This is a genomic window from Rhizobium sp. L43 (genome assembly GCF_002531725.1).
In the GTDB taxonomy this organism is placed as follows: Bacteria; Pseudomonadota; Alphaproteobacteria; order Rhizobiales; family Rhizobiaceae; genus Rhizobium.
The window spans coordinates 1-57671 of sequence record NZ_NWSQ01000030.1; the positions used below are offsets into that span (position 1 = coordinate 1).

Consider the following 57671-nt stretch of genomic DNA (forward strand, 5'->3'; position numbering starts at 1 on the left):
GTCTGACGCGCGATGGCATCGGCCAACCAACGGCCTGAAACGCATTAGATTCGAAAGCTTCACATACTCTGAGGCGCCCCGCAGGGGCCTCGAAGGACGAGGCGGGTGCGCCCCACGTCGATGAATGCAAGGAGCAGCGCTGGAGCGCGTCCTTCGAGGCTCCGGCCTTCGGCCTACACACCTCAGGATGAGGTGCGTTGGAGAATGCCGCCCTCAATAGGAAGCATTGGGGAAGACCGCCCCTTGATCGAAGGTCAGGAATCTGCGCCTCGAAGCGTAGCGCTGCAGATTATGGCTCGACCATAGAAGCCGGGACCAGCCTCCAAGAGAGCCTCATCCTGAGGTGCCCCGCAGGGGCCTCGAAGGACGAGGCGGGTGCGCCCACGCCGAATGAATGCAAGGAGCAGCGCTGGAGCGTGTCCTTCGAGGCTCCGGCCTTCGGCCTACACACCTCAGGATGAGGGGCGTTGGAGGATGCCGCCTTCAATAGGAAGCATTGGAGAAGACCGCCCTTTGATCGAAGGTCAGGAATCTGCGCCTCGAAGCGTAGCGCTGCAGATTATGGCTCGACCATAGAAGCCGGGACCACCGCCCAAGAGAGCCTCATCCTGAGGTGCCCCGCAGGGGCCTCGAAGGACGAGGCGGGTGCGCCCCAGGTCGATGAATGCAAGGAGCAGCGTTGGAGCGCGTCCTTCGAGGCTCCTGCCTTTCGGCCTACGCACCTCAGGATGAGGGACGTTGGAGAATGCCGCCTTCAATAAGGAATCACGGAGAAGGCCGTCCCTATAGGAGCGCCAGGAAGCTGCGCCTCGACGCGTAGCGCTGCAGATTATGGCTCGACCATGGAAGCCGGGACCACCGCCCAAGAGAGCCTCATCCCGAGGTGCCCCGCAGGGGCCTCGAAGGACGAGGCGGGCGCGCCGGCGTTTGATAAATGCAAGGAGCAGCGCTGGAACGCCTCCTTCGAGGCTCCGGCCTTCGGCCTACACACCTCAGGATGAGGAGCGCTGGCGGATGCCGCCCTCAACAAGGAGCACTGGAGAAAATCGCTCCTCGGTAGGAGCATCAGGAAGCTGCGCCTCGGCGCACAGCTGCAGATTATGGCACGACCACAGAAGCCTGGACCAGCGCCCAAGAGAGCCTCATCCTGAGGCGCCCCGCGAGGGGCCTCGAAGGACGAGGCGGGTGCGCGAGGTTGATCATCCGATTGTCCGCGGACAACCGACCGAAGCCCCCTCGCCCAACCTCCAAGAGGGTGAGTGCCCAGCAAGGCGCCCCCCGAGGACGCAGCGGGCGCATCGGCAATTGATGAAAGTAGGGCAGCGCTGAAGCATGCCCTCGAGGTTCCAGCCTTCGGCCTACACACCTCAGGATGAGGAGCCTTGGGAAACGCCGCCCCCCTCAATAGGGGTCAGTATTCTGCATCTCAATTCTGGGCGTCGGAGAATATCGCGCCGGCGCCCCAGAGAGCCTCATCCTGAAGCGCCCCGCAGGGGCCTCGAAGGACGAGGCGGGTGGAGGTCGACCGTAGCTAAGAGTGGCCTGCCTGTTTTGGGAATGAGCGACCGCCTGGCGCAGGTTGTCCGCGGACAACGCCTCGCCGAATCCGGCCATGCGCAATAGTCAGAGGCTGCGCCCAACTCGCCTTTCCTCCAGCGTCATCGCCATGCGGCCCGACCGCCAAGCTTGAATTTGCCGCAGTGCGGCACTACCTCATGGCGGTCCGAAGCGCTTAACCCCTCCGAGCCGCTTCGGGTCCGACGGACAGCCCTCCTCCTCCCAGGCTGTCGGTCACTCTCGAAGCCCGGCGCTCCCCTCCCGCGCCGGGCTTTCATTATTTTTGGCGATCCATCGTCATCGCGGAACAGGCGCCGCCCAGTTTCTCCATTCCTGTCGACCAGGCCATCACATCAAATGACCGGACAGCCGGCGGCCCAATAATTGCCCGCATCGCCGATCGGCGCCGTCGTCAGCCCATGGCGGGATGAATATTCAGGCATCGTCATAGCAGAGCGCCCATTGGTCGCCGATATACCAGTAGCGTCCGATCCGCGGCTCCGTCTTCCAGAGCAGGCTTTTGATGAACTCGATGCCGCCGCGTTTGAACGCGGCGGTCAGCTTCTTCCCCTCGTTCTCGTCGATCGTCAACCCACCATTGGCGCAGACGAAATAAGCATTGCCGATCCAGCGCGCCGCAAATCCGGTCGCGCCGCGCTCGATACGAAGTGCGGCGCCATGGGACGCATGACGACCGCCATTCGATGGTCGGCCCTGGCGCGGTACGCCGAGTGGCAAGACCAGGCGACCTCCGGGTCGCAGCCTTTCGATCCAGGGCGCCGCCGGACGCGCGACGGCGAAATTCACGTAGATCGCATCCACCTCCTGTTGCGGCCATTGATTGCCGTCGGCGGTGATGACGCTGACATTGGCCCGATCGGCAAGGGCTGCTTGCGCGTGGCCGGCCAGATCGGGATCCATCTCGACGGTATAGACATGACCTGTGGCGCCGACCAACTCCGCGAGAATGGCGCTATAATAACCGGTGCCGGCGCCGATATGAGCAATGCGACCACCGATCTGAACGTCCAGTTCCGCCAGAAGGCGAGCATGCAGCGACGGACTGCCATTGTTGACGCCCTTGTCGGGCTGCAGGGCGAACAGAGCATCCTGATAGGCCAGAACCAGATCGGAGGAGAACAGGGTGCGATAGCCGCCACCCAGATTGGCGATCTGCCATGGCGGCGGGCCGAGGAATTTTTCGCGAGGAACGACGGCAAAGGCAGCCTCGATCCGCGGGCTCGTCGTTGCCGCGGTTGCCACCACCTGATGGGCGTAAGCGCGGCGGATCAATGCAAGTTCCCCGGCGGTAAACATCGCAGTCGGCATGACGAACCTCCGGATATGGCTTTTGGCTTGATCTGTCCGTTTCTTGGCCTTTGCGTGCTGCAGATCGATCCATCGATACCTGATCACCATCGATCGCGTCGACAGCAGGCTCAAACAGCCGGGCATTCGTGACGGAAGTTAAACGCTATTTTGCTTCTCTTGCAGAAAACTACGTTGTTGCGTCATACGCTTACTCCGGGGCCACAAAGTTCGAACCCGTCACCTGATATCACTGACCTGCGAGCAGGCCGCACCGGCCTGCCGCGTCGACATCTTCCTATAATGTCGTTGGCGCCTCAGGCGTCGGGTGTCGTGTGATGCCGGGCGCCGACGCTGAAACGTTTCTTGATCCGGTCGACCGGCGTCCCATCCTCAAGTGGAACCTGGAGCAGCCTGTCATAGGTCTCGAAGCCCATCTTCGCGTAATAGCCAAGTCCGCTGACATTGTCGGCGCGGATGGTCGCATTGATGAATTCGAGGCCGAGCTCTTTTGCCGCCGCCCTTGTCGCGGGAAAAAGCGCGCTGCCGACGCCTGCGGTCTTCGGCTTCATACGGGCAAAGGTCGCAATGTCGGCGACGCCTTTTGGCGGATCGCCATATAGGCTCAGCGATTGAAAGCCGACCAGCGACTGGTCGTGCTCGGCAACATGGCAGACGAGCGGAAACTCGCCATCGATGAACCAATCGGCGAATTCGGCGGCCGAAAGCGGGGTCTCGAGAGCGGTCGATCCGCCGGCTCGGATGATCTCGTTCAGGAGAGCGCTCAATTCCTCGGCATCGGAGGAGACGGCTTTTCGAATATGCATGTCTTGGCTACCCCTTGGTCAACCAGCAACCTATCGGCGAGATTCGGAGAATACGAGTCGCCATCTCGCCGGCCAGGATGAGGCATCGCCGAACCGGCCGGACACCATCCATTCCGAATGGGCGGGTCCGACCTGGAGTGCCTTCAGGCGTTCAGACGCTGCTGCGTCTGCTGATCGAAAAAGTGGACCTTCGATGTTTCGAAAGACAGCTTCACCTGCTGGTCCGGAACCAGTTCGACACGCTCGCGCACGACCCAGGTCAGTTCCCGGCCCTCGAGTTCCACGGCGACATGGGTTTCCGATCCTGTGGGTTCGACCACCTTGACCACCGCATCGACGCCGTTCTCGCCGCCGAAGGCGATGTCTTCGGGACGGATGCCGAGCAGCAGCGGCCGGTTGGCGGAGTTAACAGGCGCCCGCGAAAGCTTGACGCGCGAACCGCCCGGCAGCGACAACGACGGATCGCCGGCATCCTGAATGGTCCCTTCGAGAAAATTCATCGCGGGCGAGCCGAGGAAACCGGCGACGAAGATATTGCGCGGCCTGTCGTAAAGCTCGAGCGGGCTGCCGATCTGCTCGACCCGGCCGCCATGCAGCACGACGATCTTGTCGGCCATGGTCATGGCTTCGATCTGGTCATGGGTGACATAGACGATGGTGGTCTTCAGCCGCTGGTGCAGAGCCTTGATCTCGGCGCGCATCTTCACCCGCAGTTTCGCATCCAGGTTGGAGAGCGGCTCGTCGAAGAGAAAGACCTTCGGATCGCGAACGATGGCGCGGCCCATGGCGACGCGCTGGCGCTGACCGCCGGAAAGCTGAGCCGGCTTGCGATCGAGCAGCGGCTGCAGGCCGAGAATGGCCGCGGCCTCGCCCACCTTCCTGTCGATCTCAGGCCGCTTGGCGCCGGCAAGCTCCAGCGCAAATCCCATATTCTGAGAAACGGTCATCTGCGGATACAGCGCGTAGTTCTGGAAGACCATCGCGATGTCGCGATCCTTCGGCTGCAGATTGTTCACCACCCGGCCGTCGATGCTGATCTGTCCGGCGGTGATATCTTCGAGCCCGGCGATCATCCGCAGCAAGGTCGACTTTCCGCAGCCGGAGGGGCCGACGAGAATGGTGAATTCGCCATCGGCGATCTCGACGTCGACGCCGTGGATGATATCGACGGGGCCGAAGGATTTCTTGACGTTTCTGATGCTCAAGCCGGACATGAATTTCTCCTTCAGCGTTTCCTGCGGACGCGCAGCGCCTGATGCGGCTTGCGCGGGATCTTGACGCCGAAGGCCGCGTCCGGCTTGCCGCCGCGCACCACCGAGCCATGACGGGTCGGATGCGGAATGGGCGCTTCCACCTTCTCGGCCGGCGTGATCGTCATCTCCCAGGTGTCGATGATATCGACATCGTAATCGTCGCCATCGACCGGCAGGCCGGTCGACCAGATCACCGGCTGATGTTCGCCGAAATAGATCAGGCGGAAATCGCCGTCGCCGTCACGCGCGCCGGAGACGCGCGACCACGGCCATTCGCCGATGATGCCAAGCGGTTCGAGGCCATGCTTGACGTCGGCCTCCAGCAGGTCGCGGAGGAAGCCGATGCGCTTCCAGGCCTCGCCGCGCAGCTCTCCGCCCTTGGCCCACCAGATCAGATCCTCGGGATGGGAATAGGTTTCCCCATGGCCGGCATAACCGCCGCGCGCCATGGTGATCCAGAAACGGTGCACCAGTTCGCGCGGATGGAGGTTGCCCCATGACTGCAGGATGTCGCCCTCATATTCCGGCTCGTCGTTGACGACGGGCTTGCCATAGGCATCGCGCCATTCCTGGGTCCGCTTGACGTCGGGGTTCTGGATGCAGGTGTGCGTCACCCACGGCTTGCGATGATCGAAATTCGCGGTCACATCGCCGTTGTGGATGGAGCGCAAATGCTGGTAGGGGTCGTTTTCCTCCAGGATGTGGAAATAGCGGTCCCACTGCTCCATCGGCTTGGTGTCGATGAGGAAATCATATTCATTGGCGAGCGACCACCAGACGTTCCGGTGGGCGGCAAGACGCGCAGCGAGATATTCGACATAGCGGAAATCCTGCGCGGCCGACATGTCGGCATAACCCCAGCGGTCATAGGGGTGGAAGATGATGATATCGGCTTCGATGCCGAGAGCGCAGAGTGCGGCCACCTGCTTTTCGAAGTGCTGGAAGGCGGCAGGGTTGGGCCGGTCGAAATCTTGCCTGCCGTCCGCCCCGCGTTCGAAGCAGGCGTGCAGCGGCTCGTTGACATTATAGGGATAGTCCTTCGGAAACACGCCCATGCGCATCTTGTTGAAGCGCGCCTTCTCCAGCGTCTCCAGCGTCTGCTTCTGCATCTCGAGCGGCTGATGCGTCCAGGCGTAGCAGGTCGTCCCGAAGGAAAGGAACGGCGTGCCGTCGGCATAGGCGAAGTGGAATTTGTTGCGCACCCGCACCGGGCCGTGATTGCCGGCCGAAGGTGCGGTTGCGGTCAAAACGCCCGTCCTGCCGTCGAGGGCCGCAGTCTTGGAGCGCGTCCGGAACGACCACTCGCCCTCGCTGTCGGGCATGAAACGGATGCGGTAGGTGCCGTTGCCGTCGTAGAAGCCCGGCACGCGGATTTCACGGCTCTTCTGGGTGAAGACGGCATCGAATGCCACGTCGAGATAGGGATTGCCGCCGGCAGGCCCTTCGAAGGCGGCCTCGAACACACCCCATTTTTCGACTGTTGCATCGGACATTCTGTCTCTCCTCGTAGAATGATTTCGCGATCAGCCCTTGACGGCGCCGGAGGTCAGGCCGGAGACGAAGTAGCGCTGGAACATGAGATAGACGATCGTCGCCGGCAGCACGGTCATGACGATCGCGGCGTTGAGCTGGCCGTAATTGCTGGAAAACTGTCCCTGGAACGACATCAGCCCGAGCGGCAGCGTCCACATGTGCTGGTCCTGCAGCAGCACCAGCGCCATGGCGAATTCGTTCCAGGTGGAGACGAAATCGAGGATGAGCAGCGCGGCGAGCACGGGCAGGCACACCGGCAGGAATATCCGCCGGAAGATGGTGAAGTGGGTGGCGCCGTCGATCAGCGCGGCTTCCGACAGTTCCTTCGGAATGCCCTTGAAGAAGCCGTGCAGGATGAAGACCTGATAGGGAACGCCGAAGGCGATATAGGGCAGGATAACGCCGGGATAGGTATCGATCAGGCCGAAGGAATTGACCAGCGTGAAGAGCGGCGCCAGCATCACCTGAAAGGGGATCATCGTGCCGAAGACGACGAGCAGCAGCAGCGCCTTGCTGATTCTCAGCTTGATCTTGGCAAGCGCATAGGCGGCCATGGCCGACAGGAACAGGCCGAGCGGCACCTTGATGACGGTGATGATGACGCTGTTCAAGAAGGAATTGGCGAAATTGCCGCGGCTCCAGGCAGCGCTGTAATTGTCATAGGCAAGCTCGGCCGGCGGCATGAAAGCGCCGGTGCTCGTCACCGCCGCCGGCGTCTTCAGCGAGGTGAAGACGATGAAGACGAAGGGCGCGACCCAGACGAGGGCGACGATGACAAGCGTGATCCAGAGGCCGATCAGGATGGGGTCGCGCTTCATCGACGACGGTTGAACCTCGAGATGCACGGCGGCGGTGTCGGTCGGCACTGCTGTCACGATTCGACCTCCTCGTGCTTCTGGGTCCATCGGAGATAGGGGATGACGACGGCCATGGTGATCAGCAGCAAGACGACCGAGATCGCCGCGCCCCGCCCGAAATCGAAGATCTGCATGGCCTGGGTGAAGGCCCAGAGCGCCAGCATCTGGGTGGACTGCGCCGGACCGCCGCCGGTCAGGCCATAGACGATGTCGAAAGCCTTCAGCGACGAGATGATGGACAGGACGAGAACGATGGTGATGGTCGGGCGCAAGGCCGGCAGCGTCACATGCTTGAACACCGCCCAGCGGCCGGCGCCATCGATGCGCGCGGCCTCGACCAACGTCTGGGAAACACTCTGCAGACCGGCCAGGAACAGGACCATCGAGAAGCCGACCGTCTGCCAGAGATAGGCGACGAAGACGGAATAAAGCGCGATATCCTTGTTGCCCAACCAGTCCTTGATCCAGCCCTGCATGCCCCAGGAGGTCAAGAGCTGGGCGAACAGGCCGAAGAAGGGATCGTACATCCACTTCCACATGGTGGCGACGGCGATCGGCGCGATGATGACGGGCAGATAGAAGATGGCCCGCAGACTATTGCGGCCGAAGATCTTCTGGTTGAGGCTGAGCGCCAGCAGCAGTCCGACCATCGGCGGGAAGATCAGGCTCATCAAGGTCCAGATCACCGTGTTGCGGAAAGCCACCCAGAAGACCGGATCTTTGGTGAAGATCGCCGAATAATTGGCAATCCCGACGAACTGCCGGTTGGCATCCAGCCCGTTCCACTTCTGGAAGCTCAGGATCAAGACATTGAGCATCGGGTAGAGCGCGAAGACCGCATAGATCGCCAGCGCCGGCACGAGCAGGATGAGCGCTTGCATACGCGGATCATGTGTCGATTGTCGAAGTGACATGCTTTCCTCCTGACGGCAAAACAGCCGCCAGCTCATGAAAGAATGTGCCAGCCGATCGATACCGGGATCGGTCGACTGGCGCTTGGGAGGAATCAGCTTCTGCCGGCGATGAAGCTCTGCAGCTGCTTGGCCGCCTCGGCCGGCTCGGTGTTGCCGGAGGCAACGTCGTTGATGACTCGGAAATATTCCGTCGTGACATCGAGCGGGAAGGCCTGGTCGCCGTTCATGTAGACCTTGCCGTATTTCTGGAAGATCCCCAGCCATTCGGCTTCGAGCGGCTTCTGGTTGGCATATTGCACGTTCTTGTTGACAGAGGTCGAGCTCAGCTGGCCGAGCAAATCCTGCTGCACCTTCGTCGACAGGAAATAGTCGAGAAATTTCGCGGCTATGTCAGGATTCTTGCTCTTGGTGCTGATGTAATTGTACTCGGCGAAGCCATAGAGACGCTCGGTATTGGTGGGGAAGGGGAAGATGCCGTAATCGTCGAGATTGGCGCCGGAGCCGTTGAGCTGGCTGACCAGCCAGTCGCCTTCGAGCATCATCGCCGCGCGGCCGGCGGTGAACAGGCTGTAGGACTGTTTGTTGTCGATGCCCATGAAGGGCTGCAGCGTGTAGTCCTTCGTCCACTTGGCAAATTCGGCGAAGGCGTCCGTCGCGCAGGGTTCCTTGGTCCAGTCGAGCGTCATCGCCTTCAATGCATCATGCTTTTCGGCGCCGCACTTGGTTTCGAGGATGACGTCCATCAGGCGCATGACGTGCCAGTTGACCGTGCCGCCGAAGGTGAAGGCGGGAATACCGGCGGCCTTCAGCTTGTCGGCCGCGGCAAGGAGTTCCTCGTAGGTCTTCGGCTCGTCCTTGATGCCGGCCTGCTCGAAAAGCTTCTTGTTGTAATAGACGGCCTCGCCCTTGAAGGTGAAGGGAACGCCATGCTTGCCGCCGGGATAGAGGTCGGCGAAAGCCGCAGCCGAGGGCAGCAATTCGTCGTTCCACTTATATTCGGTGTAATACTTGTCGAGCGGCAGCGACAGGCCGGCCTTCACATATTCGCCGCCGAGGCCGAGGCCCGCCCAGCTGAAATAAGTGTCAGGCCCCTTGTCGGAGCCGGCCGCGACGCGCAGCGCGGTCTTGTGCTCATCGACGGCACGCTGAACGATCTCGACATGGGTTCCGGGATTTGCCGCTTCGAAGTCTGTCGCCACCTTCTTCAGGGCCGTATTGGCGGCATTGTTGTCGAAGTTGAGGGTCCAGAGCGTGATGTCCTCGGCAAGAACCGGCGTCGCGGCGAAAGACGCCATGGCGATCGCAACGATGCTCGCTGTCTTCAATTTCGCGGAAAGGGTCAGCATTACCGTCCTCTTGTAAAGCCGGGCTCCTTCTCGCAGATAGTCATTCACATGTCAACTGGTATGATGAGCTAACCATCATGCTGGACGAATTTGGTAATTGCAGCGATGATGATAGCAGCCGATGCGGCGCCCGGATCGATGTGCCCGATCACCCGCTCTCCCAGCCGCGACGCCCGCCCCTTGGCGGCGACCATATCCCTGGTCGCTTCGCAGCCGTCGCGCGCTGCCCGCTGCGCCCTGTCGAAGCATTGGGGAAGGGCCATTCCCTCCGCCCAGGCATGGAGCGCCGCATCGGCTGCAGGACGCCAGGCGTCGACCATGGTCTTTTCGCCGGGCTCGGCCTTGCCGCGCTCCTGAATGCCCTGCGCCATCGCGGCGAAAGCGCGGACGAAGTCGTCTTCGCTGAGTTCGGGCCTGTCCTTGACGGCGGCTCCGGCGCGCATGAGGGCCGTGGCATAGAGCGGGCCGGAGGATGCGCCGACCGCATTGAGGAATGCTTTTGCCGCCGCATTGAAGGCGGCTGTCGGCGCGGCTTGCGCCGGGTCGAGCGCGGCGACCGCCTTTGCCGCCGCCTCACAGCCCGCATCCATGGCAAGGCCGTGATCGCCGTCGCCGATGGCGCCGTCGAGTTCGCAAAGATGGTCGCGCTGCACCGCGATATCCCCGGCGATCAGGGCAAACAGGCGCTGCAGATCTTCGGTCGTGATCACCATCGATCACCTCCTGAACATGGCGCAGTCGCAGGGATGGTCGATCAGCCGCTGCAGCTCGGCGTCGAGATGCATGAGCGTGACCGAGGCGCCCGCCATTTCGAGCGAGGTGCAGTAGTTGCCGACGAGCGAGGTATGGATGACGAGCCCGGCCTCGTCGAGCCGCGCCTTGACCCGCCGCATCATGATGTAGAGCTCCATCATCGGCGTCGAGCCAAGCGAGTTGACGAGCACGGCGACGCGATCGCCGCGGCCTGCCTTCATCTCCCGTAGAATCCTGTCCATCAGCTCGTCGGTCACCGCGTCGGCCGGCTTCAGCGGCTCGCTGGCCATGCCGGGCTCGCCATGAATGCCCATGCCGATCTCCATCTCGCCGTCGCCGATCAGGAAGTTCGGTTTCAGGGTCTGCGGCAGCGAACAGGGCGAGAGCGCGACACCCATCGTATAGGTTCGCGCATTGGCATGGCGAGCGGCGCGCTCGACCTCGTCGAAGGAGTAGTGAAGATCGCAGGCCGCACCGGCCGCCTTGAAGATGAAGACATTGCCCGCCACGCCGCGCCGCTTCTCCCTCTGGTCGGCCGGAGCGGACGCCACGTCGTCGGTGGTCAGCACGGTGCGCACCTCGATCTCGTCGAGCGCCAGCATTTCGGCCGCCATGTCGAAATTCATCACGTCGCCGGCGTAGTTTCCATACATGAACAGCACGCCGGCGCCGCCATCGACCGCCATCGCGCAGGCGATGATCGGATCGGGCGGCGGCGAGGCGAAGACATTGCCGATCGCGGCGGCATCGGCGAGCCCCTTGCCGACATAGCCGAGAAAGGTCGGCTCGTGGCCGGAGCCGCCGCCGATCACCAGCCCGACCTTACCCTTGCGCGGCCCGTTTCGGGCGATGATTGCGCGCGGCATATCGTCCACCGCATAGAGGTGCTCGGGATGCGCCGCGAGAATGCCCAGCAGCATCTCGTCAACGGCATCTGCACCTGCATTGATAAGCTTCTTCGTCTTCACGCCGATCCTCCCAGAACGAACTCCGACTGCATAGATGCGGCTGGCGTGTCGAAGGTCAATCCGGCAGCGGCAAGGCCGCGGTGGCGAATGGTGCGAGCAGCAATTCCTTCCCCGATGCGCGGTAATCGACGCTTCGTTCCCCGCTTGTCAGATTGACGATGTGGAGCTTGGCGCCTGCGGCATCCCGCGCAACGAAGGACAGAATCTCGGAAGGCGAGGAAGAGATGCATTCCTGCCAGGATGCGCCCGCCAGGGTGGACAAGATCCGCGCGGTGTTGAACAGCGGCCGCCGCCCGCCTTGCTCGGTCGGCTCGTCAGGGCCGGCGATCAGACCGAACGGACCTGTCAAAGCCGACAGCGTCAGGCATTCGAGCCCGGCATCCAGCACGCGGATGGCGTAGCCGAGCGCAAAGGCCCCGGCGAAGCGGCCATTGTGGCGCGGATCGCGATTGGCCATGGGAATGCGTGCACCCGAGGAATTGTCCATCGTGCGGCTGCCATAGGGGTTCTGCCGCATCGGGATCGTTGACGGGCCGATGCGGTAGGGCTTGTCGCCGTAAATGGCGCGAACGGAGCGGGTGATGAAGGGCAGCGCCTCCAATGTCTGCATGACGCTGAGATCGTCGGCCGCATGCACGATCGGATTGGTGCAATGGCTGACGAAGTCGATCTCGCCAGCCGGCACGCGCTTGCGGTTGAGCTCGGTGAAATAGCTGAGCATGCCGCCGCCGATGCGCATGCCGGGGAAGGCGGCGCGGGCTGCGGCATAGACTTCCTCGAGGGGAGGGCAGTCCGGCCATTGGCTGCCGGGCGGCGTCGATTGCCGGTCGACGGAAGGCGAAATCAGGATTGCATCCGGCTTGAATGCCGCAAGCTGCATCTGCCGGGCAATCTCGGCCGCCTCGCTTGCCGGCGACGACTTGCAGGCAAGCGCGATCTCCAGCGTCGAGCGGCCGCGATGGACGGCGGCGATTGCGGCAAAATTCTTCAGCGCTTCGGCATCGTGCCCGGCATCCGGATCGAAATGAAAGAGAAGTTCCCGAGGCGCGATCTCCGAGAGGACGGACTTTGCCGAGAGCGTCGCATCGGCCTCCTCGGGCGTCACGATCATGCCGATATCGGGCATGGTGCCGGTCCGCTCTCCAAGCTCGAGTTTTATCGCGCCGCCCGACGCCACAGGCGCCGAGCGCCGTGCGGAATGCCTGGTGTCTCTGATAACAAGCGACGTCTTTTGCCGGACAGGTTGGCTGGCAGAGATCCGGTAGGGCCAGGGAAGGGCGAGCGGCCTGACATAGGTCTTGTAGGAGGCATCAGACCAGTTCCTTTGATCTTCCATCTCAAAAGTGTCGCCCTCCATCCGGCATTCCGCCGTAACATCAGGCACGACCTCATGGGAAATGGCGCGCATATCCTTGAACGGCTGCCAGGGCTCGATGACATCGGGAAAGCGTGTCGCCACGATCCGGCCGTCGACATGTTCGACCGTTGCCGGTGAACCGGCGACGCCGACGATCGGATGCAGGATGCAGAAGCCGCAGCGATTGGTCTCGAAGCCGGTCACGGTGACGGCTTCGGCTTCGAAGTCGAGCCGGTCCTGAACTCCCTTGATGCGGACGTCGATGACGAGCTTGGTCTCGCCGGGTCCCGCACAACGCGCGAGGTAAGCGACGTCGAAACGGTCATCGCCCTGCTCGATCCTGAGATCCGCAATTTCAGGGCTGTAAGTGCCCCAGTCCCGATCGCGAACGAGGTAGGAAATCGCCCGCAGCACCTCGATGCCGTCGTAGTGGATGGAGCGGAGATTGCCGTCGGCGAGATCGGCGGTCAGCTTTCCGGCCGTCAGACGAACCGGCGGCCTTTCCTGGGCGCGGGTGCCGTAAAGCAGGAAGACATCGGCGGTCATCGCAGCATCGCTCCGACGTCGATCGTCTGTCCCCTGGCAGCACTGTCATAGGCGGCCTCGACCAGGGCGAAGGTCTTCAGATTGTCGGCCCCCGAGGTCGAATGTACAGCGCCGCGCTTGATTTGATCGACCCAATGCTGCTGGATCGCATAGACGCTCTCCTGGATGTTGTGCCAGGGCCGCGAGGCCCAGGACAGCAGGGTCGGAGAGACATCCATTGTGGTGGTGCCCTTGTCGTTGGCGATCTCAAGGCGGTAGCCCTGGGTCAGGCGGATCGTGCCCTCGGCGCCGTCGAGCTCGATCAGCGTCTCGGGGAACGGCTCTTTCGAGAGCTTGGTGGCGTAGCTGACGTCGACGACCGATGTGGCGCCGCTTTGATGATCGAGCAGGATGGTCGCGACATCCTCGCCCTTGATCTTGGGATTGACCCGCCTGATGCGGGCCGTGAGCGAGCCGACGTCGCCAAGGATGTAGCGGGCGACATCGAGCGTATGAATGCCGAGATCTTCGATGATGAAGCGTTCGCCCTCGGCGAGATAGGGCTGGCCGGAAAAGACGTCGTAGCCCGAGCGGAAGGAGAAGCGGCCCCAGAACGGCGTGCCTATCGCGCCGGCATCGAGCGCCTTGCGGACCGCCTGGATCGGCGTCTGCCAGCGAAAATTCTCGTGCACCATCAGGGCGACGCCCGCCTTGCGGCAGGCCTCGACCATCGCCTTTGCATCCGACAGCGTCTTGGCGAAGGGTTTCTGACAGATGGCCGGCACCCTGTTGCGGGCGGCCATTTCCACCAAGGCGCGGTGGCTCTGAACTGTGGTGGCGATATCGACGAAATCGAAGCCGCCATCGGCAAACATCGCCTCGGCATCGCTGTAGCGGCGCTCGATGCCGAACTGGTCGCCGACCACCTTCAGCCGCTCCGGATCGCGATCGCAGATCGCAACGATCCTTGCGCCGTCAACATCGTTCCAGGCGTGCATCTGGTTGATCGCAAAGAAGCCGCAGCCGATCAGGGCACCTTTCAATTCGGTCATGTCAACCTGCCTTTGCCATCTGCATGAGGGTCACGCGCTGCTGCAGGCGGCGTTGCGCCTGGTCGACGACCACGGCAATGATGATGACGAGGCCCTTGATGACCATCTGCCAGAAGGAGGAGACGCCCATCATGACAAGCCCGTCGGAGAGGATACCGATGACGAAGGCGCCGATGATCGTGCCGCCGATCGTGCCGCGGCCGCCCGACATCGAAGTACCGCCGAGTACGGCTGCGGCAATCGCATTCAGTTCGAAGCTTTCGCCGGTCGCCGGATGGGCGGCCATCAGTTCAGAGGAGATGACGACGCCGACGATCGCCGCGCAAAGTCCAGAGAACATGTAGACGAAGATCTTCACGACATCGACGCGGATGCCCGACATGCGCGCTGCCCGCTCATTGCCGCCGACGGCAAAGATATGCCGGCCGATCGGCGTCGAGCGGGCGACATAGGCGGCCGCGAGCGCCAGCACGATCAGGATCCAGATCGACACCGGCAGGCCAAGGATGCGTCCGGCGCCGAAGAAATCGAAGCCGGTCGTGGCATATTCCGGCCGGCCGACGAGGTTCGGAAAGGTCTGACCATCAGACGACAGCAAAGCCAGGCCGCGGGCGACATAGAGCGTGCCGAGCGTGGCGATGAAGGGCGCGACGTTGAGCTTGGTAATCAAGAGGCCGTTGATCAGGCCGATGATAAGGCCGATTGACAGCGTGATCAGCACGATCTCGAAGAGGTTGAAATAGATGGTATAGCCGATCGGCAGCTCGATGCCGTAAAGGATCAACCCGCCGGCGACCATGCCGCAGAGCCCGACGATCGAGCCGACCGAGAGGTCGATGCCGCCGGTGATGATGACGAAGGTCATGCCCATCGCCAGGAAAGCGTTCAGCGCCACATGCTTCGACATCAGGATCATGTTCGCCGTCGAGGTAAAATTCGGCGCGAAGATCGCAAAGAAGATGATGACGGCGAAAAGCGCGATGAAGGTCCTGAGCTTCATCAGCGTCAGAAGCACCGAGCCGTTGGCGCCTTTCGGCGCAAGAGTGGTAGATGTAGCCGCCATCATGACGCGAGTTTCCCTTGATGTCCGTGTCCCCTAGCCGAAGCCGCGATGATCGCTTCTTCCGTCGCCTCGTTCCGGTCGAAGACGGCGACGAGCTGGCCGTTGCTCAAGACCGCGATGCGATCGGAAAGCGCCATGACCTCCTCGAGGTCGGAGGTCGAAAATAATATTGCGAGCCCGTTTGCCGCCAATCGGCGCATGGTGCGGAAGACGTCGGCCTTGGCGCCGACATCGATGCCGCGGCTCGGTTCGTCCATCAGCAGCACTTTCGGATTGGTCATCAGCGCCTTACCGATAACCACTTTCTGCTGATTGCCGCCGGACATCGAGGTGACCTCGAAATCCGGATTCGCAGCCTTGATCGACAGATCGCGGATCGCCTCGCGAATGGCGTTTTTTTCGGCGCCGCTGTCGATATGGAAGAGCCGGGTGAAACGGGAAAGGCTTGCCAGCGTCAGGTTGGAGGCGATGGAAAGTGCCTGAACCAGGCCTTCCCGCTGCCGATCCTCCGGAATGAGGGCAAGGCCGCGGCGGATGCGCCGCGGGGTGTCTCGGGCGCGCACTTCCTTGCCGTCGATGAAGACCCTGCCGGTCGAGTGCGTATGGCGGCCGATCACGCATTCGAAGAATTCGCTGCGCCCGGCGCCCATGAGGCCGTAAATGCCGAGGATCTCGCCTGCCCTGACCGAGAGGGAGACATCGTTGACCGCAAGCCCGCCCGTTGGTCTCGGAAGGCTGATGTTTTCGGCGCGGAAGACCTCCTCGCCGATGGCATGGGTGACGGATTTGGCAAAATCCTTGGCGTCCGAACCGATCATCGAGCGCACGATCCAGCGCGTATCGATGTCGCGCACCATCGCCTGGCCTGTGACCTGGCCGTCGCGCAGCACGGTGATGGTGTCGCCGATCCGCATCAGCTCTTCCAGCCGGTGCGAGATATAGACAATCGCGACCCCCTGGGCTTTCAGCTCGCCGATCACCTTGAACAGGATGTCGACTTCGGCGGCCGAAAGCGCCGATGTCGGCTCGTCCATGATCAGGATGCGGGCATCGAGCGACATCGCCTTGGCGATTTCGACGAGCTGCTGCTGGCCGATCGGCAGATCCTCGACCATCGCGTCCGCTTCGATCCCGGCATCGAGCCGCCGCAGAAAATCATTGGCCTTCTCGACCTGCGCCTTGTGATCGATGCCGAGGATGCCGCGGGTTATCTCACGCCTGGCGAAGATATTCTCGGCGACCGACATGTTGGCGAAGAGATTGAGCTCCTGGAAGATCATGCCGATGCCGTGCGCCTGCGCATCGGCAGGGCTGTCGAAGGATACCGGCTTGCCATCGAGGATGATGCGGCCGAGCGTCGGACGCTCGACACCGGCGATGATCTTCATCAGCGTCGACTTGCCTGCACCGTTTTCGCCGACAAGGACGTTCACTGCACCGCGGCGAAGCTCGAGATTGGCGCGCTTGACGGCGACGATGCCAGAATAGACCTTCGACACGTCGTCGAGGCGCAGGATGATGTCGTCCTTCTGTGGCTCTCCTGTGGTCATGGGCCGACCTTCAGTTCCGAAGGCGTTATGAGCGGCAGCTCGCCGCTCTTCGGCAGCGGAAAGGCGCCGACTGCGGTCACCGGCTTGCCGGCGAGGCCCTCACGCGGGACGGCTGACAGAAAGGCCGTATTGGCCTTTTCGTTGAAGGCCTTGCCGAACTGTGCCCACTCGATCTGGTTCTTGAATTCGTTGAAATTGACGAACTCCAACGTGTCGCGCAGCGCCGTGCCGCGCAGCGCCGGCCCGATCTGCACCTTGGCGTCGGCCTTGCCGTCGCCATCGGCGTCGACATCGAGTGTTGCCGCGCGCGAGGCCGTATCGGCCGCGACAACCTTGCCGGTGATCTTCACCGCATAGGTCCATGGCGAGCTGCTCTGCTTGCGGGGATTGCCGTATTTCTCGCCTGCGGCGTCGGGGCTGGAGGTGGCCAGTTGCATGACGTCCTTGAGGTCGCCGGCGCGCTTTTCGAAATAGGGCACTGCCTCGGACTGCCAGATCGCCCCGACCTTTGCATTCGGATCGAAGGCAGTCTTGGCCGCTGCCGCCGCCTTTTCCTCAGCCGTCGGCGTCTTGATGATCTTGCAACCGGGCAAGGCGGCCGCCACGACGGCAGCGAGCAGGGCGCCCTTCATTCTCAACATGCTTTAAACCTCGACGTCTTGCAAAATGCATTGCGGAGGGCGCAGCGCTGCGCCCTCCGCAATTCGCGGGTGATCAGTTTGTCAGGGCGAAGGTTTCGAGCTTGCCGGCATTGTCGGCATTGATGAGAACGCAATCCATCAACTGCTTCTCTTCCTTTGGCGTCGTCTTGTTCTTGATGTAGGCGTCTGCCTGTTCCACCGCCAACTGAGCCTGCGCATAGGCGGGCTGCAGGACCGTTGCCTTGATGCCGCCCGACTTGATGGAGTCGCGCACGTCGTTGGAACCGTCGAAGCCGACGACGATCACGTCCTTGCGGCCGGCCGCCTGCAGCGCTGCGATGGCGCCCATGGCCATGGTGTCATTGCCTGAAATGACACCCTTGATGTCGGGATTTGCCTGGAGGATGGTTTCCATCTTCGAATAGGCTTCCGTCTGGCTCCAGTTGGCCGACTGCTTGGCGACCGACTTCAGCTCCGGATAGTCGTCGATGACATCATGATAGCCTTGCGAGCGGATGCCGGCATTGGTGTCGGACTCTTTGCCGACAAGCTCGACGTAATTGCCCTTCTCGCCCATCAGCTTGACGAATTCCTGCGCGCCGAGCTGAGCGCCCTGATAGTTGTTCGAGACGATCTGGGCGACGGCAACGCCGGTGGCGTTGATTTCGCGGTCGATCAGGAAGGAGGGAATGCCTGCATCCTTTGCCTTCTTGACGGCCGCGACGGAGGCGTCGGCTCCGGCATTGTCGAGTATGATCGCCTTGGCGCCGCGTCCGATTGCCGTATCGATCATTTCGGACTGCTTGTTGGCGTCGTCGTCATGCGTCATGAGCAGCGTTTCGTAGCCAAGCTCTTTCGCCTTGGCTTCGGCGCCGACGGCTTCGGCCTTGAAGAAGGGATTGTCATGCGCCGGTGTGATGATCGCGATGAGATCGGCCGAAAAGGCCGGAAGAGCCGTTCCGAGCGCCAGTGCGCCGGCAAAAGCTGCAAGTGTCAGTCTGCGCGTCAGTTTCATATTTTCCTCCCTGTTGTGAATGAAGCCCCGTCTCCCTGGGGCGGCTAGACCCCGTCTCCCCGGGGCAGTTGAGGGGGAGGGCTTGCCTCCCCAAGCCGGTTCAGGTGATGCGCCGGATGCTTTCGGCGATCTCCTGCGGTTCGAATACTTTTTTCCAGTCGTCGCGCATCAGCGCCGGGATGCCGAACTCGATCGCCTTGTTGCAGGCATCCGAGAACACGCCGTCGACTTCCTTGAAGATGACCGCGCCGAGCACGTTCATATGGCCGAGCAGGAAGTCGCGGGCGGCCTGTTCCGGCACGCCGCGAGCCACGCATTCGTCCATGGCCTGCCGCATGACGACGAGCAGCGATGCGCAGACGGTTTCCGACAAGCCCGGTTCGAGCATAGCGAGCTGGTCGACCGTGACCCGGTGCGAGCGCATGACCGGGGCCCAGATGATTTTGGCGATTTCCTCGCCGAGCGCGTAGCCGCTGTCAGGCCCCTGCATCAGTGCCGAGACGATATGCTGCTTGGCGAACAGGCCGCCGAAATGGTCCTTCTTGGCCTGCATATCCGTCTCATCGTTAAAGATCGGCGGGTGGCAGGGGTGGGTGACGAAATAGGTGAGGTCGTCACGCTTCGGTAGGTGGCCGGCAAAGGGTGCCGCGGCATCGAGCGCCACCACCATGGTGCCGGGTGCGAGCTTGTCGACGATACCGGCCGCGACCTTGCCGATCGCCGTATCCGGCACGGCGAGGATGACCACGTCGGCGCCGTCGAGGGCGGCATCGACCGGCGTGCAATCGAGGCCGAGATCGTTCTTCAGGCGCGCCTTGCCGGCGTCGCTCACCTCGACATGGCGCACTTGGAAGCGCGAGCCTTTGAGATTTTTGGCAAGCCGGTATCCCATTTTGCCGCCGGCGCCGAAGAGAGCAATCTTGGTCATGTTTTCCTCAACCTGTTCAGTTCTGGATAGGATCATATACTGGTATGATGAGTCAATCACCATATCATCACTTATTGGTTCAGTGCCCCTGTTTTTCCGCATCGAGCCGGTCGATCGCCTGCACGTTGCCGGCCGAGGGGCCGTCGGGATCGAATTCGGAGGCAAGCCAGGCGTCGACGATCGATTTCGCCAGTTCCGGGCCGATGACGCGCGCGCCCATCGTGATGATCTGGGCATTGTTCGATTTCGCCGCGCGTTCCGCCGAATAGGTGTCGTGGGTGAGGGCGGCGCGAATACCAGGCACCTTGTTTGCGGAAATGCACACACCGATGCCGGTGCCGCAAAATAGGATGCCGCGCTGATGTTCGCCGTCGACGATCGTCTGCGCCAGGCGCTGGGAGAGATCGGCGTAGAAGCCGGACTGGCTGAGATCGTGAACTTCGAGATCCGCCTTGCCGGCGAGATGGGCGGCAATGACATCGAGAAGCGGTTTGCCGGCGCTGTCGGCGCCAATTGCAATCTTCATAGCAGTTTCCTTTCATCGCCCGCAGGCATGGAAATCACCTTTCGATCGCCGCGCTGACGCGGCGAAGAATGTCGAGGTAACCGTCGACGCCCCAGGCGGAGCGGCCGATGAACAGGCCGTCGATATGCGCCTCGGTGATCAGTTCCTCGCAATTTTCCGGATTGACGCTGCCGCCGTAGAGAACCGGCACCGCACGACCAAGAATGGATTTCGCCACCTCGGCGATCTTGCCGTGCCGCTCCGACGCGTAGTCGGCGGTCGCCGGTATGCCCTTGGCGCCAATCGCCCAGACAGGCTCATAGGCAAGCAGGATCGGAGCCTTGTCGGCCTCGGTGTCGACGCCTCGCAAGGCGGCCTCGACCTGGCGCCGCAAAACAGCATCGGCCCGGCCATCCTGGCGCTCCTGCAAGGTCTCGCCGATGCAGATCAGCGGCGTCAAGCCATGGCGGATCGCGGCGGAAACCTTGAGGCCGACGGTCTCGTCGGTCTCGCCGAAATGCTCGCGGCGCTCGGAATGGCCGAGCTCGACGATGTCGAGCTGGCAGTCTTTCAGCATCAGAGGAGAAATCTCGCCGGTCCAGGCGCCGGCGTCCTCCCAGTGCATGTTCTGGGCGCCGACCTTCACCGAGGTCTCGGCCAGCAGACGCTTGACCTCGCGCACCGCGGTAAAGGCCGGAATGACGAAGCGCTGCACGCGGGTGTCGCGTTCCGCGTCCGTCGCTGCGAGGCGGTGCGCGAAAGCCAGCGCTTCCTCCACCGTCTTGTTCATCTTAAAGCTGGTGCCTACCCAGACGACCATCAGTTCTTCCTTCCGTCACGGATCTGCGCGAAATAGCCGTCCGTTCCGACCTGGCCGCCTTTCAGCGCGATCTGCAGGCCGTTGGTCGGCGGGTAATCGCCATGGGCGAGGCATAGCGGCGACCCCGGCGTCTGGGGCAGCGGCAGAAGCGTCGTCAGCGCGTCGATCTTCAATTGCCGGAGCGCATGGCTCGACGTGTCGCCGCCGGCCACAACGGCGCGCGACAGCCCTTCCGCTTCGATAAGACGGCGCAGGATCGTGCCGAGGCTACTGCCGAGCCGGTGACGGGCGCCCGGCAGCCGGTCGATATCGGCGCCACGGTCCGCGGATGGGCCGAGCGCCGTATAGAGGATGACGCTCCTGCCTTCTTTCAGCTTGCCGATACCCGCCTGCACGGCCGCCTCCACGGCGGCTTCCCCATTGGAAACCAGTTCGAGCGGATCGAGCGCAATGCTCTCGAAACCGTTCTCGGCAGCCGTGCGGATCTGCCGCTCGGTCGTCGGCGAGACGCTGCCGGAGACGACGGCGAGGCGATCGACCGGGCCGATATCGGGAAATTCGGCCCCGATCTCACCGATCAGGCCGGCCTGCCGCCAGGCGCTGAGCAGGGCATACTCGACACCTGAGGAGCCGGCGACGAAACCCCCCGAACGGCCGGTGACCCGCAGCAGCTGCCGGCCGGCCGCCGCCTGCGTTGCCTCGGAGTCGACATCGAGGAGCAATATCCCCTCGCTATTCGATGTCAGTTGGTCGATCCGTTGGTCGGCGTCCGACGCGGTGATTGCGACGAGATCGGCGAGCCGGACGGGAAGGGAGGTCTGCTTCGACAGGTGGAGCGCAAGATCCGCCTCGTCCATTGGCGTGACGGGATGGCGGCTCATGACGGGGTGGCGGTCGATTCGGAAGATGCGGCCCTGATAGGCGGCGAAGAGATTGCCGAAGGCCGTATAGCGCTTCAATTGCGGCGCGCCGACGATAACCGGCACGATGGATTGCCCGAAACGCCTGCGGCCGATTTCGATCGCCTTGCCGATATTGCCGATCCCCGGGCTGGAATCGAAGGTCGAGCAGACCTTGTAATGGCAGATCGAAGCACCGAGCGAACGCAGCCAGTCGAAGGCCGGCGCAAGGTGTTCCTCCATCCACGCCGGCGTTTCGCTGCGGCTCGTTCCCGCCAGGCCGATCGCGCGGCACTGTTTGAAGCGGGCGAAGAATTCCGGCGTGGGAAGGTCGAGGAAGAGCACGGTCTCGACACCGCTCGCGGCGAGCGCCTCCATGACGTCGGTCGAGCCGGTAAAATCATCGCCGTAATAGCTGACGAGACGTCCGTCCATATCGGTCACGCGCCCTTGCCGTCGCTGAATTTTACAATCGAGGCGGCCAATTCCGGGTGCTCCCTGGCGTAGACCTCAAGCGGAATGTCGGCGACCGCAGCCTGCCAGGCCTGCTGCACGGCCCGAACGCCGGCCGCCGGTCCGCCGGGATGGCTGACGATGCCGCCGCCGCAGAGATAGAGGAGATCGACGGTCTGGCCGGTGCGCCGATAGGTCTCCGGCGCCTGCCCGCCCCACTGGCCGGAGCCGGCGACCGGAAGCGGGCGATCGGCGGCGTCGAACAGCGGCGCGCTCACGGCCCTGAAGGACGAGACGAAGCTGTCGTCCGGCTCCCAATATTTCACCTTGATGCCGTTGATCTGGAACTGGTCGACGCCGAGCAGCCGCCAGAATTGCTGGTAGACCTTGAAGTCCATGCCGGCGCCCGGATCGCGCGTCAGCACGTCCCAGCCGTTGCGATGCGCGTGCAGCACCAGGCAGGAGCGCTTGCGCAGGAAGCTCATGCCGCCGAAGCCGATCGAGTTGATGTTGACGACGGCGCAGTTGCCGCCGGCCGCCGCGACGATGTCGTGGTTGCGCATCATCTCGTCCGGGTCGGCATGCGAGATGCCGAAGGCATACATCACCTTCTTGCCGGCCTTCTGCTCGTGATCGAGAATGCGCGGCATGATCGCTGCGACACGCTCCTTGAGCGGCGAATAGGGCGGGCTCATCAGCTTCTCGTCGTCCTTGATGAAGTCGACGCCCGATGCGATCAGCTCGCCGACGAGCTCGGCCGTCTCGTGCGGCCTCAGCCCAAGCGCCGGCTTGACGATCGTTCCGATGATCGGCCGGCCTTCGACGCCGGTCAGCCGCCGGCTTCCTGATATGCCGAACTGCGGCCCGGGATGGGCGCTCTTGAAGGCGTCGGGCAGCTTCATGTCGACGATGCGGATGCCGGTCATGCCCTTGATCGAATAGACGCCGCCGATCGCGATGGTCATCAAGGCCGAGAGGTCGGTGCCGATCGCCTCCAGCGGAAAGGCGATGTCGACATCGGCGCGGTGAAGCCGCGTGCCGGGAGCGGCCTCGGGCCAGGTCGGATGGCGTCCATCCTCGAGCCGGCGGATCGCCAGCACGCGGGCGGCGACGCGCGACTTCAGCTCTTCGGTTTCGCCGGGAACCGGCACGAAGGTTCCGGTCGACTGGTCGCTTGCGATCTTGTCCGCCATCGCCTCGACGCTGCCGGGCGTTTCGATGCGGTAGGTCAGGGTAATCATCATGAACGGACGGTTGCTCCTCTCGCCACGCAGATTGTCATGGCGTCAACTTGTGATCTGGTATAATGAGTATTCCAACTATTGAAAAGCGGAATCTTCGGGCGCGCAAATTTTCGGCCGCAAGCTTTGTCCTTGGTCCGGAAAACTGTTAGGAGGAGACATTTTGAGCCAGCGAGATGTTATGACCCAGCCCCTCGAACAAATCGTCCGCCGCAAACTATCCGACGAAGTGTTTGATCGACTTGAGCGAATGATCACCTCGGGCGAGCTTCAGCCCGGCGATGAAATGCCCTCCGAGCGGGTGCTGATGGAACGTTTCGGCGTCGGCCGGCCCGCGATCCGCGAGGCTATGCAGTCGCTTGCCAACAAGGGTCTCGTCAGCATTTCGCACGGCGAGCGGGCGAAGGTTTTGAGGCTGACGGCAAAGTCGATCTTCCGCCAGGTCGATCTCACCGCCAAGATCATGCTGTCGCAATCGGCGGATTCGCTGGAGCATCTGAAGAGCGCCCGCATCTTCTTCGAGCGCGGCATGGCCCGCGAGGCTGCGCAGCGCGCCTCGGCAAACGATATCGGCGACCTCAGGGATATCATCGAGCGCCAGCGCATGTCGCTCGGACGGGCCGAAGAGTTCATCGATGCGGATATGGAATTCCACACCCGCATCGCCCAGATCTCGGGCAATCCGATCTACGTCGCCGTCAGCGAGGCCATGCTTGCCTGGCTGAAGGAATATCATACCGAGATGCTGATCTGGACCGGCAAGGAAAAGTTCACGCTCGCCGAACACGACGAAATCGTCGATCGCCTCGAAGCCAACGACGTCGACGGCTCCGAGATGGCGCTCCTCAAGCATCTCGAGCGCTCGCGCGCGCTCTACGCGAAGTAAGCCGCACTTTCGAGCGCGAGAGCGCATTTGTCGGCGGCAGCGGAACAATGCTCTGCCGGCGAGGTTGTGGATGGGTCAAGCACGCAAAGATCCCCAAGGAGGACATCAGATGCGTATGAAACTCGTAGCAGCTTCGCTTTTTGCCCTCGGCATGGCCACCTCGGCTTTCGCCCAGTCCAACCCGGCGCCTGCCGGCGCCACGATCGACAAGAACCAGGCCGATCAGGGCGGTGGCGCGAGCGGCGACATGAAAGCCAAAAAGCCGATGGCGACGGATACCACCACGACAGGCTCCACCACCGGCGGCACGATGAAGATGGACAAGACCAAGTGCCCCAATCCGGTCAACAATTCCGCCAACCTCCAGACCCAGGGCGGCACCAGCAACGCCACGCCGATGGACGAGGCCTGTGCAGCCCATAACAACTGATCGGCCTCATCAGCAAAACCCCGCTTCGGCGGGGTTTTTGCGGACCGCATCCGGCAAAGCAGGCCAAAGATCGGCGAGGAGAAACCGAAGCCCTGACTATCTGCGTAATAGCGTGACAAGCGATATCGGCATCTCGACCGCGAAGAAATTCATTGCCGTACCGATAATGATCGCCCACACGGCTATGACGAAAATGAGCGCTGCGATCCTGATTTCTACTGGTCCCAGCAAATGCGCCCCCCGAGACAATATCTTCATTATCCCTCGCGCAAATTCGCTGCGCGCTAGGGATGTTGTGCGACTGGAGAGAGCGTGGGCGCGTGCAGCGCCGGGGTCTTGGCTCTCTCAAAACCGATGTCGCTTTGACCGATCAGCTCGCCTGACATAGCCCTGTTGCTGCGTTCGAGATAACGCCCATCGAGGAAGGAACGGTAGGCGTCTGCGATGCCCTCCTTCAGACCGACCTTCGGAGACCAGCCGAGAGCACGAAGTCTGTCGACGCTCAAGAGTTTCCGTGGCGTGCCATCCGGCTTGGTGAGGTCGTGCGTGATCTTGCCTTCGAAACCAACGACCCTGGAAACGAGGCATGCCAATTCGAGGATGGTCATGTCTTCGCCGGAACCGACGTTCACATGACTGTCGGCGGAATAGGTCTTCATGAGATGGACGCAGGCGTCAGCGCAATCGTCGACATGCAGGAATTCGCGCCGTGGCGTGCCGCTACCCCAGATGCATATCTCTTGCTGCCGGTTGATCTTGGCCTCATGCGCCTTGCGTATGAGCGCCGGCACGACATGGCTCGACCCGAGGTCAAAATTATCCTCCGGGCCATAAAGATTGGTCGGCATGACCGAGATGAAATCCCTGCCGTGTTGTTTGCGATAGGCCTGGCAGAGCTTCAATCCGCCAATTTTGGCGATCGCATACCATTCGTTCGTCGGCTCAAGCGATCCGGTCAGCAGGGCGTCCTCAACGATCGGCTGATCGGCGAATTTCGGATAGATGCAGGACGAGCCCAGAAACATCAGTTTTTCGACGTCAGCCCTATGGGCTGCATGGATGACGTTCGCTTGGAGAATCAAGTTGTCGTAAAGGAAGTCGGCCGGATAGGTATCGTTGGCGAGAATACCGCCGACCCTCGCAGCAGCCAGGAAGACGGCGTCGGGATGATTCCTGCTCATCCAGGCCTCCACCTGCTCCTGCCGTCTGAGATCGACCTCGGCGCGGGTGGCCGTCAAAATCTCGCAGCCCTCGGCAGCGAGACGCCGCACGATCGCAGAGCCCACCATGCCGCGGTGGCCCGCGACATAGACCCTTTTTCCGGCAAGGCTGTAGATCACCTCAGACATGGGCAAAACCTTTGGTGACACCTGCCGACGGAACATTTCGTGCCATGAGTTTCAGATCCTCGCGCACCATCTCGGCAACCAGCTGGTCAAGGCTGGTCTCATGTTTCCAGCCAAGCTTGGTGTGCGCCTTCGTCGGATCGCCGATCAGCAGATCGACTTCAGTCGGACGGAAATACGCTGGATCGATCTCCACCACACACCGACCGGATGCCTTGTCGTATCCCTTTTCCTCAACCCCGTTCCCACGCCAATCAATCGGCATGCCCACCTTGGCAAAGGCCTTATCGACAAAGGAACGAACCGAGTGCGTTTCGCCGGTCGCAAGGACATAGTCCTCCGGTTCGTCCTGTTGCAGCATCAGCCACATGCCGCGGACATATTCCCGTGCATGTCCCCAATCGCGCTTGGCATCCAGATTGCCGAGATAGAGCCTTTCCTGCAGTCCGAGATGGATCGCAGCCGCCGCCCGGGTGATTTTACGCGTCACGAATGTTTCGCCGCGGATCGGGCTTTCATGATTGAACAGAATGCCGTTCGAGGCGTGCATGCCATATGCCTCGCGATAATTGACCACGATCCAATAGGCGTAGAGCTTGGCTGCGGCGTAAGGGGACCGAGGGTAGAAAGGCGTCGTTTCGCTCTGCGGGACTTCCTGGACTTTGCCGTAGAGCTCCGAGGTGGACGCTTGATAGAAGCGGGTCTTCTTGGTCAGCCCGAGGAGGCGAATTGCTTCAAGCAGCCGCAACGTGCCGGTTCCATCGGCGTTTGCCGTATATTCCGGCGTCTCGAAGGAGACTTGAACGTGGCTCTGTGCAGCGAGATTATAGATCTCGTCCGGCTGCGTCTCCTGAACGACACGGATCAGATTGGTTGAATCCGTCATATCTCCGAAATGCAGGATAAAGCGAGGATTCTCGATATGTGGATCCTCGTAGAGATGCTCGATGCGGCTGGTGTTGAAGGAGGATGAGCGCCGCTTGAGGCCGTGAACGATGTAGCCCTTCTCCAAGAGCATTTCGGCCAGATACGCACCGTCCTGACCTGTTATACCCGTAATCAGCGCTACTTTTCGGTTCTCTCTCATTCTCATATCCATGATTGCCCTCCAACTCGAATACTAATGCAGAAGAAAGTAATGCTTCATGGTTCGGACAATTTTAAGAATTGAGCGATTACCATTATGTGTGATGTATTCAGGATTTGGATCGTAGTATTTCATCAGAGATTTCGAAAAAAGCTCTGAGTCGCTGAAGTTATACAACGCGTGATTTTTGGTATTTACATTGTTGATCGCCACAACTATTTCCGAATTTCGCGAGCCTTTCATTTGCTGCAGGCTGAACTCGAATGCGCGGCGGCTCGTTTTTCCCCATCTGACAACTGCAAGCGTTCTTTCCGCCAGGGCAGCCAGATGCACGGTGTCTGCCGAGACGAGCACCGGCGCGCTGTCGAAGATGACAATCCGGCCGGCCGCGCCCCCCAACTCGATGATTTCTGCCAGGCCGTTCGAACGGACGCGCCGCTGGAGACTGAATCTTCCAGATGGAATGAAATCGATACCGCTTGGATGGTGGTAGACGATGTCGCGGAGATCGGCCTGACCAATCAGGAATTCGTTCAGTCCGTGCATTAACCCCGACCTGAAAAACGAATCGAGTTTTCCCCGCCGAAGGTCGCCATCGACTAGCAGCACCGGAACTGCGGCGGCGGCAAGTTCGATAGCCAGCGATCTGGCGACAAGCGACTTGCCGTCCCCGCTGTGAGCCGAGGTAACGACGATACTGCTCGGCAACTTGCCGCCGTTGGACTGCTTGAGTGAAAGCACCACGGTACGGATTGCTTCGTCAAACATCGGGACCGGCATATGCTCGAACATCGTTTTTGAATTTTCCCGCCGCGCCAGACGCGGGATAAGGCCAGCCGGTATCGTGCGGGCTATTCCAGCTATCTGGTCGAAACTCCGAACCGTCCGATCCCACATTTCGATCACGAAAGCAGCCGTTACGGCTACCGAGATTGCAGCCAGGAGGGCGCCTACCAGATAGAAAAGCCGTCCACGTCCCTGTGGCGTGAGCGGCACTGAAGCCGGTGAGAAAACCTCCAGTTCCGCCCCCGGCAACCTGGCCTTGGCGGCAAGGTCACGGCGCTGGTCCTCAAGCTTGTCGAGTGCCGCTTGCTCCTTGTCGGCAATACGCTGCAGTCGCGTCAATTCCGTCTGCGCCAGGGCATCGCGCGTGCGCTTTTCCTGAGCATCAGCCAAGAGGGATTCCAGTGCGCTAGCTTCATGATCAAGCGCGGCGAGCTTGGCGCGCATCGTTTGCAGATATTGCTTGGTCGCAAGGTCGAGATCGGCACGGGATTGTTGGATCTTCCCACGTAAATCCACCACGGCCTCGGCATTGCCGTCATATGTCTGAAGAAGACGGGCGAGATCTTGCTCCTGCGCGTGAAGGTCGCGTTGCTTTGTGGCAATGTTGTCGGGAACGACGATATTCTGCACCGCGGCCGAAGCGTTATCCGCTGATTCCAGCGTGGATATCGTCGCCTTTACCTCGACCCGGCTTTCCTCGATTTTCCCTTCGCGGCCAGTGAGTTCCAGGAGTGATTTGATGCGTTCATCCTGAGCGTCCTCTTTTGAGACGATGTCCATCGATTCTTGATAGTTGCGGGCAGCGTCGCGAGCCATATTCGCGCGAGCCTGCTGTTCCGTGACGCGCTGCCGAAGCCATTCTTCCGCTGAAACCAGGCGGCCACTGACACTGCCCTTCCGCTCATCGAGGTAAATGCTGACGAGCCGGTTCGGAACCGCGGCTGCGAGTTCAGCATCATTCGCAGTGAAGCTGATCTGGATAACTTCACTCTTATCTTCGTGCCACACGCCGAGCGCCTGATAGTATTCCTGGATGGTGGCGTCGATGTTGTCTCCTGCCGGCAAGGTGGGTTTTTTCGTGTCGAACAGGCCGCGCAACGTCGCCCGGATCCTGTCAATGAATGATATCTTCCGCAGCGCTGGATTGAATTCCTGCCGCTCGTTAAGCCGCAGTTCGCGGACGACTCGCTCTGTGATGCCTCTGGATAGAAGCCGCTCGGTCTCCGATTTCACGTCAATGAGATCACTGCGGCTGGTATCGTCCACACCAAGTAATGTTGCGAGAGGCTGGCGGATAATCAATCGGGCCGATCCCTGATAGGCGGGCTTCAACCCAGAGATCATCATCGCCGCGGGCACCATAATCAGCACCGCTATCGTGATGATCACGATCATTCTTCGCCGGACGAGACCGACGGCGGCTCCCAGATCGAAGTGGTCCGCCTTGGTCTCAACCTGAAAGCGAGGATCATAGCGCATCGGCGAGATCGGAAGGTTGCGGTCCGGCGGAAGAGTGGAAATCGTCATCGTGCGCCAACCATTGCTTGAGGTTTCGCGGAAACGGTTTCGTAAAGTTTCTCGAGCGACCGCATATAGGCCCTCATGCTGAAGTGGTTGAGGTAATGCGTGCGCCCCTGGGCCGCGAGCCGGATGCAGCTTTCAGGATCGGACACCAGCTTCGCCAGGGCTGCAGCCAGGGCATTCGGGTCTCCGACGGGGACGAAGATCCCGGTTTCACCGTCGGTAATGACTTCGTCATGCGCCCCGACACGCGTGGTAACGACTGCGAGCCCGTGGGACAGCCCTTCGAGCACGGCCATGGCCAGACCTTCGGCGTGCGAGGGCAAGACCAGGATATCTGCGCGCGCGCACAGGGCCCGCGCCTCACCGGCGTCAAGCCAGCCGGGCATCTCTACCAGATCTGAAAGCGCCAAGGCGTCAGCCTGACGGCGATAATCCTCGACGGGTCCGTCGCCCGCCAGCACAGCCCGCCACTGGAGTTCTTTCATGACCGGATGGCTCAGCGCCAACAGAAGCTCCGTGACACCTTTGCGTTCGCTCAACCGGCCGAGGAATACGATCAAGGGTGTCTGGCCGACACGAATATTGTGCGCCCCGGGGTCGGGGACGCAATTATGGGCCACGACCGTGCGGCGCTCGTCAACGCCAAGAAGTGTCGTCAGCGTCAAGCGATCGCGCTCGCCCAGCGCCACAACGCAATCGGCGTTCTGAAACATCCGACGGATGAGCCGCTGTTGACGCGGCGAGCGTTGCGCAAAGTCGCCGGCGTAATCGTAGTCGTGCAGGTGCAACATGTGGCAGCATCCGAACAAGCGGGCGGCCTCCGTCAGGATCAGTTTTCGCGACGTGCTGCCGCGGCCGGCGATATGGATATGGTGAATGCGGGCTGGCGCAACGATCCGGTCCTTTGCCATCGTCAGGATGGCGCCGAGCAGGCGTGCGGGTGACGTCACCTTCGACCATCGAGCCCCTCTGGTATCGGTGACGAAATGCTTCGTGCCGGTCTCTTTCGCTGTCTCTGTGATATAGCCGACCAGCCTGCCAATGCCGCCGCCGTTCTCACAGCCGCCCGGAACATAGTGGCGGACGCTGGCCGCGCTCCGTGCTGCCATTCGATTTCTGTCCGTGAGGGCCTCCATCAGCATGATCCGACCACCTCCCGATAAACCGCCGCGGCCTGGGCGCCGACCCGTTCAGGCGAATTCGGTCCTTTGGCCCATTCGAGCGCGTTGTCACCGAAAATGCTTCTAAGCGCGCCGTTGTCTGCCAATGTCCTGATCGCTGCCGCGAGCTCTTTGGCATCTCCGGGAGGGACCACCAATCCCAACCCATTGGGCTGAACCGTGTCCCGCAACTCGCCGACATCGGTAACGATGACCGGTTTGCCAAAAGCTGCGGCAAGGTTGAGCACCCCGCTTTGAGATGCTTCCGTATAGGGAAGCACGACGATGTCGGTATCCAGGAAAAGCTGGGCGACCTCCTCATCCTCGATAAAGCGATTGCGAATATCGTAGCGGCCGGCATCCCCCATAAGCGGCTGGAATATCAGCGGATTGTCGCCACGGCCTGCGACCGTGATCTGCAGGTTGGGAAGCACGCCCTTGAGCATCGCCTCGGCCCGGACCAGATGTTCCAGGCCCTTATAGGCAAAAATCCGTCCGAAGAGCAGGACGCGTATCGTTCCATCCGCTTCGCGCGGCGCCATCTTCTGGCGCCGCGCGAGCTCCGCGTACCGAAGGATAGAGGGATGCGACAGGACATGGACACAATCCGGCGATTTCGAATATCGATCGAGGATCAGCCGCTTCAGTCCCTCGCCGTGGACGACAAGATGTCCGGATTGCTTCACCATCAATTCGGGGGCCCAGCCGGGCAGCGTACGCGTATCGGAATCGCCGGGATGGATTTGCACGTCATGAACGGTCGTCACAAGCGGGATCGGGCGCCAAAACGGCACGGCGAGGTTCAGCCAAAGTGTCGAGTTGCTGAGGAGATGAATGAGGTTCGGCTGCTCCTGCCGGATCAGACGCGTAAGCTGGTACAGAAACCAGGGATTGGAGAGAGAACGATGTCTCGGCCAGTCCAGAAGGTGCAGATCGACAGCCGGATCGATGGAGGAGGCGAGATGTGCGTAGCGCCGGCGCGGCACGGCAAGCACGACGTCCAGGTGTTGGGCAACGCCGCTGGCAAACGAGATGGTGTAGTCTTCCAGTTCGGAAACCAATAGCAGCGCCTTCATGTCGCTGCCTCCGACAAGCCGGCGTCCAGACCGAGCCGAGACAGGCCCCGCGCCGCGCGCAAACTATCGCGCGTCCGCCTGAGCAGGTTCGGTTCGCCGGCAAAGAAGAGGCCTTCGACGGCAAGCTTGCACCGGGTGCGTGCATCGGCTCCCTGCAGCTTTGCCGACGCGATGCGATAGGGATGGTGATCCGTCAGATGTAGTCTTGCCGGCAGCTCATGGGCTGAGAGAAACAGGTTCGTTGCTTCGACGGTACGCTGCCAATGCGTCATCCGCCTCCTCAGTGTGGCGGCATCTTCGGTCGAGCGATACCAGTTGTTATTGTGGATGCGGTAGAATCCAAGCGGATCCGGCATGGCAATGACGTCCCCCAGAAACGGATAGATCCCCACGAGCCAGGCATCGGCCGATATGCGGAATTGTTCGGGAATGCTGCCCGCAGTATTCCATGCGCTTCGTCGCACCGCGACGGCTGACGTCATCGGAAAAGGCCACCAACCAGCCGATCTGGTGAGGAGCGGCGGCAAAGCGCCCGAACACAGGGTCCGAGGGATCGGCTTGGAAGTCGGCGTGCCATCGACAAGCGTGGGCTGCAGTCGATGATAGACGAGCGATGCTTGAGGGTTTGCTCGGAACGCCGCAGCCGTCGCCGACAGCTTGCTCGGCGCCCACCAGTCATCGGCATCCAGAAAACAGAGGATCTCGCCCATGCTTGATCCGACAGCGGTATTGATCGCAGCGGCCTGTCCTGCGTTCTTCTGAAAGATCACCTTTACTCGGCTGCCATACGCTTCCAAAACGGACCGCGACTGGTCGGTAGAGCCGTCATCGACGACGATTATCTCGACATTGCCAGCATCTTGGCTCAACACGCTGTCTATCGCCCGCCCGACGAAGCGAGCGTAATTGTAATTATTGATGAGGACACTGAGGGCCGGGCGCTCCATGACGGGCGCTCAGGCGGGTTGCCGCGATGCACCGCCGTGCAGCAGCGCAAAGTTGCTTAAGAGTTTGACCTTGACGCAGCCATCGAGGGTGGAAGCCTCGGTGACGGGGCTATCCAAAATTCCCCGTCGGCCGAACAGCATCTCGTGCAGAGCCGATGAGATCGCCGCTGACAATGCCGCGACGAGTCGAGCGCCCGTCGTGTTGCATAGAGAACTAGGATCATGACGCAGAAACATGGCAATCCTAAACCTTCCAGGCTTCGACTGCAGAGAGAGCCTCTGTCAGAATTGTTGCCTCATTCCATTGGACCGCGGCTTACCCACCACGCTCCGCAAGACAGTCATCGCCACGGTAGCGGTGAACGGACACGTGCAACATCTGCTCTTAAGGGCAATCCCGCGGACATGGAGACCCGTCTTTTGGGTAATATCGGCAGAAAGCTTAAGCGCAACATCGTCTTTGGGTGTAGCGAAGGTGCAATAGGCGTAGTCCGCCCTTCACTAGGACAGATTGACTGCGGATGTGGCCCGATGATTGCTTGAGAGCAGCCTAGCCACGAAGGCCGGCAGCTTTTTTTATTGCCGCGATCAGCAGCCGCCTCTGTTCAAGTCAGTCGGGACGGAAAATGAAAGTAGATAGCCTCAGAACCGCCAGCGGACCAACCATCAGTTGGCGGGTCATCGAGTGCTGGGGCGCCGGCATATCCATTTTTTTTCAGGCAGGCGCCGTTCTGCCGCTTATCCTGGCAGATGCGGATGGAGCACTCAGCGATTCTGCCAGATCTATACTGCGTATTCCTTGCTTTCCTGTGTATGCATTTACAATCGTGATCCTTATACGCAATTTTCCGCAATTTCTAACGGCGCTTAGGCGAAATCTGATTGTTCCCTCGATCCTTTTCTTGCCGTTTTTGTCTACCCTATGGTCAATAGGACCTTCAACGAGCTTGAGGCGGGCAATCGGCCTTTTGTTTTGCGTGCTTCTTTCCTATGTCCTGGCGATACGTTTCACGCCAAGGCAGTTGCTGCTCCTGTTATTTGTGACCTTGGGAAGCTGTATCGTCCTCAGTGTGGCTATGTCAGTGGTGTCACCAAGCCTTGCCAATATGCCGGATGGTACTATGCGGGGCGTCTTCATTCATAAGAACGTCCTGGGCTGGTACTCGTCTCTGATGATCTTGGTGGCGTCGGCCGTGCTGATCGACGGGACGCTCGGCCTGCGGCGAACCGCGTTCACCTTGTTGGCCGCGGGCGTGATCTGCCTTGCAAGCTCCGGATCGATGACCGCGATCATTGCAACGTTAGTGGCCTATTGCCTGATCGGCTTTTATTCCCTCCTGCAAAGAAGCAGCAGCATCGGCCGCGTCGTCATCGTCCTATTTTTCGTTCAGCTGGCTGTCGGCATTCTGATTTCGCTTCACGAGTTCCTGGTTCCGGCCCTTGAAGCGCTCGGCAAGGACGCGACTTTGACGGGTCGGGTGCCATTGTGGGAGTTGGTTGATCGAGAAATATCCGATCGCTGGATGCTTGGTTATGGTTACCAGGTTTTTTGGACAGTCGAGAACCCCGTAGCGACGCACATCTGGTTAATGCTCGGATGGGCGGCGCCCCACGCACATAATGGATACCGCGATATCTTGTTGAGCTTTGGAATCATGGGGATGATTCCGTTTGTTCTGCTGCTTCTCCATGCAATCCGCCAGGGCGCGAGCCTTCAATGTCATGATCCGCAGTACGGGTGGCTCTGGCTCAATGTTTTTACGATCATGATTCTGGTGATGAATCTGACCGAGAGTATTTTTTTCGCTCAGAATGACGCCATCTTCATCCTCTTTACCGCAGCCATCATCATGTTTTCGCTGTACGCACCCGTGGTTTCGACCAGCCATTCGCCATCTTGGCAGGCGCCCTCGCGTGGCCTTGCGAGCGGGTTGCAGATATCATGAGGCGGCGTTTTGCACTGATCCTGAGCGTTTTGCCTGTCATGCTCTTTCCGCAGTCCGGCAATCCGGCTTCAGTCGGGACAGAGATAGATGCGCCCGAGCGCCTTCAGACGCTTGTCAGGGAGGCGACCTGCGCGGAAGCTTCCGCGACTTCGTCAGCCAAGTTGAATGGGACTTCTCTAAGCGGCGTATTGAGCGGCAGCACTGCGGCGGGGACGATATTTTACGTTTCTCCCGATGGCAAAGACAGCTGGAGTGGCCGCCTTCCCATCGCAGACCAGCAGGGGGGCGATGGCCCTTTCGCCAGCATTGAAAGAGCTCGTGATGCTGCCCGCGAGAAGGGCGGCACCAACACGATCGCGTTGGGTAAAGGCGATTACTACCTTACTCAGCCGATCGTCTTTGACGCCCGCGATGCGGGTTTGATCCTCACGGCAAGATGCAATGAAGCACCGATTTTGCATGGGGGCCCGCGCGTGCGCGACTGGGGACAGCAGGCCGATGGCCGCTGGACGGCGCCGCTGAAATTGCCACCGGATGAAGGGGTCGGTGACCTCTTCGTCAATGGGATACGCCAAACTCGAGCTCGATTCCCCAACGCTCCCGCTGATGGCGATCCACGCAAGGGCTGGTTGTTTGCCGCGAAGTGCGAGCCGGCCAGCGACATGCGGGAAGGAAACACGCGCTTTTGTTTCCATTCCGGCGACCTTCCGACAGTGGGGGATACAGGTGGACTGGTCGTGGACATCGTCGGAGGGTATCAACCCGGAAGCCAGTGGGGCAATGATACGCTCCCGGTTGTATCCCTCGATGCCGCCCACCGGACTGTCAACACGAAAGGCACCGGTTATTTCTTTACCGCAGAAGGCAGCCGCTACTTCCTGACCGGAGCCAAGGCCTTGCTCGATGCTCCGGGAGAGTGGTGGTATGACCTTGCCGCGGGCGAGCTTCATTACATCCCTGTCGATCAGTCGCTACCCGATTCCGTAGTCGTTGCCGGCATTCTGCCGACATTCTTCAAGTTGGATGGGGCCAATGGGATGGTCGTATCAGGGCTCGAGTTTAGAGATGGAGCTCCTGACGGCAGCGGCAAGTTCTATACGGAGACCAGAGGATTTGGCGCGATACGGATCGAACATGCCGATGGCGTCAAGATTGTCGGCAACATTATCGACAATGTCGGCGTCGGGGTCCATGTGACGGAAAGCAAGGATGCGTTGATTGCCGCCAATGTGATTGCTGATGTAGCCGGGAACGGGATTTACGTCGGCACAAATTATGGCACGTTCGGCAAGTCGGACGGCGCCAGGATCCTTTCGAACCATATCCATGACATCGGAAAGGTTTACATTGAAACCGCCGGAATATGGTTCCAGGCGGCTGACAATGTCAGGATCGCCGACAACCTGATCGAAAACACGGCGCAGTTCGGAATCGCCGGCGGTTCGCTGTGGGGTTCCAATGACGCCGTCTATAACGCTATTATCGAGCACAACGTGATCCATGACGCCAATCAGCAGACGGCAGATGGCGGCGCCATCAAGATGATGGGCGAGCAGGGCGACCCCCTGAACAGCACCATCCGCTCCAATCTCGTGACCGGGACCGGTCATCTGATGAACAGGGCCGATGGGACGTTCTGGCCTCCGGGATATGAGAATACCAGCGAATGGCCGTCTCCCATCAGTTGGGCCATCTATACGGACGGGAAGGCGAGCGGGCTGCGTATCGAGGGAAATACGCTCTCGGGCAACGTCACGGCGATCGGTATCAACGGCGGTTGGAGCAACCTGGTGGTGGGAAACGTCATCACAGACGGATCGGGCGCGTCTTTTCGCGTTGATGACAGTACCGGCCGGGGTTGGCGTCCGCCATGGGCCGGCCCTAATCGCATCGAGGGCAATACTGTGTCGATCGACAGGAGCAGTGGGCTTGCGGCGTACGTCTACGCTCCTGACCATGGGCCTGGATACGTACAGTTCGCGCATAACCGCTACATCGGCAATTTGAATGACAGGAGCTTCCGAATATCTCCGGAGATCATGCGTTCAGGAGAATTTGGCAGTCTGCTGGATCTTCAGAAGGCTGGGGCGGACACCGGAAGCGTAGTCGCGCCGGCCGACTAACAAAGGGGCGACGAGCGGTATCCGCAGGCATACGCCGATACAGAGTATCTGGATCAAATTCCCGACGGGGAAACCCGCTTGGCTGCCCCCTTCTCCGGCCGGGCAGATCTGACGGCTCGCCAACCGGGGCCGTCGTCTCGCCTGTCGGGTTCCCCATCTCTCTCGCGCGATAACGACTATCTTCCGCGGCTTTGCGAAGATGAAACCGCTCTTTCGCGGCGGTACTCATCAAAAAGAGCAACGGCGCAAGTAGTAGGGGTACATTACCTTACTTCTAATATTGTAACTTATCCCGGCGTAAGACGTAAACATGAAGTCTCTTCTACGTCCAATAGCTGGAGCAGCAAGTATGGAGGCAATCGGCCTGCCGGGATATTCTGATGACAGTTTCGGTCGCGAAAGCGCAGGTCATGAGAAAACAACCAGCAGGCAGCAGCCAAGCTTCAGTTCTTCATCCAAAGGGCGCCTTGGGATGGACGAATGTCCTTGGTGTGCGCGTTTCGGCGGTCAATCTCAAAAGCGCGACTGGATTTATTCAAAAAGCGATCGAAGACGGCAGGAAGGAATATGTGTGCGTTCGCGACGCACACGGCGTCGTCCGGTGTCAAGGTGATCCCGAGCTCCGGTCGATCCATAACCGGGCGTTCCTTGTAACCCCCGACGGCATGCCGCTGGTATGGGCGTTGAAGCGGGCCGGCCATTTGGAGAGCGACAGGGTCTACGGGCCTGACCTGATGTTATCTGTTTTCGAGGCCGGCAGATCCAAAGGCTTGCGCCACTTCCTTTACGGCGCAACAGCCGAGACGCTGGAGCAGTTGCAGGCGCGCCTTCTCGCAAGATTCCCGGAAGCTGAGATAGTCGGCTCCTATGCACCGCCTTTTCGCAATCTGTCGGCGCAGGAGGAAACGGATATTGCTGATCGGCTCAATCGGTCGGGCGCCGATATCATCTGGGTCGGGCTGAGCAGTCCCAAGCAGGAGCTCTGGATGGCGCGCATGCGCGATCGTCTGGAAGCATCGATGCTCATCGGTGTCGGAGCCGCGTTCGATTTCCACGCCGGCCTCAAGCGGCAGGCTCCGAGGATCATTCAAAGAAGCGGCTTCGAATGGGCGTTTCGTCTTTTGTGCGAGCCGCGGCGGCTGTGGCGGCGCTATGCGCTCGTCGTGCCGACCTTCATCTCACTGACAGCATTCCAGAGACTGGGGCTTCGGAAGTTTCCGATCGAAGACGCCGTTTCCGGATCGGGTGCGTCGGGACAAATGTAGTAGAGGAGTAAAAGCAGCATGTCGTTCCTTGCGCCGTCAGCGATGAAACCGGGTCCGTCGAAGGCATCGACATCAAACAACGTGACGTCGCGGGCGATTCCGGCAGGCTCCGTGCCACCCATAACAACGAAGATCGCCGATCCCTTTGTACGGGCAGGGCTGAATATGCCCGTCACACTGCAGCGCCGGCTTCCTCGGCTTGCAACGTCGTCCGTCCTGGTCGCCGGTGACATTGCAAGCTATTTAATTGCCTATTTTGCTCTCCTGTCCCTTCTTCCCAGTGGTTCGGTCAGCGGTTCGGAGGGCACGACAATGGCGCGTGCATTCACGATCGCAGCACTGGCTGAGATTGTTCTTTACGCATCGGCCGGCCTCTATCCAGGATATCGGCTGCACGACCACGAACATCTCAGGCGGCGCATTATAGCTGCCGTCAAGGTGACTGTCCTGGCAGCATTCGGAGCTATGATCCTGCCGCAGGGGGCAGGACTGCTGTTTGCCGTTATCGGCCTCCTCAGTCTCGGGCTGATTGTTCAGCCGTTTCTGCATTGGCTGGCACGAGCCCTGTGCTGGAGACTTGGAATCTGGGGGGAGCGCGCGGTTATCATAGGGGCGCGCAATCTTACTCCCGCTCTCGTGGCACATTTCAAGGACCATTGGCAGTATGGCATCAGGCCGGAGTCCTTTTCCCTCGATAGTTTGGAGGCATTGCCCGATGGCGGGCCATCCGTTGCCATGATTGCGGGCGACACGATTGCGAACGACACGGGCTCGCTTGTACCCGACTTGGCGGCGATGCGTCGGAAGTTCGCCGAAGTCATTTTGCTGTCCGACACGCCGAACCTCAAGGTAAGCGGATTGCGACCCGCAGATGTCGGCGGAGAGATCGGTATTCGCCTCGTCACCGATCGGAGTTCGCTCAACTCGGATCTGGTTCGCCGGATCCTCAATCTCGCAATCGCCATCCCTGCAACGATCGTGGTCGCGCCATTCATCGCAATTGCAGCGGCCGCGATCTATGCCATCGATCCCGGCCCCGTCTTCTTCCGGCATACCAGGGAGGGACGGTTCGGCAAGCCGGTGCACGTCCTGAAATTGAGGACGATGTACCAGGATGCAGAACAGCGCCTTGAAGCACTGGTCCGAGACAACCCGACCGTGCGCACCGAGTGGCTGAGCCACTTCAAGCTCAAGGATGATCCGCGCATCCTTCCGGTTATAGGACATATGCTGCGCTCTTCGAGCATCGACGAGCTCCCGCAATTGGCGAACATCATTGCGGGCGAGATGGCCTTCGTGGGACCACGCCCGTTTCCGGAGTATCACCTTTCGGCGATGAACGGCGAATTTCGAGACAAGCGCCGTTCGGTCACGCCGGGGCTGACGGGTCTCTGGCAAATATCCGAGCGAAGCAATGCGGATATCGAGCTGCAGCAGCAACTCGACGAGTTCTACATCGACAACCGGTCCTTGTGGTTCGACTTGCACATCATTCTCAGCACAATTCCTGCGGTCTTAAAGGGCAAGGGAGCTTGCTGACCTGTTCCTCGTCCTGTGGGCAATCATCAACAACGGAGCACACCAATGCACGGATACAAGCGGATTATGGTTACCGGCGGCACCGGATTTCTGGGATCATTCCTGTGCGAAAGGCTTTTGCGAGAGGGCAATGACGTCCTCTGCGTGGACAATTATTACACCGGTTCGCGCGACAATGTGCTGCATCTTCTTGACGATCCTCGCTTTGAGATCCTCCGCCACGACATCACCTTCCCGCTTTATGTGGAGGTCGACGAGATCTACAACCTCGCCTGCCCGGCATCTCCGGTCCATTATCAGCACGACCCGGTGCAGACCGTGAAGACCAATGTTCACGGGGCCATCAATATGCTCGGCTTGGCCAAACGCACCAAGGCGAAGATCTTCCAGGCATCGACGAGCGAAGTTTATGGCGATCCGGCAGTCCACCCTCAACCCGAGGAGTATCGAGGCAGCGTTAATCCCATAGGCCCACGCGCATGTTATGACGAAGGCAAGCGGTGCGCCGAGACGCTGTTTTTCGACTATCATCGTCAATATGGCGTGGAAATTCGGGTGGCGCGGATCTTCAATACCTACGGCCCGCGAATGCAGACCAATGACGGCCGCGTCGTCTCCAATTTCATCGTTCAGGCGCTTCAAAACCAGCCGATCACCATTTTCGGCGACGGCAAGCAAACCCGGTCATTTTGCTACGTGGATGACCTGATCGACGGCTTTATCCGCTTGATGGCGGCGCCGGCTGGCGTGACGGGCCCTATCAATCTCGGCAACCCCGGAGAATTTCAGGTCCGTGAATTGGCGGAAATGGTCGTCGAAATGACGGGATCGAAGTCCGACATCATCTTCCAGGCACTACCAGTTGACGACCCGACACAGCGCAAGCCCGACATCAGCCGCGCAACGCAACAACTGGGCTGGCAGCCGAAGGTGAACCTTCGGGAGGGCCTTGAGAGAACGATCGCCTATTTCGAGTGGAAGCTTTCCGGCGGAGTAAAGAACAAGCTCGACGTCCGCAACCCGCCAGAAACTTATCCACATCTGGCGGCTCCGAACCTCGGACTGACTGCTCCGGAAGCCGCTCGATAGCGACATGAATAGCAACGTTCATCATCGAAAGCCGCGGCTCGTTTTTTTTCAATGGGACCATCAACCCAATGCGAACGCGGCCGGTTACCTGCTGCTGCACATGCAGCAGCAGGCCAAATGCCTCGCAACGCATTTCGATGTCGTCATCATTAGCCGCGACTGCGATTATGCTGAGATATGCGACCGGTACGAGCCGGATCTGACGCTGTTTGAAAGCGGTTATCGGTCGCATGGCTCACGTCGGATAAAAATCACCAACACCAATACCCATGTCGCCGTCCCGAAGCTTGGCCTTCATAACGCCGATCCATGGTGCGATCGACGCGCCGGCTTCCTCTCCGATATGGAGCAGTGGGGCATCGAGACATATTTCGCGATCGCCACGATGACTCCGGAATATATGCCGGCAGTGAAGGAGAACCTGTTCGTCTGGCCCAATTTCATCGATCCGGAAGTCTACCACGACTATGGCCAGCAAAAGGTCATCCCGGTCACGCTCACCGGCCAAGTCTATGGTCTTTATCCCTGGCGACAGACGGTCTTTCCGATGATCCGCGACCGTTACCCCTGCCTGGTCTCGCCGCAGCACGCCTATGAAAGCAAGCTGACCTCTCAGATCCTATCCGGAGAGGCCTATGCGCGCGCGCTCAACGCAAGCCTCATCGTTCCCACCTGTGGCACGATGGGCGGGGAGGTCGTACGCAAGCACTTCGAGATTCCCGGCGCGAAAGCCTGTCTCGTGACGGAACGTACGGCCGCAGTGGAGGCCGCTGGCTTTGTCGATATGGAGAACTGCGTCTTTGTTGACGGCCACAACGTGGTCGAGCGACTGGACTACCTCTTTGCCCATCCCGACGAAATACAGCGGATCACGACAGCCGGTCACAGTTTGATCCATTCGCGTCATACGGTGAACCATAGACCGCAAATATATCAGTGGTTCTTGCTGAACAAAGGCTTGCAATTCGGCGAAAAGATCATCCAATCAGGGCCTTTCGGCGAACTTGCAAAGGTCAAGCGTGTCGCAAAGCACGAGAGCGTCCATATCGTGGGGGAAGCGAGCGATCGCGCTCTACTGAATCAGGGCGACTTGCTTCTCGAGCAGGACAGGGTGGGGGAGGCGAAGCACTGTTACGCACGCTGCCTGGACTATGTGCCCTACCTTCCCGAAGCTAAATTCCGCCTTGCCATCTGTGCGTTGCGGGAGGGCGATGCCGATCGCGCCTATGCCCTTCTGGTGGACCTGGTCAAGGTGACCGTGATCGAATACGGGGCGGTTGATCCGGATCCGGTCGAGTGGGCGTACTTCTTGCTCGCTTTGATCTGCAAAGGCCAGCTTGAGCGGGCGCGGAGGCTGCAGGATTTCTATCCATCCTTATCTCACGAGGAATTCAGGCGGGCGCGCCTCGTCATCGCGCAACTCGGCCGCTCGGGTGGGGTTGTCGCGGGACTGTATGGCAGGGAACGAAAAAGCATTCACCAGGTTTCCGACCGAAGCGATTCCGAATGGCTTGCATGGTTCGCCAATATCCTGGAGCGGTGTCAGCAGCCAGATCTTGCAAATGTTCTTGGTCAGGCTGCCGCTGGCGGAAGCGGGACGAGCGCAAAAGCAACCGCGCCATACTTCAAGGGTGATGCTGGTTGGCGCCTGCGACTATATTCAGGCGTCGATGGCCTGATGGTGAAGCTGCGCCTGAATAACTTGCGGCCGAATGTACCGCCTCTGCCGGAGTTCCGATATCTCCGGCATCTCGTGCGAGCGTTGGTCCCCAAGTCGCAAAGAGGCGCGTTGCGCAGGATCCGGACAGCGCTTTCCTGGCCTCCCGTGTGAGCATCAGCAAGGAACTGCGGGCACCGTGCACAGCCTCGCTTAGAGAGGCGCGTATGGCAAGCTCCTGGGTGAGGCTGAAGACACGTCGCGAGGTCTCTATGTCCGTCGCATCGCTGACTCGGTGGCGCATTTGCCGTGCAGCCACCGAGTATTTAGCGCAGACTGCGTTTTCGAGATCTGAAGTAATGAGCGCCGACGGTTACAGCACCGTCAGTTTGCCACCAAACCGCCCGGAAGATTGTTCTGAAAAAGGTCGTTGAGCTTGAAAACAACTTCCGTCCTGTTGGTTGCCTTGACCTTTTTCATGATGTTGCGAACATGCACCTTGACGGTGCTTTCTCGCAGATTGAGCTCATAGGCAATGATCTTATTCGCCTTTCCGCGCCGCAGTGCCGCGACGACTTCGGCCTGGCGATCTGTAAAAATCCCGGCCAGCGGGTGCGTTGTCGAGTTGCTCGACTGCAGCAAGTGACGCATGGCGAACAGGGCGCTTGCGGGCACAAAAAGTCCTCCTGCTACCGAGAGCGCGATCAGTTCCATGCAGACGCTGATGCTGACGCTGGCCGGTATGTAACCCTTGGCTCCGTAGTCGATCGCCCTCACGATTTGGGCGAAATCGTCACTATCGGACAAGATGATGACCGGTGTCGACACGAATTCCGACGAAAGGCTCTTGATCAGTTCCGAAACGGCAGGCTCGTCGACCAGCTTGCCACCGACGTTCAGGACGATTGCGGAAAGCGGAGGATATTCTTCGCGCTTTTGCTTCCACTCCTCAATCGATCCAAAAGCCAGAATCAGAAAATCCGCGGTGTGGGCGGCCATGCATTGCGCGAGGCAGTGCCGATCAAGTTCCCTCTTGTCGAGAATGACAAGCGTGTGCTTTGAACTTGACGGCCGGGCAAGCGACGTCGACCCGTTTCCTGTCTCCAGGGGAAGAGATCCGTTTTCCTGCCTATGGTTTATGTTTATTGTATCCAAAGCCCCATCCTCCCAGTCGTTTTTTCTTGCCCTATTTCAAAGTCGAATATCGAACTCCTCTGCAAATAGGGGAGCTTAACTAGCAAAAGTGCTAATTTAATACCACAGTTCCGGGGCAGTAACACTAATTAATAGTGGTTACCCCAGCACATACGCTCCGTGAAAAGCTGTAAATGGATGAATTTTTAAAACTGATCAGTCTATGTCTAAGTCATTTGTATGCCGACATATGACGTTGCTATACATATTCAATTTATTTCGCTAACACCATGTAAACAATGCCCCTCTTCGATGTGGGATGGCCAGGATCGATTGTCGCGCGACTACCGCCGCGGCTGATCGCCGATCACAAACTTTCGCGTGCGATCATCATCCAATCATCGTAAGCAGCTACGCCTTTTGGTGGATAAGCTTCAACGTTTTGTTCCTTTACTAAAATGGAGAAAACAATTCTTTTGGAAGCGAAAGATATATTTGCTCTGGTGAAATGAAACCTTTGGCGCCTTCCTGCGATTGTCGGTTTCAGCCAAATCAGGGCGTGTTGAGTAACAGGGGGCGAGCTGGATGATTGCATCGAACGTCAAGCTGGATGACGGCTGCGTTATTCACCATCGAGATCTCGTGAATCTCTACGGCTGCACGATCGGCGCTGGAACGCGCATCGGCACCTTCGTTGAAATCCAGAAAAACGTCCTCGTCGGAAAAGACTGTAAGATTTCCAGCCATTCCTTTCTCTGTGAAGGCGTGACGCTGGAAGACGGCGTTTTCATCGGCCACGGGGTCATGTTCACCAATGATACCTACCCGCGCGCCGTCAATCCGGACGGCAGTCTGCAGACCGAGGCCGACTGGGTTGTCATCCCCACTCTGGTCAAGCGCCACGCGTCGATCGGCAGCAATGCCACCATCCTGCCCGGCGTGACCATCGGAGAGGCCGCCCAAGTCGGCGCCGGCGCTGTCGTAACCAAGGATGTGCCTGACGGCGCCATTGTTGCCGGCGTTCCGGCGAGGATCACCGGTCGCGTTCATGACCGGTCAGTTGACATGCAAGCGTTGGGAGGAATGCGATGATCGGCATTGCAGTTGTTGGATATGGGTATTGGGGCCCGAACCTGGTTCGTAACATCTCTGAAGCGGCCGGCGCAAACCTCGTTTCGGTTTGCGATCTCAATGTCGAGCGGTTGGCGGCTGTCAAAAGCCGGTATCCCGCAATAGAGATCACCGACAATTTCGAGGAAGTTCTGCGCGATCCGAGAGTGGATGCAATCGCCATCGCAACGCCGGTCTCGACCCACTTCAAGCTCGCAATGCAGGCGATGATGGCCGGAAAGCATGTCTTCGTCGAAAAGCCGATGGCATCGACGACTGAGGAAGCCTCGCGAATGGTCGAAGAGGCCGCGCGCCGCCGGCTCGTGCTGGCGGTGGATCATACCTTCGTCCACACCGGCGCCGTCCGCAAGATGCACGAACTGGTCGAAAGCGGCTTGGGCGACATGTATTACTACGACTCTGTTCGGGTCAATCTGGGGCTCTTCCAGCATGATGTCAGCGTCATCTGGGACCTCGCGGTGCATGATCTCTCGATCCTGGACCATGTCGTTCAGGAAAGGCCGGTGGCTGTGTCGGCGACGGGCATGAGCCATGTGCTCGGCGAGCCGGAGAACATCGCCTATCTGACGCTCTTCTTCGAAAGCAAGCTCATCGCCCACATCCACGTCAATTGGCTGGCGCCGGTCAAGGTGCGCCGCACGCTGATCGGCGGCAGCAACAAGATGATCGTCTACGACGATCTGGAGCCCAGCGAAAAGATCAAGGTCTATGACAAGGGCATCACGCTGAACCCGAATTCTCAGGCCTACGGCGAGAAGGTGCATCAGATGATGGTCGGCTACCGCAGCGGCGACATGTGGGCGCCCAAGCTCGATATGACCGAGGCGTTGAAACGTGAACTGGATCAGTTCGTCGACTGCATCGAGCAAAATTCGCGGCCCATTACCGACGGGCTCGCCGGGCTGCGTGTCGTTCGCACCCTTGAAGCCGCAAGCCGGTCGCTCGCCCAGCGCGGTCGGATCATCGAGCTCGAAGAGGCGAGGCGCATTGCATGATCCCGTTTCTGGACATCAAGGCACAATATCAATCAATCAAGGGCGAGATCGACTCCGCCGTGCTCGGCGTTCTTGCGTCGGGGCAATATGTACTGGGCGAGGAGGTGCTGCGTTTCGAGCAGGAATTCGCAGACTATTGCAACGTCAAGCATGCAATAGCCGTCAATACCGGAACGAGCGCCCTGCATCTGGCTCTCCTTGCCGCGGGCATCGGTCCCGGCGACGAAGTCATCACCGTGCCATTTACATTCGTCGCCACAGTGTCGGCGATCTGTTACAGCGGTGCACGACCGGTGTTCGTCGATGTCGAGCCCGCGACGCTGACAATGGATCCGGCCGAGCTCGAAGCAAAGATAACGCCCCGGACCAAGGCCATTATCCCCGTCCATCTCTACGGTCAGATGGCGGATATGAGTGCGATCAAGGCGATTGCCGATCACTACCGCATCCCCGTCATCGAAGACGCGTGTCAGGCGCATGGGGCACAATACCAGGGCCGGCGAGCCGGCAGCATCGGCGTCTCCGGTTGTTTCAGCTTTTATCCGGGCAAAAATCTCGGCGCCTGCGGTGAAGGGGGCCTGGTTGTCACGAACAGCGACGAACAGGCCAAGACAATGCGCATGCTGCGCGACTGGGGTCAGGAGCAGCGCTATCATCATCTGCTGAAGGGCTTCAACTATCGCATGGACGCCATTCAGGGCGCGATCCTGCGCGTGAAGCTCCGGCATCTGGAAGCCTGGACGGAAGCGCGTCGCGATCACGCCCGACGGTATTCGTCACTGCTCGGCGGATCACCGCATTTGAAGATACCTGTCGAAGTCGCCGACCGGCGTCACGTCTATCACGTCTATGCCGTCAGAAGCCGCGATCGCGACGGGCTTCAGCGCGCGCTCAGCGCCGAAGGCGTCCCCTCGGGATTGCACTATCCCATTCCCGTTCATCTGCAGAAGGCGCATGCCGATCTTGGTTATCAAGCCGGCGATTTCCCCGTCTCGGAAGCTGCAGCGCGGGAGGTTCTCTCGCTGCCGATCTATCCCGAGATGCCTTCGCGGCACGTCGACCAGGTGGCGGCCGCGCTGGAGTACGCCTATGTCAGCTAGTGGTGGAGGGGAAGCCAGGGTCGTGCAGGCGGTCCATGGTCGCCATGAGCGGCCGGCAGATCCGGCCTACCAGGCGGGGCTCGCCGAAGAACTCCGGCAATCATACGGGCGCGCCGGCCTGATCGAGCTCTACGGCCGCTTCGCGACCGGGGACGGTGTTGTCGACAGCCTTATGCGGAAAGCCATCTGGCAAGCCATTGCGCGGAGCTGCGGCACCGGCCTGCAGGTTGCAGGCGGTGCCGGTTTCAAACATCCGGAAACATTCGAAATCGGCAATGGCGTGTTCATCGGCGCCCAGGCCTATATCCAGGGACGCTTCGACGGCACGTGCAAAATCGGCAACAATGTCTGGATCGGCCCGATGGCCTATTTCGACGCCCGTGACCTGGAAATCGGGGATTCCGTTGGCTGGGGCCCCGGAGCCAAGGTGCTGGGCTCGACCCACACGGCGCTGCCGGTGGATGTGCCGATCATTCGCACGGATCTTGAAATCAAGCCGGTCCGTATCGGCGCAGGCGCCGACATCGGAACGAATGCGACGATTCTTCCCGGCGTGACCATCGGGGAAGGGGCGATCGTTGGAGCCGGAGCGATCGTTGTCTCCGACGTGGCGCCCTATTCGGTTGCTGCGGGTGTGCCGGCGAAACACATACGCTGGCGCAAGGAATCCGATCCTGTGCTTGATATCTCGCGTGGAGTAAAATCATGAAAAATCAACGCGTTCTTATAACGGGCGGAGCCGGCCTGATCGGTTCGCATATCGCCGATCTCGTCGCATTGGAAAAGCCGCGCGAGATCATCGTCCTCGACAATTTCGTGCGCGGACGGCGGGACAATCTCAGCACTGCTATAGCCAGCGGCTCGGTCAACATCATCGAGGGAGATATTCGCGACAGGGCACTGCTCGCAAAAACCTTCGAGGGCGTCGACATCGTCTTTCATCAGGCGGCCATCCGCATCACGCAATGCGCGGAAGAGCCACGGCTGGCTTTCGATGTTCTGGCCGAGGGCACGTTCAATGTTCTCGAAGCCGCCGTCAAGGCAGGCGTATCGAAGGTCGTGGCTGCCTCCTCGGCCTCCGTGCTGGGTCTGGCCGAGAGCTTCCCGACCACCGAAGCGCATCATCCCTATAACAACAGGACGATCTACGGCGCGGCCAAGACATTCAACGAGGGGCTGCTTCGCAGCTTCGCTGACATGTATGGCCTACGCTATGTGGCATTGCGTTATTTCAACGTTTACGGGCCGCGAATGGACGTTTACGGCGCCTATACGGAAGTGCTGATCCGCTGGATGGAACGTCTGGCGGCCGGGATGCCGCCGCTCATCTATGGGGACGGTAGCCAGACGATGGACTTCGTCGATGCACGCGACATCGCCCGCGCAAATATTCTGGCCGCGAAAAGCGATGTCACGGATGAAGTGTTCAATGTCGCGAGCGGCCAGGAAATAAGCCTGCTGCGACTGGCGCAGATGCTGAGCAGCATCATGGGTGTCTCGCTGGAGCCGCAGCACAAAGAGGCTCGCACGGTCAACGGCGTAACCCGTCGTCTTGCCGATATCAGCAAGGCCGAACGGCTCCTCGGCTTCAAGGCGGAGATCTCCATGGAGCAAGGGCTTCGTGATCTCGTTGCCTGGTGGCAAGGGCAGACCGACGCGGGGGGGCAGGCGGCATGAGCTCATCTCAATCCACAATTTCGGCCACAATTCCGGTCGCCAAACCCGTCCTCGGGGAGGAAGAGGCTGAGGCTGCGCGCCGCGTCATTCTGTCGGGATGGGTGACGCAGGGGCCTGAGGTCGCGGCGTTCGAGCGTGAATTCGCTGCCTTTGTGGGCGCCGCGCATGCTTGCGCCATGTCCAACTGCACGACCGCGTTGCATCTGGCCCTGAAGGCGGTCGGTGTCAGTGCCGGTGATGAAGTCGTCACGGTCAGCCATTCTTTCATCGCAACCGCGAATGCCGTTCGCTACTGCGATGCGGTGCCCGTTTTCGTCGATATCGAGGAAGATGGTTACAACATCGACGCCGGCCTGATCGAAAGGGCAATCACGCCTCGAACCAAGGCTATTCTCTGCGTGCATCAGCTCGGCATGCCTTGCGATCTCCGCGCCATCGTGGAGATCGGCAAGCACCATCGGATACCGGTTATCGAGGATGCGGCCTGTGCGACGGGAAGCGAAATCCTGTGGGACGGGCGTTGGGAAAAGATCGGCAAAGCGCATGGCGACATTGCCTGCTTCTCCTTCCACCCCAGGAAAGTCGTCACGACGGGCGATGGCGGCATGTTGACCACGGCCAATCCCGAATATGACCGGAAGTTCCGGCTCTGGCGCCAGCATGGCATGAGCGTCACCGATGCCGTTCGCCACGGCTCGAAACAGGTCATCTTCGAAGACTATGACGAATTGGGTTACAATTACCGGATGACCGATCTTCAGGCGGCCGTCGGACGCGAGCAGTTGCGGCGGCTGCCGGAACTGGTTGCCCAGCGCAGGCGGCTTGCCGAGCAATATTGCGAACGTCTGTCGACGATTGCCGGGCTTTCTCTGCCGGCCGAGCCGGGCTGGGCGCGCAGCAACTGGCAGAGCTTCTGTGTGAGATTGCCGGATACCGTCGACCAGCGGGCCGTCATGCAGACCCTGCTCGACCAGGGGATCTCGACCCGGCGTGGCGTGATGAACATTCATCTGGAGGGCGCCTATTCTGCTCAGAGCTCCCACCGCGCTGCCACGAGCCTGATGCGAAGCGTATCTGCGCAGCAGCACACGATCATCCTGCCGCTTTATGCCCAGATGACGCAGGCTGATATCGTAAGGGTCGTCGAGACATTGCGCCAAGCCCTTGCTGAGGCCACCACCGGGCGCGTCGTCCGTCAGCCTGAGCAGGACGTCGTACCTGCCTGAAGTGATGCCTGCACACTGCGGCATGGATACGAGATCACGAAGCGCGCATCATCTGATGCGCGCTTTTCTTTATGCGGATTTCGCGATCCATCCTCTGACGATTGCCGGCACGGACTCCGGTGGAAGCAGTTCGACCAGCATGCGCAGAGAGTAAAGCCCGGTCACGACCACGGCGAGGCAGCCAATCACCATCGCCGACCATGCCGGTAAGAGGAAAAAGGCCGAGACGACCATACCCGATGCAGGCAGGAAGAGAAGCGCGTGCCTGCGATTGGCGGGCGACCAGCGAAAGCCGGTGAGCCGACGCACGATCACGTAAATCAGAATACTATGCCAGACGTAGAGGCCGAAGAACGCCATGCCGGCCCCTAGCGTGCCGAAGTTCGATACGAAGAGCCAGGCCAACCCCACATGCACCAGCGTCGCAGCGACCTCCGTCCAAAAGAAGATCGTCTGCGCACCCTTCGCCAGGACGATGAAACCCATCGGCCAGGCGACGATCCTGAGCATCATCCCAAGACAGATCCAGCGCAGAAGATCCACAGCCCCATGAAACTCCGCGGAATAGAACAAACTCATCACGAGTGGCGCCAGGGTCAACGTGGCAATCAGACCAGGGCCGGCCAGCAATATGCTGATTTCCGCCTGCTCATTGACCAGCCGGTTGCACTCGGCATTGTTGTTGGCGATTGCAGTCAAGCGCGGATAGAAGTCCGTCCCCATCGCCTGCAGGATGAAACCGGCGTAAAGGCCGCCAAGCGCCCAGGCTGCCTGATACAATCCCGCCGCTACGACACCCCCTTCATTGAGCACGATAATGCGGATGGCATAGGCCGCGCCGAAGGTCAGAAGTCCACTTGCCATGAAAGCGACACCGAGCCTGAACAGAGCTGTCGCTTCCCGGCCGAACTGGCGCGCCGACATCGCCGGTGGCTGCGTGGATATTTGTTTGCTGTACCACCAGGTGGGAAGGAGCGAGACGGCCGCGATCGCCACGAGAGAGGGTGCAATCGCCTCTTCGCCGAACAGATAGATCAGCGGGATGCTGACGATCGTGCCGAACAGCCCTGAAAGCACATTGATGCGGGCAAGATTTGCAATGCCCCGCAAGCCCTGGATCAACGCAGCCTGTCCGGCAGCGACAAGCCGAAAGAATACGGCCAGGGAGAGCAGCACAATGCCGCCGGCATGCTGGTAGTCGCCGAAGGTGAATTTCGAGACCGGAAACGCCAGCGCCGCAAGCAAAAGCCCGCCAAGCAACCCGAGCACCAATGAGATGCGTCTGAGCGCTGTCGCCGACCGGGCGATCTTCTCGTCGTCGCCGGCGCCCGCCGCCTCAGCGACCCGGCGCACACCGCTGCTGCTCACGCCCAGACCAGCTATCGCTTGCGCGATATCGAGGATTGCCCCGTAAAGGCCGAGAAGCCCCACGCCTTCAGGACCGAGAAGAACGGCGAGCGCCTTGTTGCGAATGATGCTCAGGGCGACATTGACCAGCGAGGAACCGCCCATCAGCATCGTCGATTTCAGGATTTGGGTATAAGTCTGACCGCTGGGGGGGATCATGCGCAAGGTCATCACTCAACCCTAGCTGCCAGGTGAGATTCAGGCTGGTCCATATCAAGAGCGATTTCCTTGTGGCAGGCGGCCTGAGCGCCTCGATGGCGCTCGAACCTCCGCTCCAATTTTGTTGAGAACACGCGCACGTCGCGGGTCACTGGCCGGCTCGATCTGCGAGCGCTTGGTTCTCGAAAGATGGGCTTGTGTCGGCCTGAGGCGTGTTATCCAAAATGTGCGGCTGAACGACTCTCACCACATCGCCCGGTGCCAGCGTCGTCGTTTCCGAGGCTTGGAACTGATTGATTTGTCCATCGTTGCGACGGGTCACGCTAAAGGCAAGGGGGAGTTCCTCGACGAGGGTCTTGACGCCGTCATTGCTCCCCAGGTCTGCGAGGAGCAGCTTCTGTAGTGTTTCGCGCTTCAGCTTGAATTGATCGAGACTTGCCCGTTCGGACTGTGCTTCGGTTGCCACTTCGCTCCGGCGTGCGTCGTAAAGTCCCTCAAGGTTCCGCGTCGTCTCGCTGACCGCCTGCCGGCCGCGCATGACGGCGGTGAGAAGGTCGAGCTTGTCGGAGCGGTAAGTCGTCAGCAACCGTTCCAAATCCATCTGCCTTGACGAGATCGTCAGGCCTTTCTGGACCAGGGACTTGACGCTGACCAGTTGGTCCTCGACTGATTTGATATTGTCGTCGGCGCCCGTCAGTTTCTCTTCCAACGTCGATATCTCAGTGGTCAAGAGATCGCGTAATTCCGTGAACGCCCTCGACTGCCTCTCCAACGCATTGGCGCGAGCCCGAAAGATTATCCTCTCCTCATTGTATATGCCGGCGGCAAATTTCTGATCGGCGCCGGTCATTTGATCGAAGGTAATCTCGTCGGCTCCATCCATCTCCGCCTGCAGCCGCGCCAGCCTCGCAGTGCTGCGCAGGATCGAGTGATCGATTTCGCGCAACTCCCCTACGATCTGGATCGAATGCGTTTGCTGCTCCTCTTTAGCGCGACGCGGTCCGCCGCTCATTGCCAGGGATTGCAGGACGGTAAGTCCGGGGCGGAAACTGTACTGCCCAGGCGTGGTGACGTCTCCCACGACGTAGATCGGCGGGTATTCGAGAATTTCGATGGTGACCGCCGGCGCCTGAACCAAGCCGATTTTTTCCTGCAGACGCTTGGCTATCTCGTTTGTGAGGTCTGCGTTATCTAGATTGCCGATGGAAAGGGTTCCAAGAAACGGCAAAAGGACCGTGCCATCATCCGATACCGTGTATTCGCCGCCAAGCGCATCCCATCGTTCATATTGGCCCCTGGATTGCATCCATTGGACGATCGTCAGGCGGATCTTCGTTTGTGGAGCCAAGGTTTGTGGAACCGGGGGCGCGCTGTCGGCGAGAGCCGGCGGCACAGCTCCGGCAAGAAATACGAGTGCTCCGATGGCAGCTGTCGCACGAAAAAAGAGGTGGAGCGTGCGGTGCGATGAATTCATGTACATATCTCGCCTGCAAACATCCTTAAACGGATGCCGGTCCAATGCCTTGACGCTGTTCGACGGCCGGACGGCAGGTCCGAATCCGCATCGCTAGTGTGCAGTCTGGCGAAGCCTTGAGGAAGGTGGAGGCCGTTTGCTTTGCCTCATCATTATTGATGAGGTGGGGGCGGGTGCTTCATCCTATATCGAACGGAAGCATATATCCCCGCGCGGGAAAGAGGCATTATCCTGCAAAATCAAAGGTTATGCACGCAGAAATAGGCGCGCTCGCCGTGAGGGACGGCGAGCGGGTACGGAATTGGACCGACCCGTGCCCGATCGAAGATGCCGCGCTCCCAAAGGCTTTTGCCATCACCCGAACCGGTCCAGTACACGACTTTGTGACTTCGCGTGTCTCGCCCATTTCTTGGCCATGCGGCACGGCCGTTCCAAAAGGATGCAGCCGATAGAGCAAAAGGCGTAGGATATACTCGCTTGTTTTTCGACTATACTTCAGTGCCTCGTATGAAGCGTTTTCGTATGAAGCGATTTCGTATGAAGCGATCCTCATAGATTGACCCTGATAATCTCGCGAGAGGTACCCGCTATGTATCGCAACGCTCGCCGCTGGACTTCGCGCTCACTCCTGGTGGATTCGTTGATTCCCCGATGGTTCACTGTCGGCGGAGGCGGAAAGGGAAGGCCGCGCAAGCCTGCCGAAACGCGCGGGGATAGTGCTCAACTTGCAGCCTCGGTGCAAACTGCAACTGGAACCAATCAGGGCGCCCTTGTCGACGATCCCCATAAGGATGCGGTGCTCAGCGAGCATGACGTTGGACAGACCGCGAGCGTGAACGGCGACGCGGACGGCCGGGCCGACAATAGGCTCGTCGCGCCGCCCTTGCCTGACGCTTTCACAATCAATCGCGAAATAGGAGAGCGCAGCGGTGATCTGGCCGTCTCCGCATCATCCGCTCATACGCCAAGTTTTGTGCATTTCGCGCCGGATGCGGACAGAGTTGCGTTCGGGGCGGCACCGTCCCTTCCGCGCACCTATACTGGAACGAGCTTCATAGGCGACGATCCTCTGGCTCCGTATTTGCCGCAAAGCCCTGCGCTGACAGGTTCGGGGCAAGATTCTGCGACCATTGGGGGCGAGCGTTCTCACTCGGGTAAGGTCGTCATTCTCGAATCGGCGCCCTCAGCGCAGTCGACTGCGCATCATGCTGGGCCGAATGCGCTAGCGGTTGGCATGCCCTTTGGTGTGTGCGGATGCGGCTACTATACCTCCCCCACGCGGATTCTCGATTGGGCCCATGGCAGCGGCCTGCTTCAGCAGGACGGTCAGTTGCCAGGGACCAAGTTTACCGACGGGCCGGACTATGTGTCGACGATCAAGAAGGCCATCGGCGCCTCGGTCAGTGATCCTCTGCTCGATCGTGACGTATCTTCGTTCGCGGGCTGGCGCGCAACCGCAGAGTGGACGAACTTGGCGCTCTCCAACGGATCATTGCCCGGGGGCGGAGAGATAGGAACGGGAACCGGCACCAAGGGTAAAGCTGTCCTTTCCGGCTCGGTGACGACGCCACCTCAACCTTCTGCGCAGCGGTCGTTGGCAACGCAAGATCTGGCGGCCGCCGCGGCGGCGAGCAACCCGATCGTGCTGGAAAACCAGAAGCAGGGCAATCCGGAGAGCGAGTGGGGCATCGACACTGCCAGCACCAACATCGAGGGGTTTGCGACCGACATCAGCGTCGACAACGGCAACACGGTCAGCTTCAAGATCAATACGAATTCCACCAACTATCGGATCGATATCTATCGGCTCGGCTATTATGGCGGCATGGGTGCCCGCAAGGTCACGACCATACAGCATACCGGATTGCAGACGCAGCCCAATCCGCTGCGCAATGCCACGACCGGCACGGTGGACGCCGGCAACTGGGCCGTCTCGGCGTCCTGGACCGTACCTGCCGATGCCGTCTCAGGCGTCTATATCGCCAAGCTCGTGCGCCAGGACGGCACCTTCGGCGAGAATCAAATCCCGTTCATCGTGCGCGATGATGCCAGCCACAGCGACATCGTCTTCCAGACCGCAGACGAGACCTGGCAAGCTTACAACGGCTGGGGTGGCGCCAACTTCTATGGTGGTAACGGCCCGGCGACGGGGCAGGGGGCAGGCCGCGCCTATGCGCTCAGCTACAACAGGCCGATTGCGACCCGCGACGGGGTCGGCACCTATGCCGGCCCGCAGGACTATTTGTTCGGCGCCGAATATGCAGGCATCTACTGGCTGGAACAGAACGGTTATGACGTCTCCTATCTCTCGGGCGTCGACGTCGACCGCTATGGCAGTCTGTTGCTCAATCACAAGACCTATGTCGATGCCGGGCACGATGAATACTGGTCGGGACAGCAGAGGACCAATGTCGAAGCCGCACGCGATGCGGGCGTCAATCTGATGTTCTGGAGCGGTAACGAGGTCTACTGGCGTACCCGTTGGGGCAATGCCTACAGTGCCGACGGAACACCTTATCGCACCCTGATCTCCTACAAGGAGACATGGGGCCCCCAGGGGGTCAGCCTCGATCCTACCAACGAATGGACGGGCACCTTCCGCGATCCGCGCCTCAGCCCGCCTGCTATCGGCGGCGGCAATCCCGAGAATTCGCTGACCGGTCAATTGTTCAAGGTCGACGACGTCGGCGGCAATCTCGCCGCGATTAAGGTTGGTTATGATGACGCCAACCTGCGCTTCTGGCGCAATACGAGCGTCGCAAACCTCCAGCCCGGCCAGACGGCAACGCTCACCAAGAATTATCTTGGTTACGAGTGGGACGAGGCGGTTGACAACGGCTTCGATCCGGCCGGGCTCGTAAAGCTGTCGTCGACGACGCTGCCCGTCAGCACCTATTTGCTCGACTACGGAAACACGACCGGCAATGCGACGGCGACCCACAATCTGACCCTTTACCGCGCCCCCAGCGGTGCGTTGGTGTTCGGCGCCGGTACGGTCTATTGGACATGGGGCCTGAGCGACAATCACGATAACGAGGCGACCCCGACCGATCCTCGCGTGCAACAGGCAATGGTCAATCTGCTTGCCGATATGGGCATTCAGCCGGGAACGCTGCAATCCGGGCTTACCGCGACGACTGCTTCATCGGACAATGTTGCGCCGACCTCCGTTATCACGGTGCCTGCCACGGTGACCGCTGGATCCACCGTGACGATTTCGGGCACCGCTGCCGACACGGGCGGCGGGGTCATCGCCAGCGTCGAGGTGTCGACCGACAATGGGGCGAGCTGGCATCCGGCGACGGGCGACGAGAACTGGACCTACACATGGCAGCCGGCGATTGCAGGCACCTATACGATCCGGTCGCGGGCGGTAGACGATAGCATCAATCTCGAGACACCCTCGGCGGGGCGCACTGTCACCGTCACCGGGCCGACTTATACATCTCTCTTCGGTGCCGCGACGCCGGCTGTCGTCAACACCAACGATACTGCCGCCGTCGAGCTAGGGGTCAAATTCCAGTCCTCCGTGGCGGGCACGGTCAGCGGTATCCGGTTTTACAAGAGCAGCCTGGATACGGGCACACATACCGGGTCGCTCTGGTCAAGCACGGGTACGCGGCTTGCGACCCTCACCTTCACCAACGAGACTGCCAGCGGCTGGCAGACCGCGACTTTCACGAGCCCGGTGACTTTGACAGCCGGACAGACCTATACTGCATCTTACCATACGAATGTCGGCAACTATTCGACGACCGCCAACTACTTCCTGTCCAATGTGACGAGTGGTCCGCTGACGGCGCCGGCAAGCGGCAACGGCGTCTACCGCTATGGCAATAGCGCGTTCCCGACGAGTAGCTTCGACCAGACGAACTATTGGGTCGATGTGATGTTCAATCCCTCGAATGCGAACAACACGACACCGACGGCGGTTGCCGATACGGGGAATGCGACCGAGAAGGGCGGTGTCGCCAATGGTTCGGGCGGTGTGGTTGCGAGCGGCAACGTGCTGACCAACGACACCGATCCGGATGCCGGCGACACCAAGACGGTGAGCGCCGTGAGCTTCGGCGCGACATCAGGCACGCTCGGCTCGGCACTCAACGGCACCTATGGCAGTCTCGTGCTCAATGCATCGGGCACTTATAGCTATGCCATCAACGAGACCAATGCCGCCGTCCAGGCACTGCGCCTTTCGACCAACACGCTGAACGATGTCTTCAGCTACACGATGCGCGATACCGCCGGGGCCACCTCCACGGCAAACCTGACCGTCACCATCCACGGCGCCAACGATGCGCCGGTGCTCGCCGTCCAGACGGCGACCCAGAACGCGGCCGTCGGCTCGGCCTTCTCCTTCGTGGTGCCGACGACGACCTTCACCGACGTCGACAGCACAGAGACGCTGACCTATTCGGCAACGGCCGCCGACGGCACGGCGCTTCCCAGCTGGCTTGCCTTCAATGCCTCGACGCGCACCTTCTCCGGCACGCCGACGGCAGGCGGCACTTACGGCGTCAAGGTCACGGCAACCGATATCGGCGGCCTCGCCGCCAACGAGACCTTCAATATCGCCGTGTCGGTTCCCGGCAACACGACACCGACGGCGGTTGCCGATACGGGCGACGCGACGGAAAAGGGCGGTGTCGCCAATGGTTCGGGCGGTGCGGTTGCCAGTGGCAACGTGCTGACCAATGACACCGATCCGGATTCCGGCGACACCAAGACGGTGAGCGCCGTCAGCTTCGGCGCGACATCAGGCACGCTCGGCTCAGCGCTGAACGGCACCTATGGCAGTCTCGTGCTCAATGCATCGGGCACTTATAGCTATACGATCAACGAGACCAATGCCGCCGTCCAGGCACTGCGCCTGTCGACCAACACGCTGAACGATGTCTTCAGCTATACGATGCGTGATACCGCCGGGGCCACCTCCACGGCAAACCTCACCGTCACCATCCATGGCGCCAACGACGCACCGGTGCTCGCCGTCCAGACGGCGACGCAGAATGCCACCCTCGGCTCGGCCTTCTCCTTCGTGGTGCCGACGACGACCTTCACCGATGTCGACAGCACCGAAACGCTGACCTACACGGCAACCGCTGCCGACGGCACGGCGCTTCCCAGCTGGCTCGCCTTCAA

Annotated in this window: 45 protein-coding genes (1 of these 45 running past the window's edge); 15 read left to right on the plus strand and 30 right to left on the minus strand. The window is 60.4% G+C overall.

What is annotated here, in order from left to right; all coding sequences use genetic code 11:
- Positions 1 to 1992: 1992 nt before the first annotated feature.
- The 20 genes from CO667_RS28350 to oiaX all read right to left on the minus strand — a co-directional run bounded on the left by CO667_RS28350 (position 1993) and on the right by oiaX (position 23368).
- On the minus strand, positions 1993 to 2886 hold the full coding sequence (locus tag CO667_RS28350; protein ID WP_097621626.1) for a methyltransferase domain-containing protein: 894 nt from the start codon (positions 2884 to 2886) through the stop codon (positions 1993 to 1995).
- Positions 2887 to 3182: 296 nt separating this feature from the next.
- Positions 3183 to 3692 (minus strand): GNAT family N-acetyltransferase, encoded by a 510-nt coding sequence (locus CO667_RS28355; protein WP_097621565.1) that lies wholly within the window; start codon positions 3690 to 3692, stop codon positions 3183 to 3185.
- Between the two features lie 143 nt (positions 3693 to 3835).
- Positions 3836 to 4906: a sn-glycerol-3-phosphate ABC transporter ATP-binding protein UgpC gene (gene ugpC, locus CO667_RS28360; protein ID WP_097621566.1), complete on the minus strand. Its 1071-nt coding sequence runs from the start codon at positions 4904 to 4906 to the stop codon at positions 3836 to 3838.
- Positions 4907 to 4917: 11 nt separating this feature from the next.
- On the minus strand, positions 4918 to 6438 hold the full coding sequence (locus CO667_RS28365) for a DUF5060 domain-containing protein (RefSeq protein ID WP_097621567.1): 1521 nt from the start codon (positions 6436 to 6438) through the stop codon (positions 4918 to 4920).
- 30 nt (positions 6439 to 6468) lie between these two features.
- Complete coding sequence (locus CO667_RS28370) at positions 6469 to 7353, minus strand: carbohydrate ABC transporter permease (RefSeq protein WP_179874234.1); 885 nt, start codon at positions 7351 to 7353, stop codon at positions 6469 to 6471.
- Positions 7350 to 8249 (minus strand): sugar ABC transporter permease, encoded by a 900-nt coding sequence (locus CO667_RS28375; RefSeq protein ID WP_097621568.1) that lies wholly within the window; start codon positions 8247 to 8249, stop codon positions 7350 to 7352. Before CO667_RS28375 ends, CO667_RS28370 begins: the two co-directional genes overlap by 4 nt.
- A 92-nt stretch (positions 8250 to 8341) precedes the next feature.
- Entirely contained in the window at positions 8342 to 9595 is a 1254-nt protein-coding gene (locus tag CO667_RS28380) for an extracellular solute-binding protein (protein WP_097621569.1), read from the minus strand.
- Between the two features lie 68 nt (positions 9596 to 9663).
- Positions 9664 to 10308, minus strand: a complete 645-nt coding sequence (gene dhaL / locus CO667_RS28385; RefSeq protein WP_097621570.1) for a dihydroxyacetone kinase subunit DhaL — start codon at positions 10306 to 10308, stop codon at positions 9664 to 9666.
- A gap of 3 nt (positions 10309 to 10311) precedes the next feature.
- Positions 10312 to 11316, minus strand: coding sequence for a dihydroxyacetone kinase subunit DhaK (locus CO667_RS28390; RefSeq protein ID WP_097621571.1), 1005 nt, complete (start codon positions 11314 to 11316; stop codon positions 10312 to 10314).
- Positions 11317 to 11371: 55 nt separating this feature from the next.
- Positions 11372 to 13219, minus strand: coding sequence for a hypothetical protein (locus CO667_RS28395; protein WP_097621572.1), 1848 nt, complete (start codon positions 13217 to 13219; stop codon positions 11372 to 11374).
- Entirely contained in the window at positions 13216 to 14250 is a 1035-nt protein-coding gene (locus CO667_RS28400) for a Gfo/Idh/MocA family oxidoreductase (RefSeq protein ID WP_097621573.1), read from the minus strand. The genes CO667_RS28395 and CO667_RS28400 overlap by 4 nt, the downstream gene beginning before the upstream one ends.
- 1 nt (position 14251) lies before the next feature.
- Positions 14252 to 15316, minus strand: coding sequence for an ABC transporter permease (locus tag CO667_RS28405; protein ID WP_097621574.1), 1065 nt, complete (start codon positions 15314 to 15316; stop codon positions 14252 to 14254).
- Positions 15313 to 16863 (minus strand): sugar ABC transporter ATP-binding protein, encoded by a 1551-nt coding sequence (locus CO667_RS28410; protein ID WP_097621575.1) that lies wholly within the window; start codon positions 16861 to 16863, stop codon positions 15313 to 15315. The genes CO667_RS28405 and CO667_RS28410 overlap by 4 nt, the downstream gene beginning before the upstream one ends.
- Positions 16860 to 17504: a DUF2291 domain-containing protein gene (locus CO667_RS28415; protein WP_097621576.1), complete on the minus strand. Its 645-nt coding sequence runs from the start codon at positions 17502 to 17504 to the stop codon at positions 16860 to 16862. Before CO667_RS28415 ends, CO667_RS28410 begins: the two co-directional genes overlap by 4 nt.
- A 73-nt stretch (positions 17505 to 17577) precedes the next feature.
- Positions 17578 to 18519 carry a D-ribose ABC transporter substrate-binding protein gene (locus CO667_RS28420; protein WP_097621577.1) on the minus strand — a complete coding sequence of 314 codons (942 nt, stop codon included), beginning with the start codon at positions 18517 to 18519 and terminating at the stop codon, positions 17578 to 17580.
- A gap of 100 nt (positions 18520 to 18619) precedes the next feature.
- A complete protein-coding gene (locus CO667_RS28425; RefSeq protein WP_097621578.1) occupies positions 18620 to 19447 on the minus strand; it encodes a phosphogluconate dehydrogenase C-terminal domain-containing protein in 828 nt (275 codons plus the stop codon).
- 79 nt (positions 19448 to 19526) lie between these two features.
- Positions 19527 to 19973 (minus strand): RpiB/LacA/LacB family sugar-phosphate isomerase, encoded by a 447-nt coding sequence (locus tag CO667_RS28430; protein ID WP_097621579.1) that lies wholly within the window; start codon positions 19971 to 19973, stop codon positions 19527 to 19529.
- 34 nt (positions 19974 to 20007) lie between these two features.
- Positions 20008 to 20772 carry a triose-phosphate isomerase gene (locus CO667_RS28435; protein WP_097621580.1) on the minus strand — a complete coding sequence of 255 codons (765 nt, stop codon included), beginning with the start codon at positions 20770 to 20772 and terminating at the stop codon, positions 20008 to 20010.
- Positions 20772 to 22106, minus strand: a complete 1335-nt coding sequence (locus CO667_RS28440; protein WP_097621628.1) for a four-carbon acid sugar kinase family protein — start codon at positions 22104 to 22106, stop codon at positions 20772 to 20774. Before CO667_RS28440 ends, CO667_RS28435 begins: the two co-directional genes overlap by 1 nt.
- Positions 22107 to 22111: 5 nt before the next feature.
- Positions 22112 to 23368: a 3-oxo-isoapionate-4-phosphate decarboxylase OiaX gene (gene oiaX / locus CO667_RS28445; RefSeq protein WP_097621581.1), complete on the minus strand. Its 1257-nt coding sequence runs from the start codon at positions 23366 to 23368 to the stop codon at positions 22112 to 22114.
- Positions 23369 to 23546: 178 nt separating this feature from the next.
- Here oiaX and CO667_RS28450 point away from each other — a divergent pair, with 178 nt between their 5' ends.
- Positions 23547 to 24251 (plus strand): transcriptional regulator NanR, encoded by a 705-nt coding sequence (locus tag CO667_RS28450; protein WP_097621582.1) that lies wholly within the window; start codon positions 23547 to 23549, stop codon positions 24249 to 24251.
- A 109-nt stretch (positions 24252 to 24360) separates the two neighbouring features.
- Positions 24361 to 24681, plus strand: coding sequence for a hypothetical protein (locus CO667_RS28455; RefSeq protein ID WP_097621583.1), 321 nt, complete (start codon positions 24361 to 24363; stop codon positions 24679 to 24681).
- Between the two features lie 284 nt (positions 24682 to 24965).
- Here CO667_RS28455 and CO667_RS28460 read toward each other — a convergent pair whose 3' ends face one another.
- From CO667_RS28460 to CO667_RS28490, 7 genes are read right to left on the minus strand one after another with little or no spacing between them, the layout of a single operon-like run.
- Positions 24966 to 26030, minus strand: a complete 1065-nt coding sequence (locus tag CO667_RS28460) for a GDP-L-fucose synthase (RefSeq protein ID WP_097621584.1) — start codon at positions 26028 to 26030, stop codon at positions 24966 to 24968.
- The gene (gmd, locus tag CO667_RS28465; protein WP_097621585.1) at positions 26023 to 27126 is read right to left on the minus strand and encodes a GDP-mannose 4,6-dehydratase; all 1104 of its coding nucleotides are present in this window, start codon (positions 27124 to 27126) and stop codon (positions 26023 to 26025) included. The genes CO667_RS28460 and gmd overlap by 8 nt, the downstream gene beginning before the upstream one ends.
- A gap of 21 nt (positions 27127 to 27147) precedes the next feature.
- Positions 27148 to 29427: a tyrosine-protein kinase domain-containing protein gene (locus tag CO667_RS28470; protein WP_097621586.1), complete on the minus strand. Its 2280-nt coding sequence runs from the start codon at positions 29425 to 29427 to the stop codon at positions 27148 to 27150.
- Positions 29424 to 30566, minus strand: coding sequence for a glycosyltransferase (locus CO667_RS28475; protein ID WP_097621587.1), 1143 nt, complete (start codon positions 30564 to 30566; stop codon positions 29424 to 29426). The genes CO667_RS28470 and CO667_RS28475 overlap by 4 nt, the downstream gene beginning before the upstream one ends.
- A complete protein-coding gene (locus CO667_RS28480; protein WP_097621588.1) occupies positions 30560 to 31660 on the minus strand; it encodes a glycosyltransferase family 4 protein in 1101 nt (366 codons plus the stop codon). Before CO667_RS28480 ends, CO667_RS28475 begins: the two co-directional genes overlap by 7 nt.
- On the minus strand, positions 31657 to 32607 hold the full coding sequence (locus CO667_RS28485) for a glycosyltransferase (protein WP_097621589.1): 951 nt from the start codon (positions 32605 to 32607) through the stop codon (positions 31657 to 31659). The genes CO667_RS28480 and CO667_RS28485 overlap by 4 nt, the downstream gene beginning before the upstream one ends.
- 9 nt (positions 32608 to 32616) lie before the next feature.
- Positions 32617 to 32844 carry a hypothetical protein gene (locus tag CO667_RS28490; protein ID WP_097621590.1) on the minus strand — a complete coding sequence of 76 codons (228 nt, stop codon included), beginning with the start codon at positions 32842 to 32844 and terminating at the stop codon, positions 32617 to 32619.
- A 389-nt stretch (positions 32845 to 33233) separates the two neighbouring features.
- Between CO667_RS28490 and CO667_RS28495 the strand changes: the two genes are divergently transcribed.
- The 6 genes from CO667_RS28495 to CO667_RS28520 all read left to right on the plus strand — a co-directional run bounded on the left by CO667_RS28495 (position 33234) and on the right by CO667_RS28520 (position 42400).
- Entirely contained in the window at positions 33234 to 34553 is a 1320-nt protein-coding gene (locus CO667_RS28495; protein ID WP_097621591.1) for an O-antigen ligase family protein, read from the plus strand.
- Entirely contained in the window at positions 34550 to 36676 is a 2127-nt protein-coding gene (locus CO667_RS28500) for a right-handed parallel beta-helix repeat-containing protein (RefSeq protein WP_097621592.1), read from the plus strand. Before CO667_RS28495 ends, CO667_RS28500 begins: the two co-directional genes overlap by 4 nt.
- Positions 36677 to 37086: 410 nt before the next feature.
- Positions 37087 to 37941 carry a WecB/TagA/CpsF family glycosyltransferase gene (locus tag CO667_RS28505; protein ID WP_097621629.1) on the plus strand — a complete coding sequence of 285 codons (855 nt, stop codon included), beginning with the start codon at positions 37087 to 37089 and terminating at the stop codon, positions 37939 to 37941.
- 18 nt (positions 37942 to 37959) lie between these two features.
- A complete protein-coding gene (locus tag CO667_RS28510; RefSeq protein ID WP_097621593.1) occupies positions 37960 to 39480 on the plus strand; it encodes a sugar transferase in 1521 nt (506 codons plus the stop codon).
- A gap of 45 nt (positions 39481 to 39525) precedes the next feature.
- Positions 39526 to 40569 carry a UDP-glucuronic acid decarboxylase family protein gene (locus CO667_RS28515; RefSeq protein WP_097621594.1) on the plus strand — a complete coding sequence of 348 codons (1044 nt, stop codon included), beginning with the start codon at positions 39526 to 39528 and terminating at the stop codon, positions 40567 to 40569.
- A gap of 4 nt (positions 40570 to 40573) precedes the next feature.
- Positions 40574 to 42400, plus strand: a complete 1827-nt coding sequence (locus CO667_RS28520; protein WP_097621595.1) for a glycosyltransferase — start codon at positions 40574 to 40576, stop codon at positions 42398 to 42400.
- Positions 42401 to 42610: 210 nt separating this feature from the next.
- Here CO667_RS28520 and CO667_RS28525 read toward each other — a convergent pair whose 3' ends face one another.
- Positions 42611 to 43381: a response regulator transcription factor gene (locus tag CO667_RS28525; RefSeq protein ID WP_097621596.1), complete on the minus strand. Its 771-nt coding sequence runs from the start codon at positions 43379 to 43381 to the stop codon at positions 42611 to 42613.
- Positions 43382 to 43945: 564 nt separating this feature from the next.
- Between CO667_RS28525 and CO667_RS28530 the strand changes: the two genes are divergently transcribed.
- Genes CO667_RS28530 through CO667_RS28555 form a run of 6 tightly spaced genes read left to right on the plus strand, consistent with a single transcriptional unit; the run spans position 43946 to position 49489 of the window.
- Positions 43946 to 44452 (plus strand): acyltransferase, encoded by a 507-nt coding sequence (locus CO667_RS28530; protein ID WP_097621597.1) that lies wholly within the window; start codon positions 43946 to 43948, stop codon positions 44450 to 44452.
- Positions 44449 to 45486 carry a Gfo/Idh/MocA family oxidoreductase gene (locus CO667_RS28535; RefSeq protein ID WP_097621598.1) on the plus strand — a complete coding sequence of 346 codons (1038 nt, stop codon included), beginning with the start codon at positions 44449 to 44451 and terminating at the stop codon, positions 45484 to 45486. Before CO667_RS28530 ends, CO667_RS28535 begins: the two co-directional genes overlap by 4 nt.
- Positions 45483 to 46586, plus strand: a complete 1104-nt coding sequence (locus tag CO667_RS28540; protein WP_097621599.1) for a DegT/DnrJ/EryC1/StrS family aminotransferase — start codon at positions 45483 to 45485, stop codon at positions 46584 to 46586. Before CO667_RS28535 ends, CO667_RS28540 begins: the two co-directional genes overlap by 4 nt.
- The gene (locus tag CO667_RS28545) at positions 46576 to 47295 is read left to right on the plus strand and encodes an acyltransferase (RefSeq protein ID WP_097621600.1); all 720 of its coding nucleotides are present in this window, start codon (positions 46576 to 46578) and stop codon (positions 47293 to 47295) included. Before CO667_RS28540 ends, CO667_RS28545 begins: the two co-directional genes overlap by 11 nt.
- Positions 47292 to 48263, plus strand: coding sequence for an NAD-dependent epimerase/dehydratase family protein (locus CO667_RS28550; RefSeq protein WP_097621601.1), 972 nt, complete (start codon positions 47292 to 47294; stop codon positions 48261 to 48263). Before CO667_RS28545 ends, CO667_RS28550 begins: the two co-directional genes overlap by 4 nt.
- Positions 48260 to 49489, plus strand: coding sequence for a DegT/DnrJ/EryC1/StrS family aminotransferase (locus tag CO667_RS28555; RefSeq protein ID WP_097621602.1), 1230 nt, complete (start codon positions 48260 to 48262; stop codon positions 49487 to 49489). The genes CO667_RS28550 and CO667_RS28555 overlap by 4 nt, the downstream gene beginning before the upstream one ends.
- A gap of 69 nt (positions 49490 to 49558) precedes the next feature.
- On the opposite strand, the gene CO667_RS28560 is transcribed toward CO667_RS28555, so the two are convergent.
- A complete protein-coding gene (locus CO667_RS28560; protein ID WP_097621603.1) occupies positions 49559 to 51067 on the minus strand; it encodes an O-antigen translocase in 1509 nt (502 codons plus the stop codon).
- Positions 51068 to 51203: 136 nt separating this feature from the next.
- Positions 51204 to 52535, minus strand: a complete 1332-nt coding sequence (locus CO667_RS28565; RefSeq protein ID WP_097621604.1) for a polysaccharide biosynthesis/export family protein — start codon at positions 52533 to 52535, stop codon at positions 51204 to 51206.
- Between the two features lie 583 nt (positions 52536 to 53118).
- Here CO667_RS28565 and CO667_RS28570 point away from each other — a divergent pair.
- Positions 53119 to 57671, plus strand: the 5' portion of a protein-coding gene (locus tag CO667_RS28570) for a DUF4082 domain-containing protein (RefSeq protein ID WP_097621605.1). The gene runs 1798 nt beyond the window's last position; the window shows 4553 of its 6351 coding nt (coding positions 1–4553); its start codon is at positions 53119 to 53121; its stop codon lies off the right edge, out of view.

Bases quoted from the DNA above. Each gene is read 5' to 3' on its own strand.
- CO667_RS28350 (WP_097621626.1), bottom strand. From the start codon at position 2,886: ATGCCGACTGCGATGTTTACCGCCGGGGAACTTGCATTGATCCGCCGC.
- CO667_RS28355 (WP_097621565.1), bottom strand. From the start codon at position 3,692: ATGCATATTCGAAAAGCCGTCTCCTCCGATGCCGAGGAATTGAGCGCT.
- ugpC (WP_097621566.1), bottom strand. From the start codon at position 4,906: ATGTCCGGCTTGAGCATCAGAAACGTCAAGAAATCCTTCGGCCCCGTC.
- CO667_RS28365 (WP_097621567.1), bottom strand. From the start codon at position 6,438: ATGTCCGATGCAACAGTCGAAAAATGGGGTGTGTTCGAGGCCGCCTTC.
- CO667_RS28375 (WP_097621568.1), bottom strand. From the start codon at position 8,249: ATGTCACTTCGACAATCGACACATGATCCGCGTATGCAAGCGCTCATC.
- CO667_RS28380 (WP_097621569.1), bottom strand. From the start codon at position 9,595: ATGCTGACCCTTTCCGCGAAATTGAAGACAGCGAGCATCGTTGCGATC.
- dhaL (WP_097621570.1), bottom strand. From the start codon at position 10,308: ATGGTGATCACGACCGAAGATCTGCAGCGCCTGTTTGCCCTGATCGCC.
- CO667_RS28395 (WP_097621572.1), bottom strand. From the start codon at position 13,219: ATGACCGCCGATGTCTTCCTGCTTTACGGCACCCGCGCCCAGGAAAGG.
- CO667_RS28400 (WP_097621573.1), bottom strand. From the start codon at position 14,250: ATGACCGAATTGAAAGGTGCCCTGATCGGCTGCGGCTTCTTTGCGATC.
- CO667_RS28405 (WP_097621574.1), bottom strand. From the start codon at position 15,316: ATGATGGCGGCTACATCTACCACTCTTGCGCCGAAAGGCGCCAACGGC.
- CO667_RS28410 (WP_097621575.1), bottom strand. From the start codon at position 16,863: ATGACCACAGGAGAGCCACAGAAGGACGACATCATCCTGCGCCTCGAC.
- CO667_RS28415 (WP_097621576.1), bottom strand. From the start codon at position 17,504: ATGTTGAGAATGAAGGGCGCCCTGCTCGCTGCCGTCGTGGCGGCCGCC.
- CO667_RS28420 (WP_097621577.1), bottom strand. From the start codon at position 18,519: ATGAAACTGACGCGCAGACTGACACTTGCAGCTTTTGCCGGCGCACTG.
- CO667_RS28425 (WP_097621578.1), bottom strand. From the start codon at position 19,447: ATGACCAAGATTGCTCTCTTCGGCGCCGGCGGCAAAATGGGATACCGG.
- CO667_RS28430 (WP_097621579.1), bottom strand. From the start codon at position 19,973: ATGAAGATTGCAATTGGCGCCGACAGCGCCGGCAAACCGCTTCTCGAT.
- CO667_RS28435 (WP_097621580.1), bottom strand. From the start codon at position 20,772: ATGGTCGTCTGGGTAGGCACCAGCTTTAAGATGAACAAGACGGTGGAG.
- CO667_RS28440 (WP_097621628.1), bottom strand. From the start codon at position 22,106: ATGGACGGACGTCTCGTCAGCTATTACGGCGATGATTTTACCGGCTCG.
- oiaX (WP_097621581.1), bottom strand. From the start codon at position 23,368: ATGATGATTACCCTGACCTACCGCATCGAAACGCCCGGCAGCGTCGAG.
- CO667_RS28450 (WP_097621582.1), top strand. From the start codon at position 23,547: ATGACCCAGCCCCTCGAACAAATCGTCCGCCGCAAACTATCCGACGAA.
- CO667_RS28455 (WP_097621583.1), top strand. From the start codon at position 24,361: ATGCGTATGAAACTCGTAGCAGCTTCGCTTTTTGCCCTCGGCATGGCC.
- CO667_RS28460 (WP_097621584.1), bottom strand. From the start codon at position 26,030: ATGTCTGAGGTGATCTACAGCCTTGCCGGAAAAAGGGTCTATGTCGCG.
- gmd (WP_097621585.1), bottom strand. From the start codon at position 27,126: ATGGATATGAGAATGAGAGAGAACCGAAAAGTAGCGCTGATTACGGGT.
- CO667_RS28470 (WP_097621586.1), bottom strand. From the start codon at position 29,427: ATGACGATTTCCACTCTTCCGCCGGACCGCAACCTTCCGATCTCGCCG.
- CO667_RS28475 (WP_097621587.1), bottom strand. From the start codon at position 30,566: ATGCTGATGGAGGCCCTCACGGACAGAAATCGAATGGCAGCACGGAGC.
- CO667_RS28480 (WP_097621588.1), bottom strand. From the start codon at position 31,660: ATGAAGGCGCTGCTATTGGTTTCCGAACTGGAAGACTACACCATCTCG.
- CO667_RS28485 (WP_097621589.1), bottom strand. From the start codon at position 32,607: ATGGAGCGCCCGGCCCTCAGTGTCCTCATCAATAATTACAATTACGCT.
- CO667_RS28490 (WP_097621590.1), bottom strand. From the start codon at position 32,844: ATGTTTCTGCGTCATGATCCTAGTTCTCTATGCAACACGACGGGCGCT.
- CO667_RS28495 (WP_097621591.1), top strand. From the start codon at position 33,234: ATGAAAGTAGATAGCCTCAGAACCGCCAGCGGACCAACCATCAGTTGG.
- CO667_RS28500 (WP_097621592.1), top strand. From the start codon at position 34,550: ATGAGGCGGCGTTTTGCACTGATCCTGAGCGTTTTGCCTGTCATGCTC.
- CO667_RS28505 (WP_097621629.1), top strand. From the start codon at position 37,087: ATGAGAAAACAACCAGCAGGCAGCAGCCAAGCTTCAGTTCTTCATCCA.
- CO667_RS28510 (WP_097621593.1), top strand. From the start codon at position 37,960: ATGTCGTTCCTTGCGCCGTCAGCGATGAAACCGGGTCCGTCGAAGGCA.
- CO667_RS28515 (WP_097621594.1), top strand. From the start codon at position 39,526: ATGCACGGATACAAGCGGATTATGGTTACCGGCGGCACCGGATTTCTG.
- CO667_RS28520 (WP_097621595.1), top strand. From the start codon at position 40,574: ATGAATAGCAACGTTCATCATCGAAAGCCGCGGCTCGTTTTTTTTCAA.
- CO667_RS28530 (WP_097621597.1), top strand. From the start codon at position 43,946: ATGATTGCATCGAACGTCAAGCTGGATGACGGCTGCGTTATTCACCAT.
- CO667_RS28535 (WP_097621598.1), top strand. From the start codon at position 44,449: ATGATCGGCATTGCAGTTGTTGGATATGGGTATTGGGGCCCGAACCTG.
- CO667_RS28540 (WP_097621599.1), top strand. From the start codon at position 45,483: ATGATCCCGTTTCTGGACATCAAGGCACAATATCAATCAATCAAGGGC.
- CO667_RS28545 (WP_097621600.1), top strand. From the start codon at position 46,576: ATGTCAGCTAGTGGTGGAGGGGAAGCCAGGGTCGTGCAGGCGGTCCAT.
- CO667_RS28550 (WP_097621601.1), top strand. From the start codon at position 47,292: ATGAAAAATCAACGCGTTCTTATAACGGGCGGAGCCGGCCTGATCGGT.
- CO667_RS28555 (WP_097621602.1), top strand. From the start codon at position 48,260: ATGAGCTCATCTCAATCCACAATTTCGGCCACAATTCCGGTCGCCAAA.
- CO667_RS28560 (WP_097621603.1), bottom strand. From the start codon at position 51,067: ATGACCTTGCGCATGATCCCCCCCAGCGGTCAGACTTATACCCAAATC.
- CO667_RS28565 (WP_097621604.1), bottom strand. From the start codon at position 52,535: ATGTACATGAATTCATCGCACCGCACGCTCCACCTCTTTTTTCGTGCG.